Origin of the sequence: Nostoc sp. 106C, assembly GCF_002154725.1 — a bacterium.
In the GTDB taxonomy this organism is placed as follows: Bacteria; Cyanobacteriota; Cyanobacteriia; order Cyanobacteriales; family Nostocaceae; genus Aulosira.
Genome location: NZ_MTAW01000187.1, coordinates 1 through 57671, shown reverse-complemented (window position 1 = coordinate 57671; position 57671 = coordinate 1). Strand labels below are relative to the sequence as shown.

Here is a 57671-nt window from a genome sequence, read left to right as displayed (position 1 = left end):
TAGCGCAACTGAGGGCAAATGATCTGGCTGTGCAGGAGTTAGCACCAACAATTAAGCAGTTTCGGGGTAATTTAAATGGTGATTTCGATGTTGCCGGGACAGTTGATTCCTTTAAACCAGAAACAATTGTAGCTACTGGTCAGGCACGGGTAAATGTTGCAGATGGCACAATTACAGCCTCAAATATTGAACTAGCTAACGGGCGCTATCAGGCTGTGGTTAAGGCTTCTGGTGTGAAATTAAATCAGTTAAATCAGCAGTTGCGGGGTCAGTTTGGTGGTCAGCTGCAAGTAGCTGGCACGGTACAATCAACCAAATTAGCTGATGTACGCGCTGCTGGACAGGTACAGTTTTCTCAAGGTATTGCGGCAATTGGGCAACCCCTAAGTGCAGCGATCGCCTGGGATGGCCAAAAGCTGAACATTGAACGAGCAACTGCAACTAATTTAAATGCCAGTGGTTATATATTAGCCAATGCTCAAGGAGCAGGCATACCACAAATTACAGATTTAAATCTCAATGTCCAAGCGCAAGATTATGACTTGCAACAGTTGGCTGTTAAGCTGCCAAATGCTATCAATCTAGCGGGGAAAGCAGATTTTGCTGGACAAGTAACTGGCAACTTACCTGTGCCGAATATCCAAGGGCAACTGAGGCTACGGAATTTGGCAGTGAAGAACTTTGCCTTTGAGCCAGTTTTAAGTGGAAATATCAAGTCTGTGCAAGGGCAAGGTACTAATTTAGACGTAGCTGGGAAAAGTGATCGCATTGCATTCAACCTTAATGCCAAAAATCGCCCCAACTCTTTCTTAGTCAACTGGCAGCAAGCATCAGCCAGCGGCCAAGCTCAAGGCGATAATTTGGCATTAAAATTAGATAACTTTCCCTTACAGGTATTAAATTTATCTTTGCCTGCTAACACTCGCCTTGGGAATAGTGCCTTGGCCGGAGCCTTGACAGGGAATTTGCTGGTGAATCAGGATACATTAGCAGCAAGTGGAAATGTGGCGATCGCCAATCCCGCGATCGGACGCATCAAGGGCGAACTTTTAACTGCTCAATTTCGTTATGGCAATGGCACGGCAAGCATTACAGACAGTGCATTTGTCAAAGGTAAAAGTCGCTACGCCTTTACAGGTAACCTTAATACCTCTGCTAAAACTCCTCAAGTCCAAGGTAAACTCAACATCAACGAGGGTAATGTCCAAGATGTTTTGACAGCAATACAGGTATTTGAGGTACAAGATCTCCGCAATGGTCTGCAAGCGCCAACCTACGGTACGGCTGCGGATTTGGTCACTACTCCTCAAGGATTATCCAATCAGCCATTATCAACCCAAATCGAGCGTTTTTATCAAGTTGATGCTTTATTGGCAGAACAACAACAAAAGCGGCGTGACGCCAATCCAATGCCAGATTTAGCGGACTTACAAGGAACTTTCAATGGGGAAGTTGCCCTAGACACTGCTACAGCTAACGGAATAGCAGCGCAGTTTAATTTGATTGGTCAAAACTGGACTTGGGGTAAAGATGCAGAAAAGAACGAACCAGGTCGTTTTTATAATGCCGAACAGTTGATTGCTAATGGCAGATTTGAAAACGGTGTTTTGACGTTGTTACCTTTACGGATTGAGTCTAAAGACAGGCTGATCGCTTTCAAAGGTAACATTGGCGGTAACGAGCAATCCGGTAATTTGCAGGTCAAAAATTTCCCGTTACAGGCACTGAGTAATTTCGTTAAACTACCAATTGGGGTGACAGGTAATCTCAACACTTCAGTAGCTTTAGCAGGTAGTATCAGCAATCCCAAAGCTAGAGGTGAATTACAAGTCACAGAAGGAACAATTAATCAGAAGAAAGTAGAATCCGCTACAGCCAGTTTTAGTTATGATAATGCTCGTTTAAATTTTGGCAGTAATGTCATAGTTGCTGGACCAGAACCTGTCAACATTAATGGCAGCATACCCTATAAGTTACCTTTTGCTTCTGCAACGCCAGACAGCGAGCAAATCAGCCTGGATGTCAAAGTGAAAAATGAAGGACTTGCACTCTTAAACGTGTTAACTAACCAGGTCATGTTTGAGAAAGGTGAAGGTGAAGTAGACCTGACAGTGCGCGGAACGAGACAGCAGCCACAAGTAGTTGGAATTGCCAGTGTTAATGATGCCACTTTTTCAGCCCAAGCTTTGCCAGGAAAGGTGAGACGTGTTTCAGGTAAGGTAACTTTTGATTTTGATCGCATATTAGTAGAGAATCTTCAGGGTAGATTTAGCCGAGGTAAAGTAGAGGCGGCTGGAGAAATTCCCATTTTCAATAACCAAGAAGCGAACATTACTAATCCTCTTGCCGTTAACCTCGATCAGCTAACGTTGAGACTCAAAGGACTGTACCAAGGAGGCGCTAGTGGTAATTTGCAGATTACAGGTTCTGCCCTTAACCCAGTCATTGGTGGAAAAGTAGAGTTGTTTGATGGTCAAGTGTTGCTAGCAGAATCTACCAACAGTGCTAACTCTACTGATAGCGCTCAAGGTCTTTTACCAAGCAAAGCTAACAAGCAAGATAAAACTGAAACAAAAACTACAACAGCAAGATTGAATAATCTAGAACTATTACTAGGTAAAAACGTACAAATTTCCCGGCCACCAATTATCAACTTCCAAGCAACAGGTAGCCTCGCAGTTAATGGGCCTTTAAATCAGCCAGTACCAGATGGTAAGATTCGCCTCAATAAAGGAGGAGTAAATTTATTTACTACACAGTTTAATCTTGCTCGTGGTTATGAACATACAGCAACTTTTAGAAAGGAACAACCCCGCGACCCGAATTTAGATATTCGACTATTTGCCAAAGTACTGGATGGAAATTTGACTGGTGATATTAGCAAGCTCAACACCACAGGTTTATCAAGCCTAGAAACTGTGCGAGTTGAAGCCACAGTTAAAGGACCTGCTAGTAAATTAAACGAAAATCTGCAACTGACAAGTACTCCCTCACGCAGCGAAACAGAACTTGTAGCGCTTTTGGGCGGTGGGTTTGTAGATACTCAAGGACGAGGTGACAGTACTTTAGGGCTGATTAATATAGCAGGTTCAGCTGTATTTAACAATTTTCAGGGAGCCTTTAACCAAATTGGTAATGCTTTTGGTTTAAGTGAACTACGTCTATTTCCAACTGTGATCTCTGATAATCCCGAAGCAGGAAAGAGCAATTCAACTTTAGAATTAGCGCTAGAAGCAGGGGTAGATATTTCCTCTAAGTTTTCTGTTTCCGGCATCAAAATTTTAACAGCAAATGACCCATTACAATGGGGTCTCAATTATCGAATTACCGATACAATTCGCCTCCGCGCCTCCACGAATTTATTTGATGATAGTCGTGCCGTAGTTGAGTATGATAGGCGATTTTAAAACTAGTTATTTGTCAAGAGTCAACAGTCAAGTTTCAATAGTCAAGGATTATTATTTCTTCCTTGTTCCTCTTGTCCCTCTGTTCCCTGTTGCTTCTGTTTACAAGTCCCACCTGTCAAGGTATAGTTGTCTACCTGAACCCAGCTATCTTGACCTACAGCCCAGAATCCGGTGAAGATGTTGTACTCAGGTTCATTACCTGTGACAAACCGCAGCGTTAAAGGGATGTATTGAGCTAATCTGCCAAACTTAAGTTCTACAAACGCTTTTTGATTAGCATCTCGCACTCCAAAAGAACCATCTGTGACATTTTCGGATGTCCTAATGTAGGCTTTTAACTCATACTCAGTGTTAGGTTGAAGCTTGATGCGTTGACTAATACCATTCCATCCAGAAACATTTCGCATCCAAACGTTGTTGTTAGCAGAATTGCTGTTTCCTACTCCTTTATCAATGCCAACTTTGCCTTCAGAAACCCAAGGACTGCTGACAATTGGGCTAGTTTGTTCTTCAAAGTCACCATCTAATAACGGAGTAGGACAGGAAGCTTTTACTTTAGTAGAGCCAAGACAGTAGGTAATTCCAACGGTAATAAATAATGCAAATGTGCCGATCGCGAACTGTTTACTAGTCATTTTGCTTGACCTGTTGACTCAGGGTGATTACCCAAATCAAGAGTATATAATATGTCTAAAATATCGGCTTGAGGGAAATTACTGAAGGCTATAGTTTTAGTAATCGAAGCGATCGCACAAGCTGTTAACACTTGTTCAACAGTAGTAATGATCATACGCTTTCAACTGCTTTCCACCAGCTAGGCCAGCGTTCGGAATGGGTAATTGCAGGCCAAACTTTCTCGATAGGTGCTTCAATCTCCCAAATTGTTAAAAAGCTGTAATTGCCTATATTCCAGATTCACTTGCTCAATTAATTCCATAATTCTCTCAAATTGGAAGTTATGAGCTAAGTCAGTCAGAAATTGTTTTAATACAGCATTATCCACAGAAATTTGACCTAGCAAATCTAGGATCATCTCGTCACTGCATTGAGCCGCAGCATGGTATAGCTGGGTTAACCATTCAGGTGGCATCTGGTATAACAAAGGTAGTACATCAGTAGGTGTTAAAATTTCGTCTGTTATTGTTTGAATAGCCTTTGCTAATTGATTGTTCTCTTCTTGATAAAGATATCTAACTTCTAAATATTCGCTAATTTTTTCTAATAATATTTCCTCACGAAATGGTTTGTTAATCAAATCGTCACAACCAGCTTGAATCATTGCGGCTCGTTGTTCTTCAAAAGCGTTAGCAGTCAAGGCAATAATGATGGTACGAGTATTGGATATTAGTTGTTGAGATTCTCTAGTTTTAATAACTCTTGTGGCTTCATAGCCATCCATAACAGGCATTCGCATATCCATGAAAATCAGATGTGGTTGCCATTGTTGCCATTGAGCGATCGCTTCTTGACCGTTAGTAGCTTCTTTGACTGCAAAGCCAATAGATGCCAGCAATTGTACTATTACAAGACGACTTTCGGCTGCATCGTCAACTACTAAGATGCGATATTCTCTTTGCGGGGGCGCTAAACCAATCACTAAAGATTTACCTTGCTGAATTTGAATTTCACTGGCTGAGGCGAGGCTGATTTGAATATCAAAGGTAAATCTACTACCCTCTCCAAGAGTGCTATTAACTGTAATATCGCCACCCATCAACTGTACGTATTTGCGGCTAATTGCTAAACCTAGTCCTGTTCCCTGATGGGATTTTCTCCCAGTTTCAGTTTGTCCAAAGGCTTCAAACAATAAGTTAATTTCTTGGGGAGCAATACCAAGGCCAGTATCTTGCACTTCAAAAAAGATCCGAGAAGAATTTTCCTCAATTGCTCGTCTATTTACGCGCAGAGTTACCTTTCCTTCGTTAGTAAACTTGATGGCATTGCCTAAGAGATTTAGTAAAACTTGCAGTAGTTTACTTTCATCAGTTTGCACATAGGGAGGAATATCGGACGCATATTCAAATACCATCTGTAAATTCTTAGAAGCTGCACGAAAGCGCAACATTTCTTCTAAGCTTTTTAACAGATGAATTAAATCAAAACTGGTGACATTTAATGTGGTTCTGCCCGCTTCAATTTTGGACATTTCTAAAATGTCATTGATTAAGTTAAGCAGATGCTCACCAGCACGATTAATTATGGCTAGGTGTTGCTGATGTTCACTAGATAAGGAATTTTCGCGGCTCATGATTTGGGTGAAACCCAGAATAGCGTTGAGTGGAGTCCGCAATTCATGGCTCATGTTGGCTAGAAATTCACTTTTGGCACGATTGGCAGCATCAGCAGCATTTACCGCTGCTTGTAATTCTTGTGATTGACTTTGAGTTTGTGCCAGCAATTGCGCTTGCTGTAAAGCAACTCCTAGTTGATTGCCAATTTGAACTGCAATATTGATTTCTTCTGTTTTCCATTGGCGAGGTTCAGAATTTTGATAACTTATTAATAATCCCCAAAGTTGCTGACCGCATAATATGGGCACGGTAATATAAGCTTTGGCCTGAAAGCGCTCCAACAGCGTGATGGCATCAGCTTGGAACCCGGCTTTGTGAATATCTGGTACACATTCGTAGATAATGCCTTGGTTTGTTTGCAAATCTGCATCTTGTAATGTATCTGCACTATTTAATAGTGTCATCATGCCACGATCATTTTCTGCCTTGAGACTGGGATTATTTAGGTGTGCTGCGATTAAAGAAATCCAACCAGTCCCTACCGCTTCTGAAACAAACTCACCATCGCCTTCCGGATTGCAACGATAGACAACAACGCGATCGCAATCTAATACTTGTCGCAATTCTTGGGTTGTGGCGGCAAATATTGTCTCTAAATCTAATGTCTGGCGCATTCTTTGAATTACTTGAGCGATCGCTCTTTCCCTTTCTGCGCTCTCTTGTAAGGCTTCTTCTGCTAGTTTTCTCTCGGTAATATCTGTAACTGTGCCGATGTAGCCTTTAATTTCTCCATCATCTCCAATTTCTGGCAAAGACTGACTTAGCACCCAGACAATCGTACCATTAGAACTTAGAAAACGATGTTCGCTCTTATACGGAGATTTAGTTGCTCTGGCTTCATTCCAGGTAGCCAAAACCTGCGGGCGGTCATCTGGATGTATAGCTTTTGTCCAAGCTTGTCTGAGGGATTCTGCTAAGGAGAGTCCCGTAATCTCACTCCAGCGTTGATTTAAATATAAGAAATTACCATCCACATCAGTATGGAATATACAAGCTGGGGAAGCTTCTGCTAAAAGTTGATACCGTTGCTGGCTTTCTTGCAAAGCTAATTCTGCCAACTTACGAGCATTGACATCTGCCCAATAACCAACAAACTCTATCGGCTTCCCAACTTCGTCACGGATTAACCTTACCTGCTCGTATAACCAATGATAAGTCCCGTCAGCGTGCAAAAAGCGGTATTCGTAAGAGTTGTATTCCTGTGCAAAAAGCTGGGAAAATTTTCTTAAAATATACTCGACATCTTCTGGGTGGACGTGACGCAGCCAGAAATTGGGATTTTCCAGAAATTCCCGCGCTTCGTAGCCAAGCATTTTTTTCACGTTCTCACTCATAAATGTATTGCCAAAGTCCCCTGAAGTTTTGCTGCTATAAATTACTACAGGGCTAGAAGTCAGCAGATATTGCAAGCGTTCGTTTGCCAAGCGCAGTTCTTGTTCTGCATATTTGCGGGCGCTGATTTCTACCATCACCGTGCCCACACCAGAGGGGCGATCGTCTTCACCAGGTATGGGAAAATAAGAAATCAAAAAGTGACGGACAGTATTCGGCTGCTGGGGAGATGGAATACTAACTTCTACGTTGAGTATCGGTTGACTAGTTAATAGCACTTGTTTGTAGAACGGTGCGACTAAAGATGCCATTTGGGGAACAATCTCGTGGATAGTCTTGCCAATATGGTGTTTTTGGGGATGTCCATGAATATCTGCGAGTAATTCGTTGATTTGCACAAACCGCAGTTGCTTATCTAAAATATCCATCCCGACGGGAGCACCAGAGAAAAAGGCATTGAGGCGAGCTTCTCGCAATGCTATTTCTCGTTCTAAAGTTTTGCGTTCAGTGATGTCTTTGTGAGTACCTGTCATTCGCAGTGGTACACCTTGTTCGTCACGCTCAAAAATCTGACCGCGGCTTTGAATCCACTTCCAATTACCTGAGGCACAGCGCATCCGAAATTCTACTTCATAAACAGGAGTAGCACCTTGGAAATGATTTTCTAGTAACGATCTGACTAAGGGTAAATCTTCTGGATGTACTAATTGCTCAAAAGCTTGCAGATTCTCCGCAATTTCGTGGTCTGCGTAACCTAGCATCTTCTTCCAACGCCAGTCACGATAGATTTTGCCACTAGTAAAATCCCAATCCCACAATCCTAAATCGCTAGCTTCTAAGGCTAGTTGCAAACGTTCTTCGCTCTTTCTGTGGGCGGCTTCTACCAGTTTGCGTTGAATTAACCCACCTAATTGGGCAGCTACCGCACCTACTAGTAATAACAACCGCTTATCCACCGACACTGAGCTGCTTTTAAAAAATACTAAAACAGCTAATACTTTGTTGCCAGCCAAAATTGGCACCCCAAAGACGGCTTTTAAACCTACTTTTAGTGCTTGTGGCGATCGCAAAAAAACAGGTTGTGCCACATGAGAAACATCTTCGATCCATTCTGGCTGCTTATTCTGCCAAACTCGCCCTGGCAAACCTTCACCTAAAGATAATTTCAGAGTTTTACTCTCTAACCAAAATTCTTCTAAGCTGTTATGGTCTCCGTACCAGCCAAGACTATGTTCTAAAACAGCCCCATCATCACTAGGTAGCCATGCTTCTCCAAAATCCCAACTGATATTGTGGCAGATTAAGCGCAGGACGAGTGCTAAAGCACTGTTGACATCAATGGCACGAGTAATGGCTTGGGTTGTCAATAGCAACAAACGGCTTTCATTTTCTGCCTGCTTACGCTCAGTAATGTCTTTAGCTGTGCCGAGTATGTACTTTTGCCCATCAATTTCGCTCATTTCCGCACTCAACAAAGTTGTCTTAACTTCGCCTGTTGCTGTGCGGACATCAACCTCATGATTGCGAATAACTTTTGTCTGTTGCAGAATTTGCGGGAGAAAAGCATATTCTTCTTGATTGACCCAAATCTGCAATTCCTGGTTGGTGTGACCAATAACCTGAGAACGAGAATAGCCAAAAAATGTACAGAAACTATCGTTAACTTCGATATAGCGCATATCTGGAAAAGTACTGAGGCTAATCGGGTCAGGAGATGATCTAAAAGCCGAGCCTAACTTTTCTTCCGAAATGCGTTGTGCTGCTTCTGCACGTCTGCGTTCCCGTGCTTCTAGCGCTAAAGATACTAAATTGCCTAAAGAGCGAGCAAAATTTTGGTCTTCCAATGTCCAATGATGAGCAATTGCCACTGCTTCTAAGCATAAAACTCCTACAGTCTTACCTCCCAGCCTGATTGGTGTATCAAGCATAGAAGTGATGTTAAATGGAGTTAAGTAAGAATCTAAAAATTCTTTGGTTCTGGAATCTGTACAGGCGTGATGGGCAACGATAATTTGGTCTGAGTGCAAAGCTTGAAAATAAGCTGGATAATGTGCTGTTACTAGTGAATATCCTTGGCTATGTTGCTGTTGACTCTGCTCAAATAGATCGAGACACTGCAAAATAGTACCGTTTTCTGAATACAGCCAGACGCTAGCCCGTTCGACTTTGATATTTTTTGCACCTACTTCTGTGATTTCACTGACGGCTGCTTTCAAGTCGCCTTGATAAAGGACTTGATTTTTGGCTAGTTCTGTTAACACTAAATTATGCTGGCGGAGTTTGGTGGCGCTTGCTTGCAATGCTTGCTCGGCGCGTTTGCGCTTAGTAATATTACTTGCTGTACCTGTAACCCCTACAACTAAATTATTCTCATTGCGTACAGCGATCGCATTGATCATAAGATAAAGAGTGCTACCATCTTTAGTACTACAGGTAATTTCATGCTGAAAAACAGATTCTCCCTTCAGCAACCGAGCAGACAATTTCTTAATCAGTGAAACTTGATTTGGCAATATGAAATCTGTAAAGTTACGCCCAATCATTTCTTGGGGTTCGTAACCGTAAAACTGTTTGACAGCAGGGTTAACAAAGGTAATCACACCATCTGCATCCACTGACCAAATCATGTCTTGGGATGTCTCAACTAGTTGGCGATATTTACCTTCGCTGGCTTTGAGGGCAAACAGGCGAGCCTTGCGGGAAGCTTCGCTAACGCGAATTTCTTGCTGGAGTTGGAGCAGTTGTGTTTGTAACTTATCCTCTGTTTGTTTGCGTTCATAAGCGATCGCGATCGCGGCGGCGGTGGCTTGTAAAAGCGCGATTTCTGAGGCTTCCCAATTCCTGACTTCCACACAGTTATCAAAGCCGATGAAGCCAAAAAACTCTCCTTTGATAATTATGGGGAAAATTAGAACAGAGAAAATTCCTTGTCTTTGCAAAATTTCGCGTTCTAATTCTGGACATTCTGTCACTATCTCGGAAACGATCTCGCCTTGTGATAATAAGTTTGCCCAACGCGGGTAAAAATCTTCATAGAGAAAGCTTCTGTGGGCAGGGTTGGGAATTTTTGGCGGAATTCCGGGAGCACACCATTCCGCACATTGACTCATCACCAACTCGCTCTCTAATGTACGGTGATTTTCATAAATATATACACGACTTGCTTTTGATGTTGGCCCTAGGATTTGCACTATTTCTGTGTAATATTTGTGGCTGCCATCAAAATTAGATAAAGTGCGTTGAACTTGTACAAGGGCTGACAGATAACGCTCACGAGATTTTTGCGTTGCTTCTACAATTTGATGGTTACTGATATCGATGAGAGTAGTAACGACAAAAAACTTGCCATTATCCTTTTGATAAATCACCTGACTCATCTCTACAGGTAAGCGCGAACCATCTTTACGTGTAATACTAAATTCCCTGTTTTCTGGCTGAATGCCATTGGAGATAAAATTTCTATATTGCTGAATTAAATTAGATTTTTCCCCAGCAGTTAAATTTGGATAATGTAAGGTAAATTGTTGCCCAATCAGTTCTTCATAGGTAAATCCATACATTTGGCAATAAGCAGAATTAACTTCTACAAAATATCCCTTTTCATCTGTTAGGCAAACTCCTACTTTAATAGCCTTTAAAACAGAGGCTTTATTTTGTTTTTGATTGTTTAACTCTAGTGTTAAGCGTTGACGATGTTGCGTCTCGCGAAGCAATTGATGATTTTGTTCTTTTAACTTTTTTTTAAGTTTTTGAATAGTAATTTGCTTGTGTAATTTTAATAATATTTCTTCTTTGTGTAATGGTTTATGAATACAATCAACACTCTCAGTTTTTGGTAATTTTTCTTGAGATCCCAGAAAAATTATCGGTATATCCTGTGTTGTTGTATGAGATTGAAGATGTTGCCAAACTTCATATCCATCAATGTCCGGTAGCACAATGTCAAGCATAATCAAATCTGGAGGAGAAGCGATCGCCTCATTTATTGCCACTTTTCCAGAAACTGCTCTTTGCACTTGATAACCTTGGCAGATGAGTATATCTGATAAAAATTGCAAATTTTCTGAATGAGCGTCTACCAATAAAATTTTGATTTGCTGAGCATTAATTGCCATATCAATTTTTGATTTTATTTCCTTGTTCGCCTTTGGCGTCTCCCCTCAGAGAAGGCTTGCTAACACTAACGTCGTTGGAAGGTAGTTGTGACAATGGAGGTTTTTACCTTCTTGATGCTGGGTAACCCGTTACAGTGGCTCATATGCTGCTGTCTGCTTGATTTTCCAGACAGCTAGATAAGAATCACAATAGCTGTGTACAGCAAGGTAAATGTATATTTTTTACTTATTGCTGACAAATCCGATTGGTATTAAACAGGGGTTGCTTTATAGTTCATGCTTTTTTGCTGACCTCACAATTTTCTTAAATTCTGGCTCTAGATTTGTAATGAAGCCAGATTTTGTATAGATTTTTGATACCAGTGTATGGTTGATTCCGTGAAGGGGCAAGTATGAGCGCAACACCATCTAGATAACGGACACCATGTTCTTCGGTCTTTGGTCCAGTGCAATCTTAGCAATTTGGGCGTAGAAACGAAGTGGTTTGTCGCTAGACATCGCTTGGTATCGATCTTATTGGTTCAGTATCTACCTGTTCTTTTAACTGTGACTATCGCCAGTTGGGTAAAATTCAAGCACTTACAACTCAGCGCCAAGTTTTTGTCCCGACATCTCAAATTGTTAATGACTTGCGGGCTATTATGCCCCTAGCGCAGATAGATGTGGTGACTCTCAGCGGCTACCCTAGCACTGAATTTAGAGAAAATTCTTGCTGTTGTGAACAAAGTTACCAGACTACCAACGGTAGTTTTAACAAATAGCACTTTGCTACATGATTCAACAGTCCACAGCGCTTTAAAACTAGCAGATACAGTTGCTGCTAAACTCGATGCAATTTCGTCAAATCAATTGCAGCAAATTAACCGCCCTGTAGCGACAATTAATCTGCCAGGTATATTGGAGGGAATCGAGCAATTTCGGCAGGAATATCAGGGACATTTAGCTATTCAAACAGTGGTTTTGTATCCTTGGACACCAGGCATGGTAAAGGATTATATCCAAATCCTTCAACGTCTGAAACCAGATGAAGTCCAACTCAATATTCCTTCCCGTCCCCGCGTTTTGGTACGGCAATTGGAAGCACGAGGCAACGATACTGTTCAATCCCCCCTGACTTTTTTCAGAACCTCAAATGTGTCAGCACTGACATCCTTGCTTCACTAGCTACTCAAATTCACCATGCCATCAACATTCCAGTAAATTACCCGGCAATGGCTTCGCTATATTAACGGTTGACAGGTAACGCTTCAAAGGAGGAAAAAGATGGAAACAAAGTCAAGCAAACCATCGCTAGCACTTATAGAAATTCCCCCTGAGCATCTAAACATCATGGGTTATGTTGATGAATCCGAAGTCAACGGGCCTGGTTGTCGTGCTGTCGTCTGGGTGCAAGGTTGTCTAAGAGAGTGTCCTAGCTGTTTTAATCCTGCATCCTGGCCATTTGAGATCAATCAATTGATTACTGTTGATACCCTTGCCGAAAATATTCTCAAGAACCCTCGCAATACAGGTGTTACTTTCTCTGGTGGCGAACCCTTTTGGCAAGCACCAGCATTGGCATCTCTAGCTCGCAAGCTGAAAGCTGCTGGTTTGAATGTGATGTCATTTACTGGGTTTACCCTGAAGCTACTACAATCTCAATCGGCACCACCAGGTTCGCAAGAGTTGTTAGAGCAACTAGATATCCTGATTGATGGCCCTTTTGTGGAGTCTCTGGCTATTCATTCTCCTAATTCCCCTGTCTCTTCTAGCAATCAACGAGTTCATATTTTTAATCCTGCTCTCCAAGACAAAATTACCTGGGCTAGTGACCAGATAGAGATTCATGTTCTCAAGGATGGAAGCAGGATTGTGACTGGCTATCAAAGTTTGTGGGAGCAAACAGAGTAATTAAATTCCATCTGTGTCATCATTCCAAAAAAGTTTCAATTTTTAATGGCGATCGCAGGGTAGTAAGCTTATGTAACTAGCTTTCTTTCTTTAACCTTTGCCCTACTTAGTACGTATTCTTGTTTCGCTCGTCTGCCATAGCCTTCCCTAACGGGACGCTACGCGAACAGCTATATTGGATGCTACAGATACAGATGAACAACGTATTTGGCTGATTAAACTGGGTTGTCTCCATACAAATGGACTAAAAAGCTATAACTGTTACCAATTCAAGGTTTAAATTGTTAACTTCAAAATCTGTAACCATGTCTAAGCAATAGCTGTTTTGGCGATCGCGTAGAAGGTTGTAGATTCAATATGATTGGCGATGCCTGCGGCAACCTGACGGAACGCTTGCAGGCATCAAAAATTATACAATTACACAATTTTTACTCAGTAATGGTTTCCGTTGTGATTATAGGCTTTTGTGTCTATCTAAAATAGATTTGCTGGAGACAGTTCAGCCTAATGCCAAAATTCCTGTATCTCATCCAAGAGAAAACTATAAAAAATGACTATCTATCAATTTCCTGAGGATTTTTATTGGGGCGTTGCTACTGCCTCTTTTCAAATAGAAGGAGCAGTTAATGAGGGAGGGCGTAAACCCAGTGTATGGGATACCTTTAGCACTACACCTGGAAAAATTTTAAGTAATGATACTGCTACCATTACTTGCGATCACTATCACCTTTATGAAACAGATGTGCAACTGATGGCAGAATTGGGCATCAAGCACTATCGTTTTAGTATTGCATGGCCCCGCATTATTCCCGATGGTCGCGGCACAGTCAATGAAGAAGGTGTTGATTTTTACAAGCGTCTGGTAGATTGTCTGCAAAAGTATAATATTACTCCTCACGCTACTTTATATCACTGGGATAGCCCCCAAGCACTAGAAGATTTATATGGCACTTGGCAAAGTCGGCAGATGGCTTTTGATTTTGCTGATTATGTTACAGCTATTGTTAGCCGCTTAGGCGATCGCATTACCCATTGGATGACACTCAATGAAATTTACTACTTTACTCACGCAAGTTATGGTGTTGAGCTAGAACCTGTACACGCGCCAGGAAAAATCCTCAGCAGCCAAAAAGAAGTTTGGCAGACTTCTCATCATGCCTTACTTGCCCACGGATTGGGGTGTCAAGCTATCCGCGCCGCTTCACCTGTTCCGTGCAAGGTTACTTTGGTAGATAGCATCGGTGTCACGGTTCCAATCAACGAGTCTCCTCAGCACATAGCAGCTGCCAAAAAGGCCTTTCACACTTTTAGGTTAAATGGGGGTATTCTGATCCCTGCCCTCACTGGTGCTTACAGCCCAGCCATGCTTGAGGAATTAGGCGAAAATGCCCCTGACATTAAGCCAGGTGATTTAGAAATAATTCATCAGCCGTTAGATGCTGTAGGTCTTAATATTTACAGTGGAACTTATGTGCGTGCTGTTGATAACGAAAAAGGGTATGAGTTGCTCAACCTTCCTAAAGGCTACCCACGAATGTATATGCCCTGGTTAAATATCGTTCCTGAGGGTATATATTGGGGAATTCGTCATGTCAGCGAGACTTTGGGGCGTCATGATTTACCTGTGATGATTACTGAAAATGGTTGTGCAGCAGAAGATGAATTAAACGCTAATGGTGAAATGATTGATACTGACCGCATTATGTACCTACGGCAGTATTTAAAGTCAGCTTATCGTGCTATTGATGAAGGCTATCTTTTGAAGGGATATTTTCTTTGGACTTTCATAGATAACTTCGAGTGGGCTTGGGGATATTCTCGACCTTTTGGGATTGTTTATGTAAATTACAATACACAACAGCGCATTCCCAAAGCCAGCTTTGAATGGTATGCAGAGTGTATCCATCAAAACCGGGTTGTTTAGCCCTAAAAATGCGCACAACCAAAAGCATTCATCATATTTATTTCAAGGAAACAGGGGAAGGGCAATAGACGGGGATTTATACCTCGTCTAAAATTTGCTGCACTTGTCGGCTACCACGCCACTTCCTCTAGTGGGTTTGCTTTTACAAGGGGACAGGCCATTGAAATAGATCTAAAAATAACTGGCAACTGACAGGCAAAGCGTAGTAAGTTTCAGAAATTGATTGTTTAGGATGTGTAGGAATTACTGTCTAGTTCCGAAGTTTCTATCTTATGAATCGTTGGACTTTACTGTTTCACCCATGCTTAATAGCAACTGTATTAACTTTAGCTATTGCTCAAGATCCGGTTACTGCTACATGTATCTCACCAAATAATTGCAATTATCATGCTTATCAAAGTGAGAAATATTACCGTGAAGATGAGCGCAGTGAGCATCCTTATAAAACTGGTATCACAATTATGGTTATCACCTTGATCACTACAAAAATAGCTAAGTCTGCATTAAAGTCATGGCTTGTGAAACCATAAAAAAACTTGTTAAGAAAAATCAAATAGGCTTAAACCCTCTTCCTCCCTGCCTCCTGCCTCATCTCAACGATAAATATTCACACCGACCTACTTATGTAAATCTATAATATTTCTAGGAATCACTTATTAAAACGCTAATTAACTCTACAAAATCTTGAATGCAGCATCTTTTCTAATTCAGCAACAGCAATATTTACTCAACTTGCTGCACTAATAACTTTAAACAAGTATTTCATATTGTCTTTTAAGTAACAAATTTCCTTTACATATGAATCAGGTAATAATGTACCTGGCGTAGATGAAACCCCACGATATAGGGGTGATTATAGCTTGGTGAAGAGTCATGCATTATTTCCCTTGGTTTCCTGACTCCAGATTCGCCATCAGCAAATCTGGAGTTTTTATTTTCTGATGGCTGGAAGACTGTGATAATGCTCTCCTGCTGGCTGTGAGGGCATTTCCAATTGTAGAAAAATCTCTATATTAAACACTCGCAAATCTATCGGAAAAGTGTATAATATCCTGAAAGTACGGTTTATCGGTAGACTTATAGTACTTTAATGACAACAATAATAACCCGAGAAGGCAAATTTCAAAGCCGTTAATTGAAAGCTTTTGAAATTTGCTGGATTTGGTTGTGCTTGTTTGCATAACTGCTCAAAACCAATTCAACAGCAGATATTAAATTGCTGGCAAAAATCTGGGAAGGGGGATTATCTGTTTAATCCTTACTTTTCATCTTGCAAAAGTACTATTTACAGCCCAAAGGAGTAAATGTGATCAACGCCATACAGATTAATGAAAACTTGACAACAACAGGACAAGTCATACATAAACAAATTCAACAAGCTAAACAAGAGGGTTTTAAGTCGGTTTTGAATCTGCGATCGCCTGATGAACTAGGATTTGTTAAGGATGAGCAACAGATGGTTGAAGCTTTGGGGCTATATTACGCGAATGTTCCCCTGAAGCTAGAACATTTAAATGAAGAGCTAATTACTAAAATCCTCACTACGCTAAACCAACTTCCTCAACCAACCCTTATACATTGTGCCGCAGCCATGCGTTCAACAGGAATCGCATTGTTGAGTGTAGCCATTCAAGAAGGATTAACACCAGAGGAAACTTTAACCAAAGCTAGGAATCTCGGCTTTGGATTCTTTGAACATGCTGGTGTCAGCCCCCGACTGAAGCAATTATTCGTCAACTATCTTGATAAACATACGAAGGTAGCTAGACCTTATGCATTAAGCATATAAGGTTTGCGATCGCCGACCAAGATTTAACTATCAACAATACTGGATTATCCCAACCTGCTGCTTTTTCGGCAGGTTGGGGTAGCATAGCTATGGCAATTTTTGCAGATCAAATTACCTCAAGTTTGCACAACTTTTTGGTGGTAAAGGTTGAGGATTTAAAGTATTCAAGATTCCTGGATTACCTACAGCAGTTGAATTTAACTGAGAATTTAATTTAGGAGCACCAGCAGGATCGTCTTGTTTAGGACCGATAGCTAGGATACCCCTGTTTCCTACCAGAATTTCTGATTGAGAATGTGGACGGGGTGGAAAGCCAGGAACGCGCGTTCCGCACCAATTATCTGGATCGGAATTAGCAACACCAGAAATGTTATTTAGTTGAATTGCATTAGGCGCAATTGGTTGTGGTCCAGCGAAAGCAGGACTAACTACATTTACAGTTAAAACTGTACCTAGTACCGCCAAAGTTAAAGAAGGTTTCAACATAAATACTCCATCATTAATTATCTTTGGATTTTCTTTCTTCATTAACTACATAGGTATGACATGGGTGGTTTATGCATGATAATAAAATTGCTCAAAATAAAACCACAGATAAACACCGGACACCAATGAATATCTGTGGTTAGCAATCATCAATCAGGAACTATCTAATTGGAGTGATGGGATATGTTGGAAACTCCAGTGGAACTCTCACTTTTGTAGATTTTTGAAAGTAATCGCGAGAATAATAATTTTGCCGCCCACTGTTATCTAAAAATTGAGTGAAGCCTTGTAACATTATTTGAGAGCCAGCATAGTCTAAGGTTAATAATGTATTGGAAAAACCTTTGTTATAGTTAGCTGTTCCATAGGTATGGTTTGTATCTTGAACATTAAGTCCATATGTAACAACTGGCGCAGTTCCCCAATCACAATCTGTGGGATGACATTTACCAAACACTTGAATATTTAATTTATTTGTACCTGCTGAGGTAATGACTAAGCGAGTAACACCACGAGTGTTAGCATCCTTATTTACCCAAGTACCAACAAAATCAGCGGGTGCAGCCAATGCCGGGCTAACTAAAGCAGTAGCTAAAGCTACAGTAGAAGCAGCAATCATTAAAGAACGTTTCAACATATTATTAGGACTCCATTATTAGTAATTGTGTTTTGATTTGGTGGTTCCTTAATTTAACTAATTGAGTAAGAGAACCTTGATATTTATCAGCAATATTTCAGAAATATATCGGTGGTTAAAATTTTCAATTTCCTAACGCCACTTTTCACTCCAAGCACCTGTGACATCAAAACCACCAGTAACAGGAGTTAACTTCAATGAACCCCAACCAAAGGTGTTACAAATGGGGCCGAAACCTTTACCACATATATCACCAGCACCAGAACCATTAAACGAACGTGTGCCTATGTGGGAATAAGTAGAACCTTCCCAATTACCGTTACCAAACCAAGTTGTATTGTTTGGACCAACACGGAGAACGCAACGCAAGCCTTCACCGTTACGATTTCCTGCTAAATCAGAAACTTTGTATTCATCGAAATAGCCACCGCAAGTTTTTGGTCTGGGTAAAGGCTTATAGTTAGTAGCTTGGACTAATTGCCATTCTTCATTCCATGCACCAGTAACACGAATGGTTGAACCATTGAGGATTTGTACCTTCAGGTTTCCAGGAAAGTTATTGTTAATATCTTCACCGTTTCCGTGAATATCAGAGGCAAAACCCACTAGGTTAGAACCTCGGTAAATCGCTTGTCCCACGTGGCGATAGGTAGCACCACCCCAATTACCTTCACCGTACCAAGCTAATTTGGGAATTGTCGTTCCTGGTCTACCTTCACTCAATTTGACACAGCGGATACCTCGACCTTGACGGTTATCTAAAGGCTTAACAACGTAAGTCTGAGTATGGGGGCCACAACTAAAGCTTGGTACTTGAGTTAGATGTAAATTTTGTAGTACAGGGATTTGAGCAAAAGCAGTAGTTGCAGTAGACAGAGCTACCATACTACCAAGTGCTAAAGATTTCATTGAAAGTCGCAACATGATTCTCATTTGGTGTAGTAAAGTTTGTGGAGGCACTCTTAAACGCCTTCACTACTTCTCTAGGTAGGCTTCGAGTTTTTTATGCACCCTCGGCAAAGCATTATTGAGATTTTTTCAACTTTTGTGCAATTCGATGCCGATCGCTTCAGTCATTGGGCGACAGAATCAAGATTGCGTAGTAGTATGCAAGGTTGTGTCAAACGCACACCGCAAGAAACTTCCGAATACTTTTGGGCGCTTTATTGGTATAAGTTTTGGCAGCTTCCCGAATCTCAATCCTTGGCCAAGCAACATCTCACGGCTTATTTGCAAGAATCCTGCTATTGGATATCCCAAAAAACTGTGAATGGTTTCGCCAGTACTCAGTACCAATTATCAGACTGTTTTCAGGTGGCGATCGCGCACATTGATCGCGTCCTTAAAGGTTTTAACCCCAGTCAAGGTCATACCCTAAAAAACTACGCTGGCCCCATCTTTGCAAGTGCAATCCGCGAAACTTTGCGCCAGCGTCACGAAGTTGATATCTGTACAGATTGGGGACTATTACGTAAAGTCTCGCACAAGCGATTGCAGGAGGCTTTGGAAAATGCTGGTTTATCTCAAGAAGATATTCATGCTTATATTCTTGCTTGGAACTGTTTTAAAACTTTTTATGTTCCCACCACCACCGGGACTTCGCGCAAGCTTTCTCGACCAGATGACCAAATATGGGAAGCGATCGCCAAAGCTTACAATTCTCAAAGTAACCAGCAGATCGGCATCCCAACCCTTGAGAAGTGGTTGCTAACTACTGCGAAAGCTACTCGTAAATATCTTTATCCCACTCCCGAATCTCTCAATATCACCCAAGGTGGAGATAATTCCTGGGAATTAATTGATAATCTGCCAGGAAATCAACAACCATCCTTAATTCAAGAAATTATTGCCCAAGAAGAAGAACAAACTAGGACTTCTCAACAAACGGAAATTAATCAGGTTTTAGTTACTGCGATCGCCCAATTAGAACCAGAAGCACAACAGATTGTGCAACTGTACTACGCTGAAGGACTAAATCAAGATAAAATCGCCAAACAGCTAGAAATGAAACAGTATACTGTATCACGGCGACTGACCAAAGCCAGGGAAAATTTGCTGAAATCTTTGGCTAATTGGAGTCGAGACACCCTGCATATTTCTATCACTCCAGATCTACTCAAAAGTATGAGTACCGTAATGGAGGAATGGTTGCAAAGCTATTACGGTGTATCTCCTGAATAACACGGAAAGTGGGGATAAGGGGGATGAGGAAGCAAAGGATAAATGATCAATGACCAATGACTAATAACAAATCCCAGCCAACAACTTTCCGGAGGAACCGCCATGACTGCATTTACTTTTGCCAACCCCACTGATTTAATTTTAGAAATCCCAGTTAATGCCCAAAATCAGGCGGATCTCCAGGGTCCATCTTTTTCTAACCCCACTTCTCGCTATCAAGGTTATATTAATGAACTTTGCCTGAGTGTTGTCTTGCCTTGGTTGCAAGAGGATTTTACATTACAGGCAAAGGTCTGGCCAACTACCACTGCTTTACCTAGTTTTTGGGAACTGGTAAATGGAACCGCAGTTTCTGTAGACGCCACTCGATTTATTTTGGTTCCCAGTGAAACTATTGATTTAAGTGAATTGCGAGTTCCGCAAGAATGGGTGGATTTGCCTAGTTGGGCTGGTGATTATTATTTGGCTGTGCAAGTAGAACCAGATGAAGGCTACGTTAGGCTTTGGGGTTACTGTACCCATGAACAATTGAAGAATAATGGCAATTATGATGCAAGCGATCGCACTTATTCTTTAGACGCTACTAAAATTATCAATGATATTAGTGTGTTGGCGGTAACTCAAGAACTTTGCCCGCAAACAACCACACGCAGCGCTATTTCACCCCTGCCAAACTTACCACAACAACAAGCCCAAAACCTGATTGCTCGCCTGGGAAAGTCGGAAGTATTGGCACCCCGATTAGCCATCCCTTTTCAACTTTGGGGTGGGTTAATTGAACATGGGGGGTGGCGACAAAGCTTATATCAACAACGTTTAGGTTTACCAGAACAATGGTCAGTGCTGCAATGGTTGCAAAGCGGCGTTTCCCAAGCAGCAGAAACTATCGGTTGGGGACGCTTGAATTTGCAATTGAGTTTTGTCGGTGGAAAAGGTGTAGAAGCAACACAACCAGATTCTATTCTGTCTCGCCAACTTGCGATCGCTGGTCAAACATACGAACTATTAGTCATCCCACAAGGCGAACCCGATGCACCCATCTGGCGGTTTGAATTGCGTAACGCCACAGTAGGTGCAGCCATACCTGGTGGGTTTAAACTGCGATTACTCACCGAAGATTTACAGCCTTTTCCTAGTAACGAAGATATCGCCACAACTGCCGTAGAACAACTTTTCGTAGAAGTTGCTCTAGAACCTGGTGAAGGTATAGTTTGGGAAATAGAACCCCTCCCGGAAAATTATGACCGCGAAATTCTCAAATTTTAAACTTTGGTTTGGCTTTTTTTATAGATACTAGGATGGGGAATTATTTCCTGAATCCATCGATAAATAAAAAGCCATGAGAGAAAAACCAAAACAACAAATGCGTATCTGGGCGATGTTTTGCCATCTCTCGGCTTTATTAGCTTGGATGCTATTGTTTTTATTAGTATTTCTCGGAATTCCTGTGTATTTACCGTTAAATATTTTAGGTCCATTTATCCTGTGGCGATTAAAGAAAGCCAAATCTCCTTGGATTGATTTTCAAGGTAAAGAATCGTTAAATTTTCAAATATCCCTGACCCTCTATATTTTGATTGTTATGATTGTATCCTTGTTGCTGATGCTAACCATCTGTGGTATTGCGATCACCACCAATAGTACAGGACAAGAGATTAAGACACTTTTAGATACTTTATTATTGGTATGGCTTTTGCTGACTTCAGCAATGATAGTCTTGCAATTATTTTTAGTTAATTTTGCTGCATTCAGAGCTTACAAAGGTGAACATTATCGCTATCCCTGGACAATTCGATTTTTAAAATAATAATTTAGATAACATTGGTTAATGACTAAAAACGATGAGCGTAAAGTAAGATTTTGGGTTATGCTATGTCATCTTGGGGCTATCTTCTGGCTACCAATTTACTTGTTTTTACCAATATTTATTCCTTTACTAAATATTTTTGTTCCCTTAATTATTTGGAGAAATAAAAAATCAGAACATTTATTAATTGATATTAATGGTAAAAATTCTATAAACTTTCAAATATCCACAACTATATATATGATTATTTGGATGATTCTTGTTTTATTTATGGCGACAGACTGTGGTAGCTCTTTGGGTGAGTTTATAAAGGGGAATAGTGAATTAAAGCGTAGGGTTTATAATTATTTAAGTATGTTTAGTTTGCCAGCACTTTTACTAGGATTCTTGCAGTTTTTCTGTAGTATGTCTGCTGCAATCACGACTTATATAGGGAAGTCATATGACTATCCATTGACTATCCGATTTTTGAAGTAAATAAGCCAATATGACCAAAACTAACGATGCTCGACTGCACCGCGCTCAATCCTCTCTTGAAGGCTTATCTGTGGGAGATGCTTTTGGAGAGCGATTTTTTCTCCATCCAGATGTGGTAGAAAGTTTAGTATTTGCCCGTGCTATCCCCGCATCACCTTGGTCATATACTGACGATACGCAGATGGCACTCTCAATCGTATCTATTCTGCGAGAATATGGGGAAATTAACCAAGATAAACTGGCAGAAAGCTTTGCCAAACAATACGATCGCGATCGCGGTTATGGTGCAGCAACAAGCAAGCTGTTAGCACAGATAAGGAATGGCAAACCTTGGCAACAAGAGGTAGTTACTCTATTTAATGGACAGGGTTCCTACGGTAATGGTGCAGCGATGCGAGTTGCACCTGTGGGAGCGTTTTTTGCCGAAGATTTAGACTTGGCTGTGACTCAAGCGATCAAGAGTGCAGAAATTACTCATACCCATCCAGAAGCGATCGCTGGGGCGATTGCTGTTGCAGTGGCGGCTGCTTTGGCTTGGAAATTACAAGATTCTTTACCAACTCAGCAAGAGTTTCTCAACTTGGTTTTGCCTTATGTTCCAGACAGCGAGGTGAGTTCAAAAATTCGCCTAGCTTGTGATTTGTCAGCGAATACCTCAGTGCATTCAGCAGTTGCGGTATTAGGAAATGGTACTAAAGTCTCAGCCCAAGATACAGTTCCTTTTGCTTTGTGGTGTGCTGCTCAACACCTTGATAACTACGAAGCAGCACTGTGGTTAACTGTGAGTGGTTTGGGAGACAGAGATACTACTTGTGCGATCGCTGGTGGAATTGTAGCAATGTCTACAGGTTTAGAAGGAATTCCCACAGATTGGCTAAAAGCACGGGAGCCTTTACCTAATTGGGAAACGGAAACAATCACTCTTTTCCGTCCTACTGGCCCTAAGGAACTAGCTCTAATTAAAGAAAGTGGTGATCGCGAGTTTCCGCCTCGACTTCCAGAACAGCCTATTTTTTACCCAGTACTTAACGAAGAATACGCTTCTCAAATTGCCCGTGATTGGAATGCAGCCAATGCTGATACAGGATATATCGGCTATGTAACGCGCTTTCAAGTACGTGCAGATTTCTTAAGTCGCTACTCAATCAAAACTGTAGGCGCTTCCATCCACCAAGAATATTGGATACCTGCACAAGATTTACCGGAATTCAATCGCAATATTGTTGGTTTGATTGAAGTGGTAGCGGAGTTCCGTCAGTAAGATGCATAGAAGAATACCAAACAGTTGGGTCTAAATGAGGGCGATCGCCAAATCGTCGATAGTCAGTTTATTAATAATTAAAATATAAATAATGCTAATTATTAATAAATTTACTTCATCTAAATAGTGAAACAATTCACCTGGATAAACAACATTAGCTAGCTCTGCCTAGAGAGTGATTTTATTGCAAATAATTGTGAAAATAATTTCATTCTCCAGATTGATGCAATCTTTAAAAAATCGGGATAAAAATAGACTATCGAACCTTTGAAGAACCTCCGACTTCCAAATATCATTGGATCTGTTGAATAATAATTATTTATAAGTTTATTATTCAACTTAACCAAAAGAAGTTTATTTCTTCACTAGGTTTATAACCATATTACTTCAAGAGGCATACCTTAGAAATTAGTTTTTTAAATTAACTTAATTCAGGTAAAAGCTTCTCTACTGAAGTACAAGTTCTGCGTTTTTGACGCTGTTATTGAGGAATGCAAATGAAAATTATTGCTTTGGTTACATCTATCCTACGTCCGGTACGTTTTCTAATTGTCGCTTTTACCTGTGCATTGTTATTGCTATCTAACGCAGTTCCCGCTTTTGCTATTGATAGCTATCAAAGCGATCCCAAAGAAGCCACTACACAACTTCTGGATATTCAACGCAAAACTGACGAAGTAGAGAGATCGGCACCTCCAGGATTAGATAAGGTTCAAAAAGAATCAAATAAGGGGCTGAATGAAGTTCAGGGAGATGCAGATATCGACCAGATGAAGCGTCCTGATAATACACAAGGTGCAGAGTCAGTAGAAGGCAAAATAGAAAATTTCCTGGAAAAAGTTACAGGTAAGAAGTAGGTTGCATTAATGGTAAACTCTGGAAAGCCGCGGTGAATTAACATTTGTGTATTCAAATAAACCGCGATTTCCCACCACCTGGTATCTTTGCCAAGATTGTAATCTAACTCCTATTAACAATCTAAGTTGATATCAGGTTATTTGTCACAATAGATTGGTGTAGCTTTTAGTAGAGGCATCTTGATTAGTAAGAATATTCAAGATGTCTCTTACTATTAAATACATACTAATTAAAGGATTTGACCATCTATCTATTAGCATAAAAATTAAATATTAACCATATATTTAAAATAATTTATTATCTTTCTATAGACTGATGTAAGTTCAGGATTAAATTTGTGAACTTAGTATATAAGTTCGTCAAAGAGAGGGAAAGTAATGCCAAGAATTAACATAGGGTTAACAGAACAACAACGTCAAGGTGTGATTGATCTGTTAAATCAAGATTTAGCTGATGCTTATGTATTGTTAGTTAAAACCAAAAAATATCACTGGGATGTTGTCGGTCCTCAATTTCGTACCCTACATCAACTTTGGGAAGAACACTACGAAAAACTGACAATAAACATTGATGCGATCGCAGAAAGGGTTCGCACTTTGGGTGGTTACCCAGTAGGAACATTGGAGGGATTTCTCCAGATTTCCACCCTCAAAGAACATGGTGGCCAAGTTCCCAGAGCCACAGATATGGTGGCTAACTTAGTGCAAGATCATGAGCAGGTGATTCGTAATTTAAGAGAACATGTAGATCAGTCTGGTGAAGAGTTTCATGACCAAGGAACTGCTGACTTTTTAACTGGATTGATGGAAGAACATGAAGAGATGGCTTGGATGCTGCGCTCATTTATTGAAGGACAAGCATTAGATCCAAATACTCAATCGGCAGCATCTGACACTCAAACTCCTGTAGGTGTGTAGCTCAGTCGCGTAAGCATAAAATCTAACTTTAAATGGCAGTCTGTGGAAAAAGAAATTTACCCGCAGCTGCCTATTTTGTCTGTACTTTGTAAAACAATATTCAAGGAGATTTCTGTGGTAGAAACATACACAGCAGAACGCACAATTTCAACTGTATTTAAAGAACAAAAGCAAGTTGATGATGTAATTCGCCGTTTGCTAGATCGAGGTGTCCCCAGAGATCATATTTCCGTATTGGGCAGAAACTTTCAGTCAGAAACTCGAATTGCTGGTTTCATTACCAAAAAAGATGTGATTTTTGGGGGTTTGAGAACCGGGGCAATTTTCGGTTCTTTATTTGGTTCCTTTCTTAGCTTGTTGACAGGGGTAGGCGTACTGTTTATTCCCTTTGTTGGTCCAATTGTGGCAGCAGGCCCAATTAGTGCGCTGTTGCTTGGGGCTGCAAGCGGTGCAATCGCAGGTAGTGCTGGTGCAGGATTAGTGTCAGTTCTAACTACCTTAGGAATGCCAGAAGATAAAGCAGCAGTTTATCAAACCCGCTTACAAGCAGGCGAGTTTTTATTAATGGCAGAAGTGCCAAGCGATCGCACTGGCGAATTTCAATTATTACTAGAAAGCGCTGGCGGCGAAGAAATTCACACCGCACAGAAAACCTTAGCTCGTCCTTGTCCTGGCCCTTGTAACAAGCCAGAGGACTTATCTCCGGAGGTTCGCTCTCATCTTTCCCCAGAGGCACAACGCACCTTCATTGAACGATATAACGTTACACTCAGTGAAACAAGTGACGAGTTCACCGCCGAACAAGCTGCTTGGGAAGCAGTTCATCAACAATTTGAAGAAGATGAAAACGGTGTTTGGTCAAAAGCCAAGGTAAATGTTTAAGCGATCGCGCCTCAGTTATGATATCGAGTTTGGTGAGCGAATTAATTGGGGCTTTTAAGGGTAAGTTTTATGGATTTCGTATTTTAACTGCCTAAGCCGATGAATATTGAGATTAGCCTGCGACGTCAGGCTATGTTTATATAGTCCCAAGCTTTTAGCTTGAAGGCGGTAGAAGTTATTATCGTCGATATTCGTCGCCGCAATCGCCAATTAACTGATATAAATCTCGTGACTGTCGAGACACTGCATCTATTTGATTTACATCCTCAGCATCTAAAGCAAAATCAAATACTTTGGCGTTATCTGCTAAATGTTCAGATATGCCAAGTCTGGCACCAACAATTACTCCTCCAACAGCAGACTTATCTAAAATGTAACGTACTGCCACATTAGAGATGCTAACTTCATGCTTATCGGCAATAGATTTGACGGTAGAAAGCAACTCTTGAAATAATCGCCACCCACCCCAAGCATCGACCATATTCTTATATTTCTTTAAGCTAACTGTAGCCAGATCAAATCCTCGTGGTTCTGGTTTACCCAAATACTTTTCTGATAGCAACCCGCCGCAAACTGTGCCATAAGTAAAAAGTTTGATGTCGTGCTGTTGACAAAACTGAATCATACTCACTTCAGGACGACGATCGACTAGCGAAAATTGCACTTGATTAGAAACGATTTTGATACCTGCTTCAACAATTATTTGCAGATGTTCAGTATCAAAGTTAGTCAAGGCTAAATGCTTAATTTTACCCTCAGTTTGCAACTCTGCCATGTACTTGAGAGCATCGAGGTAGTTCTTATCTTGATATTCCCACCAGTGGAACTGCATTAAATCTAATGATTCTACATCCATTCTTCTGAGGGAGATATTAATATTGTCCTCGACAATTTTTTTAGTCATTTTGCCTGGACGAGGAACCCACTTGGTAAAGGCTTGGATATGAGATACAGCTTCTTTACCACGAGTTGCAATTAGTTGACGGCGGAACTCACCAATCAAGTCTTCGGCGGGGCCATAATGATCTGCTAAATCCCAAGTAATAAAGCCTGCATCCACATATTTAAACATAGTTTGAATGGCGGCTTTGGGGTCGATGCGTCCATGTCCGCCAGAAACTTGCCACATTCCATTTAAAATGCGGCAGATGTTTAAATCGGGAGTAAATTGTAGATAGCTTGCTGCGGGTAGTGCCATGTTAAATTATGAATGATGAATTATTTAACGCCAATCTTTTTCAGATTGTTCTAAAACGTAAGCGGCGACAGCTTGAATTTGCTCTGTAGTCAGGCGATCTTTGTACGCTGGCATATTACTTTTACCGTTAGTAACAATTGATGATATTGCCTCTAAAGAATCCATACCATATTTCTTGAGGGCTTTTTTCTTCAAGGTCTTACCTCGTCTGACAATATTACCACCATTAACATGGCAACCAGCACAATGAATATCAAAGATTTGTGCACCGCTAACTATATCTTCTGCTTTCGCTGACGGGGTAAGAATACTTGACAATATAAAGAAAGCGACTAATATCAATTTTATTAGTTTCATCACTTGCTTTTTCCTATTTTTAAACTGATTTAGATACTCATAAATGCAGTAACAATACTACAAAGATTCAAAGTCTGCCATAAACCCAACAAACTTTTGGCATTCTTCCTGAAAGGATTCAGCATCACTAACATCTTCAATTTTATATGCCATGATCCGCTTGCCATCTGGCATTTTTTTAGAAGTAATGCAATCGCCTGTATATTTATCTGCCAATGCTTTAAATTCAGTTGCATAGATTTTCCAAGCTTGTCCAGAACAAGTGATATTTACTTGCCACATAATTAACTTTTATGCTGTATCAATAAATATTAATCATCTCACAAAATGGATATCCGTTACATATTAACTGCTGTCACAAACAGTTTAACTGGGAAAAAGCCAAGATTTACGAACCGCCAAAGACATTAAGTAAAGAAAGAAAAAATTTTATAGATTACTAAAGATTGCCAAAGCTTATCGAAACAGCAAAATTGATAATTCACATGATCGTGATTTTCTATCTAAAGGAAGTACCTTACCCAAACAGGCTGCACCATAATGGCAATAGAGGAGCTTGTCTGGAAAATTATATCCAAATTACCTAAATACCAAGAGTTGAAAATGCCTAACAATATCAAACAGAAAATTCAGACAGATTTGCAACAGGTCAAAGAAACTGGACAGTTGAGAAGTGAAAGAATTAGAGAAATTGTCAAAGCCGCAGTTTCTCAAGTAGGTTCTGAGTTTAGAGCGGGTTCTGTAGAACTGCGTAGTATTGTCAGAGATGCTGTTTCTGCTGTAATTGAAACCTTCCAAGAAAAAGGTAGCGAAATTAAAGAAGAAGTAACGGCTTCTATTGAAGGAGTATTGGAAGGAGTTAATAGCAAACGACACGAAAATATTGCTAAAACTCAGACGGAAATTAAAAAGCTACAGACTCAACTAGATAGCGAAGAGGAACAACTCCAACAAGAGGTTGATGTAATTTTGGCAGAGATTGAAGAGACAGGTAAAGAAACGTCTACTACTACAAAAAGTGTCCTTGACTCTGTAATCAACGGCATCAAAGATAGTGAGGAAGCAGCTATTTTACAGAAACGCTATGCGCAACTACAAGCGCAACTTGCTATTGTACGAGCTAATTTAGCCGCACGCTACGGCGGACGTTCTGAAGAGGTGAAGGATTATCTAGAGGAAGCTAAGCACTGGTATAATCAGGCTCGTCCCCAAGCAGAAAACTTGGCTGTGCAAGTAGAACAGAAGCGATCGCAGCTCGATGATAAACTGGGTGAAGCTGGAAGTGCGATCGCAAAAAGAGAACGTCAGCTAAAACAATCCTTAAGAGAGTTACTGCTAGCAGCGGCTGAATTGTTCAAAGAGAAAGATCATAATGATAAACCAAAGCTACCTCCTAGCTAATTTGATTTGTGAAAATTGTCATATTAAGATTCCCGGCCTCTTCAAGAAGTCGGGAATTTTGTTTTTCATAAATTATAAATTGAGTCGTCTAGGGGCTTTATTAAGATGATAAGCTTAATTTAAACTTAGAGATTTATCTACCTGATGATTTTATTTAGTATTCTATCTATCTTTTAAATAGAAAAATTGGTAACGGGAGTACTGCTAGGAGTACCGAAAACCCATTACCAATTTGACATGGTTAGTAAATACCATCCTGTCTATTTAATTGCTCTTCATGCTTAGCAATAACCCATACTGCATGAATGCTACCAGGAAGCCAACCTAACAGTGTGAGTACGATATTAATCAACAAACTCGGACCAATACCAACTTCTAGAAAAACTCCTACTGGAGGCAATAACAGACCAAGAAGTAAGCGGGTTAATTTCATGGGTTTGATTCTAATTTTTGATTGGTTTACTTACATTTGTATGGATGTCACCGAATTATAAAATCTACCTAAGGATTTAATTTAATCCGACGACTGTTAATTTACACAAAGATTTCCTAAATGAGAATTAGCTTGAGGGTAATTCTCCCTTGTTCTTAACATCGCCACTACCTAAAGCCAGATTTTTTTCGACAAAGTAGTTGTTAATGAAAGTGTTAGCAAAAGATAGAATCACTGGACCGAGTAGAAAACCAATGATTCCCCGAACTGAAAAGCCAGGAACTAGCGCTGCTGCTAATGCGAAACAAATGCCGTTAACAACTAACGAAAATGCTCCAAAGCTTAAGAAATTAAGCGGCAAAGATAAGGTTGAAAGAATTGGCTTTACTGAACCATTAATCAAACCAATAACTAAAGCTGCAATTATAGCTGCGGGAAAATTAGCAATATTAACGCCTGGAACAACTAAATCAACTATTAGCAGGCTCAAAGCTGTGGCTATTGCTGTGATCACAGGTCCCAACATTATTTTTACCTCAGAAACAGATTATTGATAATTTGAACTTCTTTAAGTTATTGTTACCTATCTAATCTGTCGTAACATCAATAGCAAGGTAGATTTCCCTTCTATCATTCGGCTGAGAATGAGCTAGCTAAAAAAAATTAGTTTTTAATTTTCTTATTTTATTTTTTACTGCTAGAACTTAAGAAATACTTTATAAAGAAAATATTAATTTTTTAGGCTGCTTAATATTACCATTTTGTCACTATTTTGGAATTCGATGTTTAAAGATATCTAATGCTTAAAACTTATTGCTTGTAGTAAAGCGACGATTTATATAAAACTTGTTCTTGATGGGTTTCTAAAGTGCAATCCGCTGAGGGATAAGTTACACAAGTAACAACATAGCCAGCTTGTATTTCCTGGGGTCGGAGAAATTTCTGCTCACTTTGATCGATTTCACCACTGATAAGTTTGGCAACACAAGCAGAACATTCGCCTTGTTTACACCCAGATGGAAGGCGGATACCAAAATCTTCCGCGATATCGAGGATATATTGATCGTCTGGTACTTCAATGATGCGATCTAACCCAATCGCAGGATTGATGAGTCGAACTTGATAAACTGCCATCTGCTATCACCAATACAAGAAATAACTGTTGTTATTTTCTCCCTTTGGGGCAGTTTCATGCAAAGTATGTTGAAAAGAGTATAGAAGTGCAAGGAAATACCAAACAATGAATTATGCCATATTCGTAGTGGCGTGTCTAGGTTAAACTTGTGCATTAGATTCATAGTTTAAGAAGCGCTAAAGCGCAACTACAAACATTTTTTATTGCAACATTTTAATCTTGTCACGCCAGTAGGGTGGTTTAACAAAGTTTAATGCAGCAGGTTAATCTTATCGGCGGTGCGTTAAAGGTTCCGCTGTAACGCACCCTTCTATTTACTGTCTAACAGACTTCATCGACAAACTAATTCGCTTCAGTTTCTCGTTAACTTCCAGCACGCGGACTTTCACAACTTGTCCGACTTTGACAATCTTCTTCGGATCGTCTACGAATCTATCAGCAAGTTGGGAGATATGCACCAATCCATCTTGATGTACGCCGATATCAACAAATGCACCAAAGTTGGCAACATTGGTGATGATACCTTCTAATTCCATTCCCTCTTCTAAATCCTTAATTTCTGTAATTCCCTCTTTGAAGGTGGCATACTTAAACTCAGCACGGGGGTCTCTGCCTGGTTTTTCGAGTTCGCTGAGGATGTCGCGCAGTGTCGGTTCGCCTACGGTATCGGTAACGTATTTTTTTAGGTTAGTCTTTTGAAGTTTTGCCGCAATTTGTGTAACCTGATTTAAGGGCACGCTGAGGTCAGATGCGATCGCTTCTACTAAGGAGTAACTCTCTGGATGCACGGCTGTATTATCCAAAGGATTTTCACCGTTGCGAATTCGCAGAAACCCGGCTGCTTGTTCAAACGCCTTGGGGCCTAGCTTTGGCACCTTTAACAATTGGCGGCGATTTTTAAAGGCTCCATTCTGGTTGCGATAGGTAACAATATTATTGGCAACTGCTGGCGTAATTCCAGAGACAAATGTCAGCAATTCTTTAGAAGCCGTGTTCAAGTCTACACCTACATAGTTAACACAGCTTTCTACAGTTTCATCTAACTTTTTCTTCAGCAATTTCTGGTCAACATCGTGCTGATATTGTCCCACGCCAATCGATTTCGGATCGATTTTCACTAGTTCCGCCAGAGGATCTTGCAACCGCCGACCAATGCTAATTGCACCGCGCACGGTAATATCTAAATCGGGAAACTCTTCTAATGCTACTTTGCTAGCAGAATAGATAGATGCACCCGATTCATTTACCATTACCTTTGTTGGTTTGCGTTCTATAGCTTGCAGTACTTGGGAGACAAACTCGTCAGTCTCGCGGGAAGCTGTACCGTTACCAATAGCAATCAACTCAATTTTGTACTTTTCAATGAGATTTTTAATAGTTTGTGCAGCTTTAGTGCGTTGTTCTGCTGCTTGGTGGGGAAACACTGCTTGGTATTCCAAAAATTTCCCTGTTTGGTCGATTACCGCTACTTTACACCCAGTTCTGAACCCAGGATCGATTGCTAAAGTTGGTTTCATCCCAGCTGGTGCAGATAATAGCAACTCCCGTAAATTAGTTTCAAAGGTTTTAATTGACTCAAAATCAGCGTAGGTTTTCTTCTCAGCAATTACTTCCCCTATCAGGGATGCTTTCATCAAGCGATTAAATGCATCCTTCACCATCGCCTGATAAAAATCGCGAATAGCGCGGACTTTGGTTTTTATTTCCTTTGACTCCAGATAGGAAAGTACCACATCTTCATCAAAAGCGATTTCAAAATTTAATACTCCCTCCGCTTCACCTCGACACAATGCCAAAATATTGTGAGGTGCAATGTTTTTCACCTTAGCTTGATAGTTGCGGTACATTTCAAATTTCGTTGTACCTTCAGGATGTTCGTCTTTAATCCGCGAGGTAAATACCCCCGATTCTAAGAGGTAATCACGAATATATGCTCGCGATTCAGCTTTTTCTGCGACTTCCTCCGCTAATATATCAGACGCACCTTTTAGCGCTTCTTCAGCAGATTTTACTCCCTGAGTTTCCGAAATATACTTTGCAGCTTCTGTTTCTAAAGAAGCCGATACTGGATTTTTCACATTCAATGATTTAATAAACTCCGCCAGTGGTTCTAAGCCTTTCTCTCTGGCGATAGTGGCGCGGGTGCGGCGCTTTTGTTTATAGGGTAAGTATAAATCCTCAAGTTCAGTTTTTTGTAAACTAGAAGTAATCTGCGCTTTTAGTTCATCAGTGAGTTTACCTTGGTTGGCGATCGCATTTAAAATTACCGATTTTCGTTCTTCCAGTTCGCTTAAGTAGGTATATCTATCGGATAAGTCCCGCAGTTGAACTTCATCCATTTCGCCGGTGCGCTCTTTACGATAACGCGCGATAAAGGGAATAGTTGCACCCTCTGCTAAAAGTTCCAGCGCATTTTGCACCTGAAAGGGTTTAAGGTCTAGTTCAGTTGCCAGTAGTTGAGGAATGTTCAGCATTGAGTGTCTAAGTGGAAAACGGTACTTCTCAAGGTAATATGCTAATCGTTCTTTTAATGCAATCGTAATAGTGTTAAGCTAATTTACCAGATGATTACAAAATCTTAATTTTCTCCACCGTTATTTTACATAGGCAGTAGTTTCTATATCTTGCTGGAATGTAAAATTAACCACAGGGTCAAAAACCGTTTTAATCTGTTTATATCAGCGTTATACGTTTGATTTTAGAGGTTAGTAAAAATGGCTTTGTTTTTTCTAGTTCCACTTTGTACGGCTTTATTAACTGGCTATTTAGTTAAGCGATCTACTGATGAAATAGCCTACATTGCTGGTGTATTTGGTTTCATTTGCTTCGTTTTGAGCTTGGTTTTAGCACCTTGGCAAATCCAGCTACTAATGTTAGTTGTTGTCCTGATAACTACTAACAAGCTCTTGTCAAAAAATGACTACCAATTAACTAATAGTACAGAGAAGGAACGAAGACAATGATACTAACTATGACTAAATAGTGTCGCGGAAAAAAATATCTAGTTAAATAAGCTTTATTCCCTTACATCATCTTCACACTAGTATTTTTTCTGACTTCAACTGATGAGGATTAATTACACGCTTGTTTGCAGGCTGATTTCCAACCTGCGATCTAGCCTAAAGACACATCTAAAATTGTTTGGATCTCTTCGTACAAGTAATTTTGGTAAACTACCTAAAATTTAAAGTTCCAGGATTTGAATTTCATCCAGTTGATTAATCACCACATCCGCACCTTGGACATGATCTGATTTTCCAATCCAAGTAATACCAATACAACCTGCGGCTTTAGCATCGCGTGCCATTTGCATATCACCAACAGAATCACCTACCATCAATGTGGCGCTTGGTTCTACTCCCAAAGCTTGGCAAGCTTGCAAAAATAGTACTGGATCTGGTTTACTCGGCCCTTCATCTACCCCCATTTCTAGCTGGAGATAGTCACTTAACTGGTGATGAGTTACAAACCTTTGGACTTCTTGAGTTGTCGCTGCTGAGAGGATGCCTAGTTTTAATCCTGCTTCAAAGAGAGACTTTAACACATCCAAACTACCGACAAACAGTGGCGAAGGAGTTTGATCGATGTATTTTTCTGCTTCATCCAAAGCTTGACGAGCGATTTTTAAGGACTCAAACCACCCCCTACCTGTTTCGGCAATATATGCGGCAGCTGCAACTTCGGTTTCGCGGCGACTTGCAACTGCTACAATACCCGCTGGATCTAAGTTATTGCCATTGACGCCAAATGCCATGAGTAGGGGTTCCCCTATACCTGGTATTTGAGCGTCTATCAACCGCGCTCCTCTTTGTGCGAGCGATCGCAAATACACTTCTGAGTTTTCTAGAGTACCATTTTTATCAAACAAAATCGCTTGAATATTGGAAAATGTGATATTTCTACATTTAATAGTTACCAAAATCTTTTACCCTTATATAACTATAAAAAATTCTCTATTACTTACTATTTTCGATTTTATTTTTGATTATACTCTTCCTGTAGTAACAAAATAAGGATAAGTCTACAAAATAGCGTGCTATATGTCTTTTATCGATGAAATTAATCAAGTCAATACGTTGATTGTGGGAGCAAGCCAAGGTATTGGTTTAGGTTTCGTAAAAAAATTGCTAATAGATCAGAGAATTAGCAAAATTTATGCTACATACCGTCAACCAGATTCAGCATTTGAGTTAATTAATCTTGCCAGCGAACATCCTGAGCGATTAATTTCTTTATCGCTAGATATCACTGAGGAATTGCAAATTGCTGAAGCTGTTCAACAGATAAGTACCCAAGTTAAGAAGTTGCATTTGGTAGTCAACTGTGTAGGATTACTACATGAAGGTACTTTGCAACCAGAAAAAAGTTTAAAACAAATAAATTCAGAAAATTTACTGCGCTACTTTCAAATCAATAGTATTGGTGCTGTGCTGCTAGCTAAACATCTATTACCATTATTAAAACATGGAGAACGTAGTGTGTTTGCTAGTATTTCTGCCAAAATTGGTAGTATTGGTGATAACCAACTTGGTGGGTGGTATGGTTATCGCGCCTCTAAAGCTGCGCTAAATATGTTTATGCGCACAGCAGCAATTGAGTATGGCAGAAGCAGTCCTAAAACTTTGGTAGTGACATTACATCCAGGAACAACAGACACACGCCTTTCGCAGCCGTTTCAGAAAAATGTACCAGCAGAAAAGTTATTTTCAGTAGAACGCACTGTTACCCAATTGCTGAATGTGATTGAGCAACTTCAGGAAGGTGATAGTGGGCAATTTTTTTCTTGGGATGGGAGTAGATTACCTTGGTAACTACGCTACGCTGGTGCTAATGAAATGTATGTTATTTACTACCACAGCCTATGAAATTTTTTGTTCCAGCAGCCAAGGATAATGTTAAAGCTGAGCAGGTATATAGTGCGATCGCTAGTTCTATTCAAGCAACAGTAACCGAAAAGCGGATTTGGAAATTAAGATGGCGTCACACTGAAATAGATATGGAATGCGAGGTAGGGAAACCTTTACCATCCTATTACTCAACAGGAAAAGAGTTAGTTCTGGCAATTTTTGATTGTGAAAACTTTTATAAAATTTGTACCCTTAATCATGGAGGAATAAAAGGGGAACCTATCTTGGCTGTAAAAAACTCTTACTCTTCAGCAACCTATTTTTCATAAAATATAAACAACTGAGGCGAAAAATAAATGATCCTACTCAATTAACTATTTACTGTTTTTTAAACACCTATCAGCACAGCAGCACTAATACATTTTTGTAACACTACATTTCATTCAATTCTTGATATAATCGCCACGATTTATTCACACTTCAGAACTTGAGCGATCGCCTCAATCAACTCTTCTGGATCAACTGGTTTGGAGAGATACATCTGAAATCCGGCTTGCAAGGCTTGCTGCCGATTGATTTCTCCGGCATAGGCAGTTAAAGCGATCGCTTTTATCTGTCCTCCTTGTTGCGGTGGCAAGGCTCTAATTTCGCGTAGCAATGTATAGCCATCCATTTCTGGCATACCAATGTCAGCTAGCAAAATGTCGGGTTGAGTTTGATTGAGTACTTGCAACACCTCTGTTGCCGAAGAAACAGTGATAACACCAGCACCCGCCTGTTCCAGAATAAAGGCAACTAATTCTAGATTGTCTACTTCGTCATCTACAGCTAGCACCTGAATTCCATGCAAAGTTCGCATTTCTTGTGCCGATGTTTCCGCTTCTGTTGTGAAAGTTGGTGTTAACAGCAGTGGTAGTCTAACTGTGAAGGTGGCTCCCTGCTCATCTCCAAGACTTTCAGCTTTGACAGTTCCCCCATGTAATTCTACGATGTGCCGCACGATCGCCAACCCCAAGCCTAAACCACCAAAGGTTCTGGTGATACTGCTATCAGCTTGGCGGAAATAATCAAAGACGTAGGGCAAGAATTCCGGATTGATACCTCTGCCAGTATCTATGACTTGAATTTGAGCATCTGTATCAATTGTCTCTAAGCGAATATCGACTCGACCCCCTGTAGGCGTGAACTTCACCGCATTCGAGAGCAAATTCCAGATAACTTGCTGCAAACGAGCCGCATCGCCTAAAACCTGACCGACATTGCTGGTAAAATTGGCTTGAATTTCAATACCTTTAGCTTCGGCTGCCAAACGCACAGTTTCAATTGCGGCTGTGATAGTTGCTTTCAGGTCAACTGGAGCAGAATTTAAATTGAGCTTACCTTGTAAAATCCGAGAAATATCGAGTAAATCTTCAATCAGTTGAACTTGTAACTTGGCATTGCGCTCGATAGTTTCTAGAGCTACATCTGTCTTGTTAACATCAAGCTTTCCCTTGCGTAGCAGTGTAGCCCAGCCCAGAATTGGATTTAAGGGTGTTCGTAGTTCATGAGAGAGAACAGCGAGAAATTCGTCTTTTGTCCGGTTTGCCGCTTCTGCTGCGGCTCTAGCTTGCTGCTCGGCTTCGTAGAGTTGGGCACGAGCGATCGCTCCAGCCGCTTGCTGGCATACAGCCAAGATAAATGCCCGCTCATCCTGATTCAGAGAAGATAATTCACTAAAGCCAAGGGTGATTCCTCCCACTGCTCGACCCTCAATCATCAAGGGTAAGGAAATCCAAGCGGTATAATCATAGCTAGCATAAGTATCTGCTAGATGAGGATAGCGAGTAACGCGCTCATCTATCGACTCTTCCCAAACGGGTTTTCCAGTACGCACCGCTTCTGATAAAGGATTTGATGACGTAATTGAAATCCGCCGCCATGTATTAACGATATCTGCTTGGAAACCAACAGAGTGGATAATTTCCAGTTCACGGCGATTTTCATCAACAATTGCTACTAGAGCACCAGTAGCCTTAAGTACAGAAACGCTCTGTTCTACAATCACTTCAGCGACTTGAGTAGGTGTGAGTGATTCTGAAAGAGCAGCCGTGACTAGCTGTAGACGAGCTGTACGATCGGCAAGTTGCTCTGCTTGGTTACGTGCTTGTTGTGCTTGTTCGTACAGACGAGCATTAGCGATCGCCATTGCAGCTCTGTCTGCTATATCTTGCAATAACCTGGGATGATCGTCGCTATAAGGATTACCAGGCCGTTCCCGCGAAATGCTTAGTGTGCCAATAATTTCTTCCTGCACTTTCAACGGTATCATCAACAAACTGTAAACACCGAAGCGCTCTAAATAAGGCAAATATTCTCGTTTCATGGAATTACGCAGCTGCTGTGGCGATACAACTGGCAAGAAAATCATCTCTCCTGTGCGTGCTACATATCCTGTCATGCCATCATCAACAGAACGCGGATGCACTAGTAATTTGCCAATAAATTCCCGCACTTGGGGATCGACATGATAAAAGGAAACAGTCTCAAGCCACTGTTTATCTTTTGACAACAAACTCAATACGCACGAATCACCCGTTAGTTCGCCAATTAGTTGGGTAATAGTGTCCAAAATCGTTTGCAAATCCAACCTAGCTGCGGCGAAAGTTTGGGAAGCGTGAGCCAGAAATCGCTCTCGTTGCTCGCTGCGTTTGCGGTCATCAATATCGGTTGCTGTTCCTAACCAACTAACAATACTGCCATTTTCGGCTTTGATGGGAACGGTTCTACTCAAATGCCAGCGATAAACATTATCAAACCTTCTTATGCGCAACTCAATTGAGAAAGCATTGCCTGTTTCTAAAGCCTCTATCCACCTTTCCATGAATAAGGGCAGATCGTCAGGATGCAAAGCTTGCTGCCATCCATTACCTTGGGTTGCCTCTAGAGTTAGCCCAGTGTAATCAATCCAACTTTGATTGCAGTAATTGGTGATACCATCCGCATCAGACATACACACAAGCTGCGGTAGGGATTCTGCCAACGAGCGATAACGCTCCTGACTTTGTCGCAACGCCTGTTCGACTTGTTTGTAGTCGGTCACATCACGGGCAATTCCCAATATAGATTCTACTGAGTTATCTGCTGCAAACTCAGGTACTAAAAGCGATTGATACCAGCGCATACCATTTGGAGTTAGAAAACTAAACTCAAGAGTATGGCGTTGACCTGTGCTAAAAACCTGGTGTAAATTATCATACCAAAATGTACAAATTTCTTCAGGCATACCTAAATCGGCATTGGTTTTGCCGATGAACGCTTCTTTTGCTAGGCCTGTTGCTGGTTCAACGGCAGGACTAACGTAGAGGTGGCGAAAATTAGCATCGACTCGACTGATAATATCTGGGGCATTTTCAGCTAAGGTTTTGAATTGTTGCTCTTGGCGGCGGAGTTCTGCTACTAGCTGCTTGCGATCGCTGATGTCTAGATACGCTCCAACTACACCTCGGACTTTGCCCTGCTCATCTTTAATGGGAACTGCCCTGCCGTAGATATACCTGACTACGCCGTCTTCAAAGACGAGTTCTGCTTCTTCGCAAACTTCCTGTCCAGTTCTGCCGGCTTTCTGCAAGGATAATTCTTCTGGTAGGATATCTTGACCGTTACGCTGTGTCTTAAACTTAAACGGAGATATGCCATCCACAGGGGTAGCAGTAGCAACGGAACCAGGAATTGCCCGCATTAACTCATAGGCTGCTGCATTTACAGTTACGTGATGGCACTGTGGATCGTGGGCAAGCCAGACAGCAACTGGGACAACTTCCATAAATGCTTCTAATTCCTCGGCCCTAGCGCGCGCCTGTGTCTCACTTTCTTGAAGGGCTGCTTCTGCTCGTTTACGGTCAGTAATATCATGAGAAATACCGATTACTTGCTGCGGTGAGCCATTATTTGTCCGGGTAAATATCAAATTCCGGCTCAAAAACCAGCGCCATTCTCCATTACTGTGACGTATCTGGTACTCCCACTCAATAATTTCTCCATCTTGTGCTTGATGCATCCGCTGCATGTGAGTAAGAAGCCTGGCAACATCGTCTGGATGTAGTAATTGGGCAAATAATTGGTTGCCCATTGCTTGTACTTGTGTTGCTGTGTAACCTAGGAGTTCACCTATCTGCCGATTTACATAAACATTACGCTGCTCAATCAGGTCATAAATGTACAAAATCCCAGGCGTAGCATTGGCAACTCGTTGAATGAACCGCTGATTTTGCTGAAGTTGCAATTCTGTTTGCTTGCGTAAGCGAACCTCGTCGTAGACATCGCAAATATCCTGAAACAGCATCACACATGTTGCTGGGCGATCGCGCATTGCAGGTAAGGTATCGGCATGAACAAGCAACGGGTAAACGCCAGTTGGGGTGTGCCAATTCAATTCCGCCCCTTGAATTTTTTCACCTCGTGCGACTCGGACTGCTGGCAGTTGTTCGGGCGGTATCGGTTGTCCTGTAGCATCAGTGCAGTAAAAATCTCTGTCATATACTCCAGCTGGGCGATCACTATAAATTTCACCTCCTGCCATGTCTTTCGCCGCTTGATTTGCGAAGGTGAAGCAAGCCGTATTGGGGTCAATAAATAGCAGGGGAATGGGTAGCAGATTTAATACTGCTTCCAGCCATTGGCCTTGATTAGCTTGGATTTGTGCTTGCTGCTGGAGTGTTTGTTCTTCTGTTTTAGGTACAACTGCCGTAGATCGCTGCAACTCTTCCCAGGCGCTGATTTTGCCGTCGGCTTCACCAAGAAAGCTTTCCGCAGAACTCGATTCCAAGCTCCGAGCAAAGCGTTCCACCAGTTCAGAACGGGAAACGCCGCGTTTACTTGCTTCTTGCTTTAGCTTCTGCCAAGCTGTCTTGGTTAGTGATAGGTTAACTGCCTGTTTCGATTCTAATCCCCAGGTTTGGATAAATTTACCTGTTCTGTCACGCTTCACTCAGGTGCTGCCCGTATACCTATATGGCTGACCCCATTAAATCACATTGCTAATCTTCAAAAATCTAACTATTGGTATTCTAGGAATATACCCGATGGTAGATGTCATAAACTACTTGACTTCAATCCCCTTTTCTAGGACTTCCCGAATCAGCTGAGCGCGCTGTTTGGCAGCCTCCGCCTCTCGTTCCATTTGTTGTGCTGCCAATTTGAGGTTGCGATCGCGCATTCTGGAAGCCATGCGTTCTGAAAGCATAGCTTTTTCTTGCAGTGCCCTTATAGCGCTCCACAACGCCTCCTCCAAGACCTCAGACTGCATTGCCAAAAGAGTTTCTGCACCGAAAGCATGACCTACATGGCACTTAAAACGCAACATTTTTCCTTCTTCAATTTCCCAGAGGGAACCACCACAATCAGGACAGGTGAATGTTGATGGTTTACCTGCTAGATCACCAGATTCCGCTTCCATATTTGATTGTGCTAGATCGGATTCAAGGTTACTTTGTTGGGAGTTTTCTGTCGGCGTATTAGCTAGAGTTACTAAGATAGATGGTATTTCTGACAGTGGCAAAATGTAGTCAATGTCGTCTACATTTTCAAGGGCGCTGTGCGGCATTGACGAATACATTGCATCATCGGGGTCTTGAACAACTGCCACACCGCCCCGCATTTTGACTGCCATCAGTCCTGCGGTGCCATCGTCCAGCATCCCCGTTAGCACTACAGCTACCACCCGTCGTCCGTAGGCTCGTGCTGCGGTGCGAAACAGTGGATCAATGGCTGGGCGATGATGGTTCTCTCTTGGCCCCTTTGTCAACTGCAAATATCCAGGTTTTACCCGTAGGTGATAGTCAGGTGGAGCAACATAGATTCTTCCTTTCTCGATGGCTTCACCATCTTGGGCTGTAGAAGCTGGCAATTTTCCGGCACTATTCAAAATCTCCGCCAAAATAGACGGACTTTCGCTGTGTACGTGAACAACTACCATGACAGCGGCATTCAGAGCAGCTGGCAACTGCTTAACTAAATCAGTTAATGCCGTAACTCCGCCTGCCGATCCGCCGACAACGATCAGATCGTGTACACTTGCCTGCTGTTGGTTTTGAGCCATTTCTATCCTTGTTGGGATGAGCAGAAACCTCGTTTACCATCTAAAATCTTGTCTCTGCACTTGAGTAATCTCTACAAATTAAGCTAGGAAATTGCTCAGAAATTATCTTTAACCCTAAGGTAGATCTAGCAGTATTAATTTATCTGCTGAATGTAGCTTTACTTACCTCATCGGGTAAATGTTGTTCTAACCAGTTTTCTAGGTCAGCCAGTACTTCTTGGTAATTGAGGTCACTTTGCAGTTCGTGATAGGCTTCGGGATACACCACTCGCAGCTTATCTTTGTAGGGTACTAACTGGTAAAATATTTCACCTCCCTCTGGTAAAGCTACCCGGTCGGCTCCACCGTGGAGAATTAATAGTGGCAATTGCCAATCAGCAGCGTGGGAATAAATCCAAGCAACTGTGGCAAAATACTCAGTAGCCAGACGGGCAGTGCCTAAGGTATGGCGTAGGGGATCTTGGGCGTAAGCCACTAAAATTTTCTCATCTCTTGAACCAGCAGACAGGTCAATACCAGTATTTAGGGTGAACTGCGGCCAGATGCGGGAGAGGAGTTTTCCTATAAGTAGCCGAACTTTTGACACGCCTACTTTTCCTATAGCTGGTGCAAGTGCGATCGCACCCTGCAATGTCGATGCTTCTGTAGGATGGCGCAAAATGTAGTCTAAGACAACTACTCCACCTAAGCTGTGACCCATAACAAAAATTGGGCAGCCTGGATGCTGGGTTTTAATTAACTCGATGAAGGCTTTCAAGTCTTCACGAAACTCCGCCCAACTATTGATATGGCCTCGCTGTCCTGGTGAGCGTCCATTACCACGCTGATCCAAAGCGTAGACAGCATATTGTTGAGGCAAAAGCTGCTCAATTACATTTCCATACCGTCCGCTATGCGCTCCCAATCCATGCACAATGACCAATATCGCCCGTAATTTACCTTCTGGTAACCACCTTTGGTAATACAGGTCAAGCTTTCCCGCTCCTTTGAAAGTACCTTCACTGTGGTAAAACATAGTGTTAATTTTTGGCATTTTTTCTGAAGTTTCTCACCATAGATTGGTTAATACGATGAAATCAAGAACTAAGATTTATTTACGAATTCAAAGAGGTTATTATTCACAATAATTCTAGGGACTTTGTGACTCAAAACTGCGCTGATGGGGCAACTTCTCAGGCACCAGAAAATCAAACACAATCAAATAGCTTACCGCTTTTGACTACTGAAGCAATCCAGCGGGTGCAAGAGGGTTTGGCTGCGGCTGTTGATCCAGCTGTTCGCCAGAGGATAGGGGAAACGCTCAAGCAATTGGCAACAATTACTGTGGAGCATTCCGAACCGAAAGCTAGTGGAGGTTTGCGTCGCTTCGTATTGCGATCGCTCATTCATGCTTTTTTCCGTGTGCGGGTAGAAAACTTAGAAAGATTGCCGCAAAAACCTGCAATTCTGGCTGTTAACCATCTCCATCACATCGATCCCTTTCTCTTACTAGGCGAAATCCCCGCCCAACCTTATTACTACATCCTTGGTGATGCCCGTACCCTCTACAACAAATGGTGGAAGCGCCTGATCCTCAGCTTTGCTGGGGGTGTAATTCCTTTGGAAAGGATGTGGAAAGAAGAATTTGCTGTCATTGCAGAGGCTAAAGCAGGACGACAAGACTTGCTAGAGTTAGCGACAGCAATTGAACAGAACGTACCCACAGGCAGAGATATCCAAACACTACGACAAATCGATCGCATTGTGCTAGCAATCTTGGCTCGTGGTGATGGCATAGTTCTGTTTCCGGAGGGACGGCTAGGAGAAACTGAGGGTAAGTTGCATGTCCCCTTGAAGCGAGGGACTGTAATTTATGCCCTAAAATCTGGCGTACCCATAGTACCAATAGCATTGATTGGGACTCATGACCTCTATCTAAGAAAAGAACTAACTATTCGATTTGGTCAGCCGTTATACTTTTCTCCCGTTACTACACCAAAGCGTCAGGAAGTCGATGCAGTTGTTTTGGCAGTGCAAGATGCAATGCTTGCTTTATTACCTACAAATTACCAAGAACCAACTGGACCAAAGCTATTGCGTAATTTCCTTAATCACTTATTTTGGTAAAGAATTACTTTTCTAAAAAGTTTGTCACCTTAAAATTGGATGTACCTTCCCAACAGTGGTTCAAACATACATTGAGCCTGGCATTTGGTGCATCAGCCGATTCACTGCCTGCATTAAACTGCACAGCAGTTACAGTGTACTCAAAAATAATTACACACTGTTTTGTAGGCGACATTCTCTCAACCACAATTGTTTCCCCAATCTTTGGGATTTGAGGTAAATCCACAACAAACGTTTCCATCTTTGGTTTTTCTAGTGGATTTTTGAAATTGAAGTACTTACAGTAAACAGTAACTTTCACTATAAAAACCACCAATAGTATTCGACAATTAAAAATTCAAAATAGAAAAACTGAGAGAGTTGGTATCAGACCATTTTGGATTGTGAAACAACTATTGGATAAGCGTTTCAGACTTCCATCTGTCGCAATCATTTTTCAAATTGCTATAAGTATCCTAATACAGCACGGCGCAAATAAATATATCACCTAACACAGTGACTAAAACTTTAAATAATAGTCTTTTAACTTTTGACTTACTCGGTAACGATACTAGCTTACTTAACTCGCAACAGACCCTGCAAAAAGCTAATAATGTTTCCAAGTATTGTTTCTAACCACAGCATAATACTATCAAGCAATTCTAAAATTTGTTCTAAAATGTGCTTTTCATATCCAACTAGTGTTGCTTTTGTTTCTATCCAATCTGGTTTTGCCTCTACTTGAGTACTTTGGTAACGCTGAGAAATTTCTCCTTTTTTACGATTACTGCTAGGTTTGGAAATCTGAGATTTGGTTTGTTTGGCAGAGTTAACTTTGTCAGATTTTTTCTGAGCAGGAGAGAGATTCTCAGATGATTTTTTCTTTTTTCCTAACCCAGCATTTAATTGTGGTAGTTGTAAAAATTTTTGATAACTCTTAATCAAATTGTTTGACGCAGAAGGTGTTGCTGATGGACTGGAGGGTAGTGTTGAATTTGTCTTTGGGGAGGTTGTAACTAGCTGTTCTACAGGCGTCTCAGAGTCACCAAACAAATCATTCCATGTCAACCAAGGATCTGCACTTAAAACCTCATTCTGCAACTGGCGGCTGTTAGATAGAGGTAATCGTCTACCTGGTAATTTTGTTTTAGTCTCTCTATTATCTAGTTTTTTGTCAGTACCATTACCAAAAAAGTAATTCAGCGCTGCCGCAAACAAAGCTTGAATATTTAGTGTTTGAGTTTCTAAACTATCAGTATTAACTGTAATTTGTCCTCTAGCTGCTAAATGCTCTTTGCCATAAAGAAATATATTGAACTGAGCTTGGGCAACTTGGATAATCTCTCGGCTGCGTTGTTGTATTGGCACTAAAGCATTTGATTCTAAATTTGCCACAACTGCATCTAGAAATTCCAAAGCTCTTGGTGAATTTGGTAAGTAATTAGACTCATTTACCTCCTCAGTTACCGTACCTGGACTTAGAATATTTATCTGTTCTGGATTACCACCAGTGAGCTTAGTTAATAAGCGTTTAATTTCTGGTAATAAATTAGTTTGTTTTGTTTCTTCTAATAAGCGCCTAGAACGCCAGTAGTTAGCAACTTCACTAATAATTAAGCTTTCTAATTTTGCTTGCTCTTGCGGTGTTAAAACATCCAAAATTTCATTATCCGCAGTAATCAGTAATAAATTGCGCTTCTCTATATCTGTAGCAATTCCCTGTACCATTGGATGTATAGGTGAGGGGTTGAGATTGCCTGCTGGATGCTCTGAAATAGTTAATGATTGAGAAAGACCAGAGTTATTGCTTGGTTTACGAGGAATAAATTTCAACCATAAGGATTCTAAAACCGCCAAGGGATTTGCAGGTGCCGATATGCTATTTGAAGATGTAGCAGGGGTTTCCGCAAATGGTAAATTTTTGACAGTCTCTAGTACGTTCTCAATAGGAGTATCAACATCTGGGGGAGTTGCTGCTTCTAACTGTAGTCTGGTTTGAGGTTCTTTACTATACAGAGCTTTCTTTGAAGATTCGGTTGACTGCAACAGCAGGTATACAGGGTAAAGTAGTACTCCAACACCCCATTTAGTAGCAACTTGTACATACCGGATGGTGTGTTCCAGCTGTTCTGTCAACCGCCGAGATTGCTGGTTAACGAAGTTAAATATTCTGCTTTGATAACGACCAGAGGAACCAGAAGGCATGGTAGTGATTTGTTAGTTAGAGCTTGATTGATCTGCGAGACTCCCACTGCACAGTCAAAACGACAAACTGTTAATTATCGTAAGTGCCCTGATTTTAGCCAAAATATGACCCTTCCTGTAAGCCAATCTCATACTAATTTAATATCAGAAGCAATTGCGCAACTGCGCTCTTGTTGTCAAGTAAATCTTCAGTCTACCTGGCTATACCAAGAATCTGACTGGAATATTACTGATGTTGCTGCATCGGATTTATCTCAATGGTCACCTGTCGAGCTAAATGCTAAAGGAAATATTGCTTGGACAGCTGGGAAGAAAGTGTTGTGGCTGGCTCAAAAGTTGATAGTTCCCCAGGATTTACAGGGTTATCCCTTGATTGGGTTGTCTTTGCGGCTAGCACTGCTTTGGTGGGCTGATGCTGCTGAGATTTATGTAAATGGGGAGCTAGTGCTGGAGGGAGATTTATTTGATTGCTCACCCAGAGTACTTCTGAGCCAGGGAGTGACGCCAGGGGACGAATTTATTGTGGCTTTACGGCTGGTGAGTCCGGGACATGATGATGGTGCTTTAGTGCGATCGCTCCTTGTCTACGAATCTCCTGATTATAATCGTCCTGATGCCGGTTTTATCGCTGATGAGTTGGCTGTGGTGCAGCTTTATTTGGAACAGTTTGCACCAGATAAGTTAGATGTTTTGGTGGGGGTGGTGAGGAAGGTAACGAACCGCAGAGGCGCAGAGAACGCAGAGGAAGAAAAGAAAGAGTGGGAAACAATACTCTTGTCTGTACGCAAAAACCTAGTTCAATCCAAAATCCAAGTTGCGCTGGAAGCGCACCAAAGGTGCGACCTAAAATCTAAAATCTATTTGGTTGGTCATGCTCACTTAGATTTAGCATGGCTATGGCCTGTCAGTGAAACCTGGAATGCAGCACAACGTACTTTTGAGTCGGTGCTAAAGTTGCAAAAAGATTTTCCAGAGTTAATTTACTGCCATTCGATGCCAGCACAGTATGCTTGGATTGAAGAACATCGCCCAGATTTATTTAAGGCCATTCAAGAGGCGGTAGCTGCTGGACGTTGGGAAGTTATCGGTGGTTTGTGGGTGGAACCAGAATTAAATTTGATTGCTGGGGAATCAATTGTCCGTCAGCTATTGTATGGTCAGCGCTATACCCAGGCAAAATTCGGCAAGATTTCGCCTGTAGCATGGTTACCCGATAGCTTTGGTTTTTGTGCAACTTTACCGCAGTTTTTCGTCAATGCTGGGATTGAATATTTTGTCACCCAAAAGTTGCTGTGGAACGATACTACTAAATTTGATTATGGAGCTTTCTGGTGGCGATCGCCTGATGGCAGTCAAGTATTTAGTATGATGTCTGCACTCATTGGTGAAGGTATCAATCCAGTGAAGATGGCAGCTTACACCTATGAATGGCAAACTAAAACTGGAATAAAAGATGCCCTGTGGCTCCCTGGTGTTGGCGATCATGGCGGTGGCCCTACGCGTGATATGTTAGAAACTGCCCAACGCTGGCAACACTCACCTGTTTTCCCTGACTTGGAATTTACAACTACGGAAAAATATTTACAGCAAATCAGCAATTTCTCCGCGTCCTCCTTCCCTGTCTGGGAAGATGAACTTTACTTAGAATTCCATCGCGGTTGCTACACTACCCACGGAGATCAAAAACGATGGAATCGGCGTTGTGAAGGTTTATTGTACCAAGCTGAATTATTTGCAACTTTGGCAAGCATCAGTTGTGGTGTGGAATATCCGAAAGCAGAAATCGAAACAGCTTGGAAGCAGCTACTATTTCAGCAGTTTCACGATATTTTACCCGGTTCTTCAATTACCCAAGTTTATCTGGATGCCCTGCCGGAATGGCAACAAGTTGAACAAATAGGAACGAAGATATTACAAGAATCATTGTTAGCGATCGCATCCCACATCAACCCATCACAACCACCACAACCAAATAGTTTACCTGTTGTCGTTTTCAATTCGCTGAATTGGCAACGTTCTGAGGTGGTTTCTATCACTTTACCCAAAACTGCTAACCAACAATGGCAAGTTTACGATGTTTCTGGAAAGCAACTGGTATCTCAGCTAAGTGAACCATCAACTCTGCTATTTCTCGCCACCGACATTCCCGCCGTCGGCTACCGCCTATTTTGGCTTGTTCCCAGTTCTCCTTTTCCCCCTACCCCACCGCTTCCATCTGACTGGGTTCTCGAAAATGAATTCCTGCGAGTTGTTGTTAACCCCAACACAGGAGATTTATCCAGTGTTTTTGATAAAACTAATCAACGCGAAGTATTGAGTGGTGCAGGTAATCAACTGCAAGCTTTTCAAGATAGCGGACAATATTGGGATGCTTGGAATATTGATCCCAATTATACCCAGCATCCTTTACCGCCAACTACTCTCAAATCAATTCAGTGGCTAGAAAAAGGTGCAGTGCAAAGCCGTTTGCGGGTGGTGCGTCAGTTGGGTGAATCAGAATTTTGCCAAGACTATATATTGTCAGTTGGTGTACCTCTACTCAAAATTGCCACAATTGTTAATTGGCAAGAAAATCACGTGTTGGTGAAAGCTGCTTTTCCTCTCAACGTTACAGCAGACTTTGCTACATATGAAATTCCCTGTGGTGCAATTCGCCGCCCAACTAAACCCCAAACCCCCGCAGAAAAAGCAAAGTGGGAAGTACCAGCTTTACGTTGGGCTGATTTGACTGAAGAAATAGATGAATGTGTCTATGGAGTTAGTTTGCTGAATGATTGTAAATACGGTTACGACAGTCAACCAAATCAATTACGCCTGACTCTACTACGCAGTCCTAACTGGCCGAATCCCGAAGCCGACCGAGGTTTTCATCAATTTACCTATGCTTTATACCCCCACGCTGGTAGCTGGGAGTCAGCCCATACAGTCAAGCGTGGCTATGAGTTGAATATTCCGCTGCAAGTAATTGTAAATCCCCTGATAACTCAGAACTCAGAACTCAGCACTACTGACAAAATGAGTTTCCTAAATCTATCCGCTGATAATTTAATCTTAATGGCATTCAAGCAATCTGAAGATGATCCACAACAGTTGATTCTGCGTTGTTATGAATGTCACGGCGATACAGCTAAGTTATCTTTGCATAGTGATTTAAGATTAGATTTGGGAGAGCCAGTAGATTTATTGGAGCGTTCTGTTACTACCAAATTCTCATCTGAGCAACAAATCTTTACAATTGAGCCTTGGAAAATTCTCAGTTTTAAGATCATACCAGAAAATTAACCCTGATTTTTACAGACGCAATTCATAGCGTCTGTAACCTTATGTACGTTTAGTCTTCGTGGTCTTCAAATGGATCTGCTAATTCCTTGCTGGGAGGTCCAAAAGAGATATAGATTCCCCACGCAGTGATGGCTATAACAACGGCAGCGACAGAAATGCTAAGAACTATTGCGGGTTCCATAATTGAGCGATAGATTATGAGTGCTATTCTTATAGAATATTACAGAAGATTAAAAAAAGCTTTGGCAAGTAATCTTAGGTGAACTATGGCACAAAGGACTAGGTTGGGAGATATACTGAGACCCCTGAACTCTGAGTATGGTAAAGTAGCTCCGGGTTGGGGAACTACACCTGTAATGGCTGTTTTTATGCTATTATTTTTCGTTTTTCTGCTGATTATTCTACAAGTCTATAACAAGACCATCCTGATCCAGGATGTATTTGTCGATTGGCGGAGTATAGGTCGTTAACTTATACAAGGCTATTGAGCTTTTAGAATCATCGAAGCTACACCCGGCTCGTCCGGGTTTTTTTGTAGATTTCATATTGAAAAAATTAATCCAAAACAAGTCAACATAGATAAATGGGAAGATAGTATTCTCCCTCCCAGCTTAACCTGTAGATTTATAGGAGAAACCCCATGAATATATTTGGTATTGGTCTGCCCGAAATGGCTGTAATTTTTGTAGTAGCACTATTAGTCTTTGGCCCGAAAAAGTTGCCAGAGATTGGTCGTAGCTTGGGTAAAGCAATTCGTGGCTTTCAAGAAGCTTCTAATGAATTTCAAACCGAGTTCAAGCGCGAAGCAGAACAAATAGAACAAGCTGTAAAAACTACTGCTGAAATTGAACCCAAGCAAATCGAAGCAGCCGAATTGGAGCATGACACTGCTAGTTCTTCTCCAAAAAGCTAAATTAGGTGCTGCATATCGATTGACTAGAGTCAAAATGACAGAGGCTGTTACAAAACCAGTTTTGGTAATTCCCCAGCTAATTGTCGGGTTGGGGAATCCAGAGCCTAAATATGACCAAACGCGCCACAATATTGGCTTTGCGGCTATTGATGCTCTTTCGCGTGCGTGGCAAATTCCCTTAACAGAAAATCGTAAGTTTCAAGGGGAATACGGTGAAGGTGTTGCGCCGATTGGCGGTAAAATCCGCTTACTGAAGCCGTTGACTTACATGAATCGCTCAGGACAAGCTATACAAGCAGTTACTAGTTGGTATAAATTGCCGCCAGAGTCAGTGTTGGTAATTTATGATGATATGGATTTACCTTTAGGAAAGACTCGCCTGCGCTTGTCTGGCTCGGCTGGGGGACATAATGGAATGAAAAGTGCGATCGCACATTTGAGTTCCCAAAACTTTCCACGGTTGCGTATCGGTATTGGTAAACCAAAAGGTGCAGCCAATACCGACGATTCTGGGGCTGTCTCTCATGTGCTGGGACGTTTTTCTGCTAGCGAAACTCAAATGATGTCTCTTGTACTTCAATTTGTGATTGAGTGCATAGAACTCAGCCTCAAACAAGGAGTAGAAAAGGCTATGAACCGTTGTAACAGCCGCACCATCGATACTTCTGAATCTTAGTCAGCTGGCTCAGAAAAAAACTAAACGGTTATTTTACATTAATTTTGGTTGATGGATAGCGGTGATCGCTAACTCCATCCAACCATACCTACGACATTTGAGACGCCCCAGACATGGGGAAAGGAATTAACTCACACCCCAATCAGGGCGCGGTAAATCTTCATTAATTTTGTAAGAATCATGGCAACGTCTTGTTGTTTGTTTAAGAACTTGTCTTCAAACAGCGCCACTACGAAAATAGGTTTATTTAAAACGTCGTTTGCGTCTAGCTGCCACTGCCTTACGTTTACGCTTTTCCAACGGTGTTTCAAAGTGCCGATGATATTTTACGTCAGCTAATATACCAGCTTTGGAAACCTGGCGTTTAAACCGACGCAATGCTGAATCTATTCCTTCGTTCTCTCCTAAAACCACTTGGGTCATTGCTTACCGTATCCTCATAATCGATCAGTTTCCATTGTAATAGCAGCCCCTAACTTAGCAAAACTCCCACCAAGAACTATTAAAAAACGCAGTTGTTGTAGTTGAGGTAGGTTATCTGTGCTGTTTAAACGGGGGAAATCTTCATCTCTAACGCCATTGCTATGGGATTCGAGAATATTAGGCGTAGACGCAAAGCGGCTTGTCGCCAGACATCGCACCGTCAAATTTCCTTGACTATATTAAAGTTCAAGTGGAAACTGTTTTTCAAGCATAAATACTTATAAAAACTAAAATAAAAAATTTGGAAGTGTTGATGTGAGTAGATGTACGGTTTTGGGATTAATAAAGGTGTAAAGCTTTTTTCACAAAACAGGCTTCAAAAGGAAAAAATTTATGTATCAGCAACTTTTTTGTAAAGTTGTGGATAGTTTCCCTAACAGAAAAGCTATTTTCTGGATTTCAGGATTAGCGATCGCTATATTTAGTACAGCCTGTACTCCCACTCGTGAAAGTTCATCTGCAACTCAACCAATTACTGCTGAGTCGCCTGGTAGCGTACCCAATCAAGCGGAAGACGAACAAGCAACTCTCACAATGGCAGTCATTCCTTGGCAGGTTACAACTGAGCAAGAAAAGCAACTTCAACCTTTGGCTAACTATTTAACTCAAGCACTGAAGCGACCCTTTAAATTTCAAATTACTAAGGACTATGATCAAGCGGTTGAAGCCTTAATTCAAGGAAAAGCAGAACTAGCATACCTCGGGCCGAGTAGCTACATCGCAGCCCGTCTTCGCGATCCTAAAATTGAACCCCTTGTTTCCCCAATTAATCAAGATACCAAGCGACCTTGGTACACATCTGTAATTATTACTAGCAACAGTAGTAGCATTAAAACTCTACAAAATTTGAAAGGCAAGCGATTTGCTTTTGTCACCAAGTTATCGACTTCTGGATATATAGTACCAATGGCTCATTTTCAGGACATAGGTATTAATCCTGAACAAGACTTTACAAAAGTGATATTTTCTGGTTCACATGATAAATCAAAGCAAGCTTTAGCCAAAGGAGAAGTTGATGCGATCGCAGATGATCGGCGATCCTATACTGAGCAAGTTAAACAGGGAAAGTTTGACCCAAGAAAATACACAATTATCTGGGAATCTGTTCCTCTTCCTAGCGTACCTATAGTTGCTTCTAGTAAAGTCTCTATCGAATTAAAAAATGCCTTGAAAAAGGCACTGATTGACGCACCAGCAGGGTTGATAGATCCTAGTGGTGCTATCGGAGCCGGATATACTTTGGTGCAAGATGGAGATTACGACATTGTTAGAGACTTTCAAAAGCGAGTTACAACAAAATAGGGCGACACCAATTTATGCGAATCACAACCAAGTGCATTGGGTCGTCTGCGATTGTCGTTGGACTAGTTGTTTCCACTTTAATTGGCGGTGACATATTCATCAGGCAAGCTGAAGGGAAAGCGCAGGATACTCAAGCAAAAAATGCTAAATCTTTGACAACTATCTTGAAAATAAATGTTGCTTTAAATAACCAAGTAGCTGCACTCAAAGACATGATTTTGCTGAGGCGAGATATTGCCAATCAGGTGAAATATGAAGAAGCATTATCTGGATTCATCACAGATTTGTCTGAGCTAGAAAACTTAAATCCAGGGATAGCTTCGGAGTTAGGCAAAATCCGCGATCGCCATAGTCTTCTTGCTGAATTAGTTACAGAGCTAACCAGTCAATCTCAAGTCAATAAACCCTTAGAATTAGCTGAATCTCAACAAGATTTCCGTGTGATCAATGCTTTTTCTCGGGATATTGAACTTTATTTAAATACCTTAATTCAGAAACTACAAAAACAAGATATTTTAGCAAAGCAAGACTTTGAGCATTTCAAACAAAATACTCAACTGGCTAGACAAATTCTTATCTTATCTATCTTGTTAATTTTTATCGGTCAATTATTGTTGATTTTTCTACCTGTAATTCGCTCAATTCAAAAGTTACAACAAGGAGCAGCAATCATTGGCAGGGGAAATCTAGAATACCGCTTAGATATTCAAACCAAAGATGAAATTGAACAACTTGCAGATGCATTTAATCAGATGGCTACAACCTTATCTGAATCATATCGCTCCTTGGAGGTAAAAAAAGAACTTGCCGACCGGGCGAACCGTGCAAAAAGTGAATTCTTGGCTAATATGAGCCACGAATTACGAACACCACTCAATGGCATTTTAGGTTATGCTCAAATTCTCCAACGCGATAGCAGCTTAACTACTAAACAACAAGATGGCTTAAGAATTATTCATCAATGCGGTTCACATTTGCTAACATTAATCACTGACATTTTAGATTTATCTAAAATTGAAGCTCAGAAAATGGAACTTTACAACCATGACTTCCATTTTCCCGCATTTTTGCAAAGTGTTGTGGAAATTTGTCGAATTCGTGCTGACCAAAAAGGTATCTCGTTTATTTATCAACCAACTTCGGATTTACCTATTGGTGTTTGGGCAGATGAAAAGCGACTGCGACAAGTGTTAATTAATTTGTTAGGCAATGCTATTAAGTTCACAGAAAAAGGAGGAGTGAAGTTTGATGTTAGCTGTGTTGAGCAACCTTCATTAACCGAAAATAGCCAACAAATAACTAAGACAATTCGCTGCCAAATTGCTGACACCGGGATTGGTATGAGTCAAGAACAGGCAGCTAAAATATTTTTACCGTTTGAGCAAGTAGGAGATACTAAAAAGCAATCAGAAGGTACGGGGCTAGGTTTAGCTATTAGCCAGAAGATTGTGCAATTAATGGGCAGTACAATTCAGGTCAAAAGTGAGTTAGGTCAAGGTAGTACTTTTTGGATTGACTTAAACTTGCAAGAATCGATTGATTGGATACAATCGGCTAGAGTTATAACTGCTGGCAAAATTGTTGGCATCGCCAGTGGTAAACGCAGAATTTTGATTATTGATGATAAGTGGGAAAACCGTTCTGTTGTTGTCAATCTGCTAGAGGAAATTGGGTTTGAAATGGCAGAAGCAACTGACGGTCAGGAAGGTTTAGAAAAAGCTTTACAATTTTTGCCTGATTTAATAATTACTGACTTGACAATGCCTGTAATGGATGGCTTTGAACTAACACGTCGCCTCCGACAAATGCCAGAATTTGGGGAATTGGTAATTATTGTTTCATCTGCTAGCGTATTTGAATCTGACGAACACAAGAGTATAGGAGTTGGTGCAGATGACTTTCTCCCAAAACCTGTACATGCTGATGATTTGCTAGAAAAGTTACAGAAATATTTACAGATTGAATGGATTTACGAAAATGTCCCAGGAAATTCGGAACATGAAACACTTATAAAGACTCATCAGCAAAATAGTTTTAGCGTAGCTATTCCTAAAAAAATTATCGGAATTACTGGCAATAAACGAAAAATATTGATTGTCGATGACAATATAGACAACCGTTCAGTAATTATTAATCTTCTAGGAGATATGGGCTTTGAAATAGCAGAAGCATTTAACGGTCAAGAAGGCTTAGTTAAAGCAGTTCAATTTCAACCAGACTTGATTATTACTGACTTAGCTATGCCTGATATGGATGGGATGGAAATGAGCAGTCGCCTCCGAAGGCTACCAGAATTTTATAAGTTGCCAATTATGTTTTCTTCTACCGAGATATTTCATTCTGAAGAGCATCAAAGTCTAGAATCAGGCGTAAATGATTTTCTGCTAAAACCAGTGCAAGTAGAGAATTTATTGGAGAAGTTACAGCAACACTTGCAATTTGAGTGGATTTATGATGCGCCACAAGAACAAGAAACTTTAGAACTCGCTTCTGTTGATGTTAACCAAAAAAGTACTGACTCAATTGTGATTCCACCTGAAGAAATTGAGCAACTTTGGGAATTAGCAATGCGGGGTAACATTAAAGCTATTCGAGAGCAAGCACAACAGCTAAAAAATTTAGATGAAAAGTTTCTACCTTATGCTGAAGAGTTACTGCAACTAGCAAAAAGCTTTCAAATCGAAAAAATTAAGGAATTAATTCAGTTATATCGAGGAAGTGAACAATGAATATACCTGCTCTTGAAACAGGTGTAATTTTGATTGTAGATGATAACCCTAATAATTTGGAAGTGCTATCGGAAGCATTGATAGATACTGGTTGGGAGATATTGGTTGCTGTAAATGGTGAAGGTGCGATCGCTCAAGCTGAATATGCTTGTCCTGATATCATTTTATTGGATGTGATGATGCCGGGAATTGATGGATTTACCACCTGCGATCGCTTAAAATCAAATCCTCTAACCTGTGATATCCCGATAATCTTTATGACAGCCCTCTCCGACACTGTCGATAAAGTCAAAGGATTCAGTTTGGGCGCAGTAGATTACATTACTAAGCCATTTGAGCAAGAAGAAGTATTGGCTCGTGTTAAGACTCATCTCAAAATCCGTAACCTCACCAAGCAACAGCAAGCTCAAAATCAGCAACTTAAACAAGAAGTAGCAGAACGTCTTGCCGTTGAAGCTAAGTTACAAAAACTGACTCAAGAGTTAGAGCAACGGGTGGAAGAAAGAACATCTCAACTGTCTCAAGCTCTACATAATCTTCACCAAGCTCAAGTTAGCTTGGTACAACGAGAAAAAATGTCTGCCCTTGGTGAATTGGTGGCCGGAATTGCCCATGAAATTAATAATCCAGTCAACTTTATTTTAGGAAATCTTGGTCACGCCTCAGAATATACTCAAAGTTTTATTGATTTATTACGTCTCTATCAAAAATATTATCCTCAGCCTGAGGAAGAAATAGCCAACAAAATAGATGAAATTGATATAGATTACTTGATATGCGACTTTCCAGAAATCATCTCATCTATGCATAAAGGCACAAAGCGGATGACACAGATGATTCATGCACTCAGGCACTTTTCTCGTCGAGATGATACAGTCGCTCAACCTACAGATATTCATGAAGGTATTGACTCTACATTATTAATTTTGCAATACCGCCTCAAAGCTAACCCTGAACGCCCGGAAATTCAAGTTATTAAAGAGTATGGAACTTTGCCGCTTGTAGAATGTTTTCCGGGTCCGCTGAACCAAGTTTTTATGAATCTCTTCGCTAATGGAATTGATGCAATAGAAGAGTCATTTGTTAATAGTAATTTTTCAGTGCCAGAGTACCAAGGAAAGATTACAGTTCGTACTGATATCAATGAACAAAGCTCAGGAGTGATAATTCAAATTGCCGACAATGGTATTGGCATGACAGAAGAAGTCAAACAACGATTATCTGAACCGATGTTTACTACTAAACCTGTAGGCAAAGGAACTGGTTTAGGATTGTCTATTAGTCGGCAAATTATTGAAGAAAAACATAGTGGAACTATTCGGTTCCAGTCTGAATTAGAGAAAGGCACAGAATTTTGGATTGAAATTCCTGTTGTTATAAACTAAAGGAGAGTATTGCTACTCTCCTAATTAATTGTGGAAATTTAGAGCTTAATGGTGAAGGTGAGCTTGACGTTCACGCAATTCACGAGCTTGTTGTTCGCGGATTTGACGTTCACGCAATTCACGAGCTTGTTGTTCACGCAGTTGACGTTCACGCAATTCACGAGCCTGTTGTTCGCGAATTTGACGTTCATGTAATTCACGAGCTTGTTGTTCACGCAGTTGACGTTCACGCAATTCACGAGCGCGTTGTTCACGCAGTTGAGTGTCACGAAGTACGTTACTATGATTAACAGCAACAGTATTAATATGAAAATTATCATGCTGATATTTAACTTCAGCAGCATTAGCATTTTGGGAAAGAGTAGCAGTTGAAGCAGCTGCTAACAAGCCTCCAAGAAGAATAGATTTAAAACGGTTCATATACTTTTTAATCTGCCTCACATTCCTGAATTTGGATATTCCTAAAGTACTCGGTATAATCAGGGTGACGCCTGTAACAAAAGTCATGTTTAAATAGTTACTTTTGTCACTCACAAGATGGGCAACAGATAAATTATCGAAAGTTCTTATGCTCTTATGAAAAGTAAATCAAATTTAAGTAAGACACTCGATAATTGAAGTATATTTTCGTTTTTGCAACGGGCAGTTTGCTCAAGTCGGGAAACCCGCCCATGCAACTGCCCTCATTTTCGTGTCTTTGTGATTTAAAACTAATTTATTCACCACAAAGACACCAAGAAAAATCCATTTCTGAGACTGATACCAATTCACGAAAATCCTGATACACATAAATTTTTCGTAGGGGTTTAGCAATGCTCATTGGTGTCAACTTAAGCTCAACGCTTATCCCACATACGTTTTACCCCACCCCTTAATCCCCTCCCCCGAAGTTTGCTCAACGGGGGGG

General features: G+C 41.0%; 50 protein-coding genes (1 of these 50 running past the window's edge). 27 read left to right on the top strand and 23 right to left on the bottom strand.

The window, feature by feature from the left end:
• Positions 1-3407, top strand: partial view of a translocation/assembly module TamB domain-containing protein gene (locus BV375_RS29040; RefSeq protein ID WP_086766955.1) — the 3' portion only. The gene continues 2068 nt to the left of window position 1, outside the view; 3407 of the gene's 5475 nt are visible here — the last part of the coding sequence; its start codon lies off the left edge, out of view; the stop codon is at positions 3405-3407.
• A gap of 41 nt (positions 3408-3448) precedes the next feature.
• Here the strand turns inward: BV375_RS29040 and BV375_RS29035 are convergent, their stop codons facing one another.
• From BV375_RS29035 to BV375_RS29025, 3 genes are all read right to left on the bottom strand, one after another.
• Positions 3449-4042: a hypothetical protein gene (locus BV375_RS29035; RefSeq protein ID WP_086766953.1), complete on the bottom strand. Its 594-nt coding sequence runs from the start codon at positions 4040-4042 to the stop codon at positions 3449-3451.
• A complete protein-coding gene (locus tag BV375_RS37275) occupies positions 4039-4197 on the bottom strand; it encodes a hypothetical protein (protein ID WP_166507554.1) in 159 nt (52 codons plus the stop codon). Before BV375_RS37275 ends, BV375_RS29035 begins: the two co-directional genes overlap by 4 nt.
• 78 nt (positions 4198-4275) lie before the next feature.
• Positions 4276-11145 carry a PAS domain S-box protein gene (locus BV375_RS29025; RefSeq protein ID WP_086766951.1) on the bottom strand — a complete coding sequence of 2290 codons (6870 nt, stop codon included), beginning with the start codon at positions 11143-11145 and terminating at the stop codon, positions 4276-4278.
• A gap of 560 nt (positions 11146-11705) precedes the next feature.
• Between BV375_RS29025 and BV375_RS38415 the strand changes: the two genes are divergently transcribed.
• The 6 genes from BV375_RS38415 to BV375_RS29000 all read left to right on the top strand — a co-directional run bounded on the left by BV375_RS38415 (position 11706) and on the right by BV375_RS29000 (position 16748).
• On the top strand, positions 11706-11906 hold the full coding sequence (locus BV375_RS38415; protein ID WP_243714087.1) for a hypothetical protein: 201 nt from the start codon (positions 11706-11708) through the stop codon (positions 11904-11906).
• Complete coding sequence (locus tag BV375_RS38410; RefSeq protein ID WP_243714086.1) at positions 11863-12309, top strand: hypothetical protein; 447 nt, start codon at positions 11863-11865, stop codon at positions 12307-12309. The genes BV375_RS38415 and BV375_RS38410 overlap by 44 nt, the downstream gene beginning before the upstream one ends.
• A 99-nt stretch (positions 12310-12408) precedes the next feature.
• Positions 12409-13035, top strand: coding sequence for a 4Fe-4S single cluster domain-containing protein (locus BV375_RS29015; RefSeq protein WP_086766950.1), 627 nt, complete (start codon positions 12409-12411; stop codon positions 13033-13035).
• A 550-nt stretch (positions 13036-13585) separates the two neighbouring features.
• The gene (locus BV375_RS29010) at positions 13586-14959 is read left to right on the top strand and encodes a GH1 family beta-glucosidase (RefSeq protein ID WP_086766948.1); all 1374 of its coding nucleotides are present in this window, start codon (positions 13586-13588) and stop codon (positions 14957-14959) included.
• Positions 14960-15231: 272 nt separating this feature from the next.
• Complete coding sequence (locus tag BV375_RS29005) at positions 15232-15489, top strand: hypothetical protein (protein ID WP_086766945.1); 258 nt, start codon at positions 15232-15234, stop codon at positions 15487-15489.
• A 776-nt stretch (positions 15490-16265) separates the two neighbouring features.
• Entirely contained in the window at positions 16266-16748 is a 483-nt protein-coding gene (locus BV375_RS29000; RefSeq protein ID WP_086766943.1) for a sulfur transferase domain-containing protein, read from the top strand.
• Positions 16749-16859: 111 nt separating this feature from the next.
• Here BV375_RS29000 and BV375_RS28995 read toward each other — a convergent pair whose 3' ends face one another.
• The 3 genes from BV375_RS28995 to BV375_RS28985 form a co-directional block, all read right to left on the bottom strand.
• Positions 16860-17234 carry a hypothetical protein gene (locus tag BV375_RS28995; RefSeq protein WP_086836731.1) on the bottom strand — a complete coding sequence of 125 codons (375 nt, stop codon included), beginning with the start codon at positions 17232-17234 and terminating at the stop codon, positions 16860-16862.
• Between the two features lie 160 nt (positions 17235-17394).
• Positions 17395-17871 carry a hypothetical protein gene (locus BV375_RS28990; RefSeq protein WP_086766939.1) on the bottom strand — a complete coding sequence of 159 codons (477 nt, stop codon included), beginning with the start codon at positions 17869-17871 and terminating at the stop codon, positions 17395-17397.
• A gap of 132 nt (positions 17872-18003) precedes the next feature.
• A complete protein-coding gene (locus tag BV375_RS28985) occupies positions 18004-18795 on the bottom strand; it encodes a hypothetical protein (protein ID WP_086766937.1) in 792 nt (263 codons plus the stop codon).
• Positions 18796-18876: 81 nt separating this feature from the next.
• Between BV375_RS28985 and BV375_RS28980 the strand changes: the two genes are divergently transcribed.
• The 8 genes from BV375_RS28980 to BV375_RS28945 all read left to right on the top strand — a co-directional run bounded on the left by BV375_RS28980 (position 18877) and on the right by BV375_RS28945 (position 26254).
• Positions 18877-20052, top strand: a complete 1176-nt coding sequence (locus BV375_RS28980; RefSeq protein WP_086766935.1) for a sigma-70 family RNA polymerase sigma factor — start codon at positions 18877-18879, stop codon at positions 20050-20052.
• Positions 20053-20154: 102 nt separating this feature from the next.
• Positions 20155-21318 carry a DUF1822 family protein gene (locus tag BV375_RS28975; protein ID WP_086766933.1) on the top strand — a complete coding sequence of 388 codons (1164 nt, stop codon included), beginning with the start codon at positions 20155-20157 and terminating at the stop codon, positions 21316-21318.
• Positions 21319-21391: 73 nt separating this feature from the next.
• A complete protein-coding gene (locus BV375_RS28970) occupies positions 21392-21859 on the top strand; it encodes a DUF4870 domain-containing protein (protein ID WP_086766931.1) in 468 nt (155 codons plus the stop codon).
• Positions 21860-21880: 21 nt separating this feature from the next.
• Positions 21881-22336, top strand: a complete 456-nt coding sequence (locus BV375_RS28965) for a DUF4870 domain-containing protein (RefSeq protein ID WP_086766929.1) — start codon at positions 21881-21883, stop codon at positions 22334-22336.
• Positions 22337-22346: 10 nt separating this feature from the next.
• Positions 22347-23597, top strand: coding sequence for an ADP-ribosylglycohydrolase family protein (locus BV375_RS28960; protein WP_086766928.1), 1251 nt, complete (start codon positions 22347-22349; stop codon positions 23595-23597).
• Positions 23598-24094: 497 nt separating this feature from the next.
• Positions 24095-24454 carry a hypothetical protein gene (locus BV375_RS28955; protein ID WP_086766926.1) on the top strand — a complete coding sequence of 120 codons (360 nt, stop codon included), beginning with the start codon at positions 24095-24097 and terminating at the stop codon, positions 24452-24454.
• A gap of 378 nt (positions 24455-24832) precedes the next feature.
• Complete coding sequence (locus tag BV375_RS28950; RefSeq protein ID WP_086766924.1) at positions 24833-25372, top strand: Dps family protein; 540 nt, start codon at positions 24833-24835, stop codon at positions 25370-25372.
• A gap of 114 nt (positions 25373-25486) precedes the next feature.
• Complete coding sequence (locus BV375_RS28945) at positions 25487-26254, top strand: ChaB family protein (RefSeq protein ID WP_086766976.1); 768 nt, start codon at positions 25487-25489, stop codon at positions 26252-26254.
• A gap of 178 nt (positions 26255-26432) precedes the next feature.
• Here the strand turns inward: BV375_RS28945 and BV375_RS28940 are convergent, their stop codons facing one another.
• The 3 genes from BV375_RS28940 to BV375_RS28930 are packed head-to-tail and all read right to left on the bottom strand — an operon-like array spanning position 26433 to position 28091.
• The gene (locus tag BV375_RS28940) at positions 26433-27452 is read right to left on the bottom strand and encodes an aldo/keto reductase (RefSeq protein WP_086766923.1); all 1020 of its coding nucleotides are present in this window, start codon (positions 27450-27452) and stop codon (positions 26433-26435) included.
• A 24-nt stretch (positions 27453-27476) separates the two neighbouring features.
• Positions 27477-27812: a cytochrome c6 PetJ gene (petJ, locus tag BV375_RS28935; RefSeq protein WP_086766920.1), complete on the bottom strand. Its 336-nt coding sequence runs from the start codon at positions 27810-27812 to the stop codon at positions 27477-27479.
• A 54-nt stretch (positions 27813-27866) separates the two neighbouring features.
• Positions 27867-28091, bottom strand: coding sequence for a hypothetical protein (locus tag BV375_RS28930; RefSeq protein ID WP_086686574.1), 225 nt, complete (start codon positions 28089-28091; stop codon positions 27867-27869).
• Between the two features lie 321 nt (positions 28092-28412).
• On the opposite strand from BV375_RS28930, the gene BV375_RS28925 reads away from it, so the two are divergent.
• Positions 28413-29210 carry a histidine kinase gene (locus BV375_RS28925; RefSeq protein WP_086766973.1) on the top strand — a complete coding sequence of 266 codons (798 nt, stop codon included), beginning with the start codon at positions 28413-28415 and terminating at the stop codon, positions 29208-29210.
• A 241-nt stretch (positions 29211-29451) separates the two neighbouring features.
• On the opposite strand, the gene BV375_RS28920 is transcribed toward BV375_RS28925, so the two are convergent.
• The 4 genes from BV375_RS28920 to BV375_RS28905 all read right to left on the bottom strand — a co-directional run bounded on the left by BV375_RS28920 (position 29452) and on the right by BV375_RS28905 (position 33252).
• Positions 29452-29643, bottom strand: coding sequence for a YqaE/Pmp3 family membrane protein (locus BV375_RS28920; protein ID WP_086766918.1), 192 nt, complete (start codon positions 29641-29643; stop codon positions 29452-29454).
• A gap of 127 nt (positions 29644-29770) precedes the next feature.
• The gene (locus BV375_RS28915; protein ID WP_086766916.1) at positions 29771-30169 is read right to left on the bottom strand and encodes a phage holin family protein; all 399 of its coding nucleotides are present in this window, start codon (positions 30167-30169) and stop codon (positions 29771-29773) included.
• Positions 30170-30453: 284 nt separating this feature from the next.
• Positions 30454-30777 carry a 2Fe-2S iron-sulfur cluster-binding protein gene (locus BV375_RS28910; RefSeq protein WP_086766914.1) on the bottom strand — a complete coding sequence of 108 codons (324 nt, stop codon included), beginning with the start codon at positions 30775-30777 and terminating at the stop codon, positions 30454-30456.
• Positions 30778-31092: 315 nt separating this feature from the next.
• Positions 31093-33252 (bottom strand): Tex family protein, encoded by a 2160-nt coding sequence (locus BV375_RS28905; protein WP_086766910.1) that lies wholly within the window; start codon positions 33250-33252, stop codon positions 31093-31095.
• Positions 33253-33492: 240 nt separating this feature from the next.
• On the opposite strand from BV375_RS28905, the gene BV375_RS28900 reads away from it, so the two are divergent.
• Positions 33493-33741 (top strand): hypothetical protein, encoded by a 249-nt coding sequence (locus tag BV375_RS28900; protein WP_086766908.1) that lies wholly within the window; start codon positions 33493-33495, stop codon positions 33739-33741.
• A gap of 221 nt (positions 33742-33962) precedes the next feature.
• On the opposite strand, the gene BV375_RS28895 is transcribed toward BV375_RS28900, so the two are convergent.
• Positions 33963-34697, bottom strand: a complete 735-nt coding sequence (locus BV375_RS28895; RefSeq protein WP_086766906.1) for an HAD family hydrolase — start codon at positions 34695-34697, stop codon at positions 33963-33965.
• A gap of 121 nt (positions 34698-34818) precedes the next feature.
• Between BV375_RS28895 and BV375_RS28890 the strand changes: the two genes are divergently transcribed.
• On the top strand, positions 34819-35589 hold the full coding sequence (locus BV375_RS28890; RefSeq protein WP_086766904.1) for an SDR family NAD(P)-dependent oxidoreductase: 771 nt from the start codon (positions 34819-34821) through the stop codon (positions 35587-35589).
• A 50-nt stretch (positions 35590-35639) separates the two neighbouring features.
• Complete coding sequence (locus BV375_RS28885) at positions 35640-35954, top strand: hypothetical protein (protein ID WP_086766902.1); 315 nt, start codon at positions 35640-35642, stop codon at positions 35952-35954.
• A 140-nt stretch (positions 35955-36094) separates the two neighbouring features.
• On the opposite strand, the gene BV375_RS28880 is transcribed toward BV375_RS28885, so the two are convergent.
• The 3 genes from BV375_RS28880 to BV375_RS28870 form a co-directional block, all read right to left on the bottom strand.
• The gene (locus BV375_RS28880) at positions 36095-40594 is read right to left on the bottom strand and encodes a PAS domain S-box protein (RefSeq protein ID WP_086766900.1); all 4500 of its coding nucleotides are present in this window, start codon (positions 40592-40594) and stop codon (positions 36095-36097) included.
• A gap of 111 nt (positions 40595-40705) precedes the next feature.
• Entirely contained in the window at positions 40706-41704 is a 999-nt protein-coding gene (locus BV375_RS28875; RefSeq protein ID WP_086766898.1) for a chemotaxis protein CheB, read from the bottom strand.
• A gap of 139 nt (positions 41705-41843) precedes the next feature.
• Entirely contained in the window at positions 41844-42719 is an 876-nt protein-coding gene (locus tag BV375_RS28870) for an alpha/beta hydrolase (RefSeq protein ID WP_086766971.1), read from the bottom strand.
• A 200-nt stretch (positions 42720-42919) separates the two neighbouring features.
• Here BV375_RS28870 and BV375_RS28865 point away from each other — a divergent pair, with 200 nt between their 5' ends.
• A complete protein-coding gene (locus BV375_RS28865; RefSeq protein ID WP_086766969.1) occupies positions 42920-43810 on the top strand; it encodes a 1-acyl-sn-glycerol-3-phosphate acyltransferase in 891 nt (296 codons plus the stop codon).
• 4 nt (positions 43811-43814) lie between these two features.
• On the opposite strand, the gene BV375_RS28860 is transcribed toward BV375_RS28865, so the two are convergent.
• Both BV375_RS28860 and BV375_RS28855 read right to left on the bottom strand, forming a co-directional pair.
• A complete protein-coding gene (locus tag BV375_RS28860; RefSeq protein WP_243714084.1) occupies positions 43815-44051 on the bottom strand; it encodes a hypothetical protein in 237 nt (78 codons plus the stop codon).
• A gap of 314 nt (positions 44052-44365) precedes the next feature.
• Positions 44366-45994 carry a hypothetical protein gene (locus tag BV375_RS28855; RefSeq protein ID WP_086766894.1) on the bottom strand — a complete coding sequence of 543 codons (1629 nt, stop codon included), beginning with the start codon at positions 45992-45994 and terminating at the stop codon, positions 44366-44368.
• 105 nt (positions 45995-46099) lie between these two features.
• Here BV375_RS28855 and BV375_RS28850 point away from each other — a divergent pair, with 105 nt between their 5' ends.
• On the top strand, positions 46100-49276 hold the full coding sequence (locus BV375_RS28850; protein ID WP_086766891.1) for an alpha-mannosidase: 3177 nt from the start codon (positions 46100-46102) through the stop codon (positions 49274-49276).
• A 49-nt stretch (positions 49277-49325) separates the two neighbouring features.
• Here the strand turns inward: BV375_RS28850 and psbN are convergent, their stop codons facing one another.
• Positions 49326-49457: a photosystem II reaction center protein PsbN gene (gene psbN / locus BV375_RS28845; RefSeq protein ID WP_086766889.1), complete on the bottom strand. Its 132-nt coding sequence runs from the start codon at positions 49455-49457 to the stop codon at positions 49326-49328.
• An 85-nt stretch (positions 49458-49542) separates the two neighbouring features.
• On the opposite strand from psbN, the gene psbH reads away from it, so the two are divergent.
• The 3 genes from psbH to pth all read left to right on the top strand — a co-directional run bounded on the left by psbH (position 49543) and on the right by pth (position 50865).
• A complete protein-coding gene (gene psbH / locus BV375_RS28840; RefSeq protein WP_086686560.1) occupies positions 49543-49746 on the top strand; it encodes a photosystem II reaction center protein PsbH in 204 nt (67 codons plus the stop codon).
• Between the two features lie 170 nt (positions 49747-49916).
• Positions 49917-50189 (top strand): TatA/E family twin arginine-targeting protein translocase, encoded by a 273-nt coding sequence (locus BV375_RS28835; RefSeq protein ID WP_086766887.1) that lies wholly within the window; start codon positions 49917-49919, stop codon positions 50187-50189.
• Between the two features lie 34 nt (positions 50190-50223).
• Positions 50224-50865, top strand: a complete 642-nt coding sequence (pth, locus tag BV375_RS28830; RefSeq protein WP_086766967.1) for an aminoacyl-tRNA hydrolase — start codon at positions 50224-50226, stop codon at positions 50863-50865.
• A gap of 243 nt (positions 50866-51108) precedes the next feature.
• Here pth and rpsU read toward each other — a convergent pair whose 3' ends face one another.
• On the bottom strand, positions 51109-51288 hold the full coding sequence (rpsU, locus tag BV375_RS28825) for a 30S ribosomal protein S21 (protein ID WP_008226419.1): 180 nt from the start codon (positions 51286-51288) through the stop codon (positions 51109-51111).
• A 14-nt stretch (positions 51289-51302) separates the two neighbouring features.
• Positions 51303-51506, bottom strand: coding sequence for a hypothetical protein (locus BV375_RS28820; protein ID WP_086766885.1), 204 nt, complete (start codon positions 51504-51506; stop codon positions 51303-51305).
• 175 nt (positions 51507-51681) lie between these two features.
• On the opposite strand from BV375_RS28820, the gene BV375_RS28815 reads away from it, so the two are divergent.
• The 3 genes from BV375_RS28815 to BV375_RS28805 are packed head-to-tail and all read left to right on the top strand — an operon-like array spanning position 51682 to position 56764.
• Positions 51682-52650, top strand: coding sequence for a phosphate/phosphite/phosphonate ABC transporter substrate-binding protein (locus BV375_RS28815; RefSeq protein ID WP_086766883.1), 969 nt, complete (start codon positions 51682-51684; stop codon positions 52648-52650).
• 14 nt (positions 52651-52664) lie between these two features.
• On the top strand, positions 52665-55379 hold the full coding sequence (locus tag BV375_RS28810) for a response regulator (RefSeq protein WP_086766881.1): 2715 nt from the start codon (positions 52665-52667) through the stop codon (positions 55377-55379).
• Positions 55376-56764, top strand: a complete 1389-nt coding sequence (locus BV375_RS28805; protein ID WP_086766879.1) for a response regulator — start codon at positions 55376-55378, stop codon at positions 56762-56764. The genes BV375_RS28810 and BV375_RS28805 overlap by 4 nt, the downstream gene beginning before the upstream one ends.
• A 45-nt stretch (positions 56765-56809) precedes the next feature.
• Here BV375_RS28805 and BV375_RS28800 read toward each other — a convergent pair whose 3' ends face one another.
• Complete coding sequence (locus BV375_RS28800) at positions 56810-57184, bottom strand: hypothetical protein (RefSeq protein WP_086766877.1); 375 nt, start codon at positions 57182-57184, stop codon at positions 56810-56812.
• Between the last annotated feature and the right edge of the window lie 487 nt (positions 57185-57671).

What these genes read in the sequence shown, in the direction of transcription:
- BV375_RS29035 (WP_086766953.1), bottom strand. Translation starts at nt 4,042, where the DNA reads ATGACTAGTAAACAGTTCGCGATCGGCACATTTGCATTATTTATTACC.
- BV375_RS37275 (WP_166507554.1), bottom strand. Translation starts at nt 4,197, where the DNA reads ATGATCATTACTACTGTTGAACAAGTGTTAACAGCTTGTGCGATCGCT.
- BV375_RS29025 (WP_086766951.1), bottom strand. Translation starts at nt 11,145, where the DNA reads ATGGCAATTAATGCTCAGCAAATCAAAATTTTATTGGTAGACGCTCAT.
- BV375_RS29015 (WP_086766950.1), top strand. Translation starts at nt 12,409, where the DNA reads ATGGAAACAAAGTCAAGCAAACCATCGCTAGCACTTATAGAAATTCCC.
- BV375_RS29010 (WP_086766948.1), top strand. Translation starts at nt 13,586, where the DNA reads ATGACTATCTATCAATTTCCTGAGGATTTTTATTGGGGCGTTGCTACT.
- BV375_RS29005 (WP_086766945.1), top strand. Translation starts at nt 15,232, where the DNA reads ATGAATCGTTGGACTTTACTGTTTCACCCATGCTTAATAGCAACTGTA.
- BV375_RS28995 (WP_086836731.1), bottom strand. Translation starts at nt 17,234, where the DNA reads ATGTTGAAACCTTCTTTAACTTTGGCGGTACTAGGTACAGTTTTAACT.
- BV375_RS28990 (WP_086766939.1), bottom strand. Translation starts at nt 17,871, where the DNA reads ATGTTGAAACGTTCTTTAATGATTGCTGCTTCTACTGTAGCTTTAGCT.
- BV375_RS28985 (WP_086766937.1), bottom strand. Translation starts at nt 18,795, where the DNA reads ATGTTGCGACTTTCAATGAAATCTTTAGCACTTGGTAGTATGGTAGCT.
- BV375_RS28980 (WP_086766935.1), top strand. Translation starts at nt 18,877, where the DNA reads ATGCACCCTCGGCAAAGCATTATTGAGATTTTTTCAACTTTTGTGCAA.
- BV375_RS28975 (WP_086766933.1), top strand. Translation starts at nt 20,155, where the DNA reads ATGACTGCATTTACTTTTGCCAACCCCACTGATTTAATTTTAGAAATC.
- BV375_RS28970 (WP_086766931.1), top strand. Translation starts at nt 21,392, where the DNA reads ATGAGAGAAAAACCAAAACAACAAATGCGTATCTGGGCGATGTTTTGC.
- BV375_RS28965 (WP_086766929.1), top strand. Translation starts at nt 21,881, where the DNA reads ATGACTAAAAACGATGAGCGTAAAGTAAGATTTTGGGTTATGCTATGT.
- BV375_RS28960 (WP_086766928.1), top strand. Translation starts at nt 22,347, where the DNA reads ATGACCAAAACTAACGATGCTCGACTGCACCGCGCTCAATCCTCTCTT.
- BV375_RS28955 (WP_086766926.1), top strand. Translation starts at nt 24,095, where the DNA reads ATGAAAATTATTGCTTTGGTTACATCTATCCTACGTCCGGTACGTTTT.
- BV375_RS28950 (WP_086766924.1), top strand. Translation starts at nt 24,833, where the DNA reads ATGCCAAGAATTAACATAGGGTTAACAGAACAACAACGTCAAGGTGTG.
- BV375_RS28940 (WP_086766923.1), bottom strand. Translation starts at nt 27,452, where the DNA reads ATGGCACTACCCGCAGCAAGCTATCTACAATTTACTCCCGATTTAAAC.
- BV375_RS28930 (WP_086686574.1), bottom strand. Translation starts at nt 28,091, where the DNA reads ATGTGGCAAGTAAATATCACTTGTTCTGGACAAGCTTGGAAAATCTAT.
- BV375_RS28925 (WP_086766973.1), top strand. Translation starts at nt 28,413, where the DNA reads ATGCCTAACAATATCAAACAGAAAATTCAGACAGATTTGCAACAGGTC.
- BV375_RS28920 (WP_086766918.1), bottom strand. Translation starts at nt 29,643, where the DNA reads ATGAAATTAACCCGCTTACTTCTTGGTCTGTTATTGCCTCCAGTAGGA.
- BV375_RS28915 (WP_086766916.1), bottom strand. Translation starts at nt 30,169, where the DNA reads ATGTTGGGACCTGTGATCACAGCAATAGCCACAGCTTTGAGCCTGCTA.
- BV375_RS28910 (WP_086766914.1), bottom strand. Translation starts at nt 30,777, where the DNA reads ATGGCAGTTTATCAAGTTCGACTCATCAATCCTGCGATTGGGTTAGAT.
- BV375_RS28905 (WP_086766910.1), bottom strand. Translation starts at nt 33,252, where the DNA reads ATGCTGAACATTCCTCAACTACTGGCAACTGAACTAGACCTTAAACCC.
- BV375_RS28900 (WP_086766908.1), top strand. Translation starts at nt 33,493, where the DNA reads ATGGCTTTGTTTTTTCTAGTTCCACTTTGTACGGCTTTATTAACTGGC.
- BV375_RS28890 (WP_086766904.1), top strand. Translation starts at nt 34,819, where the DNA reads ATGTCTTTTATCGATGAAATTAATCAAGTCAATACGTTGATTGTGGGA.
- BV375_RS28885 (WP_086766902.1), top strand. Translation starts at nt 35,640, where the DNA reads ATGAAATTTTTTGTTCCAGCAGCCAAGGATAATGTTAAAGCTGAGCAG.
- BV375_RS28875 (WP_086766898.1), bottom strand. Translation starts at nt 41,704, where the DNA reads ATGGCTCAAAACCAACAGCAGGCAAGTGTACACGATCTGATCGTTGTC.
- BV375_RS28870 (WP_086766971.1), bottom strand. Translation starts at nt 42,719, where the DNA reads ATGTTTTACCACAGTGAAGGTACTTTCAAAGGAGCGGGAAAGCTTGAC.
- BV375_RS28860 (WP_243714084.1), bottom strand. Translation starts at nt 44,051, where the DNA reads ATGGAAACGTTTGTTGTGGATTTACCTCAAATCCCAAAGATTGGGGAA.
- BV375_RS28855 (WP_086766894.1), bottom strand. Translation starts at nt 45,994, where the DNA reads ATGCCTTCTGGTTCCTCTGGTCGTTATCAAAGCAGAATATTTAACTTC.
- BV375_RS28850 (WP_086766891.1), top strand. Translation starts at nt 46,100, where the DNA reads ATGACCCTTCCTGTAAGCCAATCTCATACTAATTTAATATCAGAAGCA.
- psbN (WP_086766889.1), bottom strand. Translation starts at nt 49,457, where the DNA reads ATGGAACCCGCAATAGTTCTTAGCATTTCTGTCGCTGCCGTTGTTATA.
- psbH (WP_086686560.1), top strand. Translation starts at nt 49,543, where the DNA reads ATGGCACAAAGGACTAGGTTGGGAGATATACTGAGACCCCTGAACTCT.
- BV375_RS28835 (WP_086766887.1), top strand. Translation starts at nt 49,917, where the DNA reads ATGAATATATTTGGTATTGGTCTGCCCGAAATGGCTGTAATTTTTGTA.
- pth (WP_086766967.1), top strand. Translation starts at nt 50,224, where the DNA reads ATGACAGAGGCTGTTACAAAACCAGTTTTGGTAATTCCCCAGCTAATT.
- rpsU (WP_008226419.1), bottom strand. Translation starts at nt 51,288, where the DNA reads ATGACCCAAGTGGTTTTAGGAGAGAACGAAGGAATAGATTCAGCATTG.
- BV375_RS28815 (WP_086766883.1), top strand. Translation starts at nt 51,682, where the DNA reads ATGTATCAGCAACTTTTTTGTAAAGTTGTGGATAGTTTCCCTAACAGA.
- BV375_RS28810 (WP_086766881.1), top strand. Translation starts at nt 52,665, where the DNA reads ATGCGAATCACAACCAAGTGCATTGGGTCGTCTGCGATTGTCGTTGGA.
- BV375_RS28805 (WP_086766879.1), top strand. Translation starts at nt 55,376, where the DNA reads ATGAATATACCTGCTCTTGAAACAGGTGTAATTTTGATTGTAGATGAT.
- BV375_RS28800 (WP_086766877.1), bottom strand. Translation starts at nt 57,184, where the DNA reads ATGAACCGTTTTAAATCTATTCTTCTTGGAGGCTTGTTAGCAGCTGCT.